We start from the raw sequence: 57,671 nt of genomic DNA on the forward strand, positions 1-57,671 counted from the left end.
CGCTATTACGAGCAGCTGGGGGATCGGAGCATGTCCGCCGCCTTTCAACAAATGATCTGAAAGGAGCTTCAGGGCCTTGGCTGTGTCGATCAGTCTCTCAAGGCCCGTCCCTTTCGCGTCCGAACATCTGGAGCGCCTCAAATATGAGGGATCTTCACGGTCACCGTAGTTCCATAACCGATCCGGCTTTCGATCTCCACCCCGTAACCTTCTCCAAACAGCAGCTTGATGCGGTTATTAATATTGGACAGACCGATACTTTTCCCGGCCGCGCCGGTTTCCGCTTTCTCCGAATAGTCCGAATTCAGCTTCGCTTTAATACGTTCAAGCTCATCGATATGTATCCCTTTGCCGGAATCGAATACTTGAAAACATACGTCTCCGCTGGCATCTATATGGCCGCTGACACGAAGATGTCCTCCCGCGTCCATTCTCTCCAGTCCGTGATAGACCGAGTTTTCAACGATGGGCTGGAGTATCATTTTGGGTGTTTTCATGTTCAGCAGCTGTTCATCGACATGCATTTCCATCGAAAACTTATTTTCATATCGAATGGAAATAATGTTCATATAGGCCTTAATGCATTGAATTTCTTCGCTAATCAGAACAAGATCGTCTTTTTTGACGCTATATCGGAATATTTTGGACATACAAGAAGTGATTTGCGCGATTTCCTTGCTGCCGTATTCCAGTCCGATACTGCTTATGCAATTTAACGTATTATACAGAAAATGAGGATTGATTTGGCTCTGTAAGGCCGAGAATTCAGCCTGCTTTTTGCTGAGCTCCGACTCATACAGCCTCGCCTGCGTGTTGAATATATTTTTGGTCATTTCCTCCATCTTATCGATCATATTGTTAATGGCAAATGCCAAAACGCCGACTTCATTGGTTGAGCGCACCTTCACCCTAAAGCCCATATCTCTTTCACCGATTTTTCTCATATCGGCTACCAGGCCCATCACAGGCCGCGTCAGATTGTTCAAGAAAAAATACCCCATGGTCATCATACTGAGAATAATGCCGATTCCCGCTATAATACTCATATTCCGGATGGCGTTCATGTCCGTTGTTAATTCATGAACCGGAATCACGCTGACGATGCTCCATCCGTCCGCCTGCTCCAGGCCTTTTTCCTGAACGATGACGTCCTCCCCGCTGATGCTGGTTTTGACCCCGTTGGTTAAAGTGTCCCTGTCTACAGAAAGAATATCTTCGAATAAGATGCCGCGGGAATTTGCATTATTGGAGGCAATGACCTCATTTCGGCTGTTTAGTATGTATAACGTGGAGTGAGGCGTCAGCTCGGTATTTTCAACAAGCTGCTGAATTTTCTCCGTATTCACCATAACGGAAATATAGCCTGTTCGTTGCGAGAAATAAACGCCGCCAATCGACTCGATAATCGGTTCTATATAAAAGAAATACTCGCTTCCTGTTTTTTCGTCTTTTAATATATGTGTGAACGTTCCTTTTTCCGCGGACATGCGATCATTTTTATATGTATTGATAAATTGGTCATATTGATTTTTAAAGAAAATATCGCCGTTGGCCGTAGTTAAACTGTAAACTCGCCGATTTTGGTTGTCATTAATCACAATGCCGTTCACATAAGAATTAAAGGATCTCATATATTCCAATAAGTCGATAACGTAATTGCCTATATCAAAGTCCCGCTTGAAGTCATCGTCCGCAATGGTAAATTCCTGTATTTTTTTATTGTTAACAGCGATGTTCGTGCTGATTTTGATATCGTTAAACACGGAATCTATCTTTTGGCGGGTTTGTTCGATGATTTTATTCCCGTAATTGGCCGCTCTTTGCTGGGTTAAATTATAAAAGCTATAATAGAAGTAAAACTCCATGGCGGTAAATATAATGACCGAAAATAAAAATATGAGCAATATTTGATGCTTGAGCTTCAGTCTGCTGATCTGCAACTTCCCCACTCCGATCCGGCAAATCCATACCCGACCGTTAACTTTTTCTGAATCTGGTAGGAGTTACCTCGCATTGTTTCTTGAATACCTTATTGAAATAATAGTAATCCATATATCCCACTTTGGTCGCAATCTCTTCAATGGACCATTCCGTATGCTTCAACAGCTCGCAAGCTTTTTTTATTCTCAATTCGGTTACATATTCGGAAAAGGTTTTGCCCAAATTTTTCTTAAATAGCTGGCAGCAATAGACCTGGTTGATAAAAAATTGGGCCGATAAATCTCTAAGGTACAGTCTATTCTGGAAATTGTTGTCAATATATTTGATCATCTGGGCAAAATGAGAGTGGATATCTCCTTCGTTCGCAGGCTGGTCGTTCAGCTGCTTTATATATAGAAAAATATCGTATAAAAAACTGCATAAGGACTCAAAGTTTTCAAAGCGCTCCTTCAGCTCGGAGTAGTTCAGGAAATCAAGCTCCATATCTCGCAGCTCTTCGTAACAGGTGCCAAGCAATACGCTGACCACTTGATTCCATAAATAAACGACCTCTCCCATACCCAAGTTATGTTGTTTGAAGAACGGCTTAAGCCGATGAACGATGTCGTCCATGTCTTCAAAGCTTTTCTCTTGGATCATCAAGGAGATTTTATCTATTAACGGTTTGACCGTATTTATTTTGGGTTCATAGGCAAATAGACCTTCTTCTTCATGTATAAATATTTTTGACGCTGCGATATCCGCTTCCTTGATCAGCTTCGAAATAGGTTGATAGCTGTTAGAAATACTGCTGAGACCTATCGCTTTACGATCAGAACCCGTGACAACCGCAGAATCCAAGATTTTCTCCAAATCGGATTGTTGTTCACTTTTGCAAATATACAATGTCTTTTTGGACCCGAATTCAACTTCCAACGTATGACTGCTATCGAATAGCTTGAGACGGCTGTCACTCTTTTTCTCGCTATGGGAATAAACGATCATGACGCGGTAGTAACATTCGGCGGCGCTGCCGAAAAGCGGAGTCAGGCGCTCTAATTCGCTTTTATCCGTTGAGGTGAGGGCTTCTAATATAAGGTTATTTTTAATGCTTCTCTTTTTGGAAAAATGCAATGCCAGCTTCTCAATTAACGGATCTGCCAGCTCCATATCGATTGGCTTCAGAAAATAATCCAATGCGCCGAACCTTAAAGCCTCCTGTGCGTACGCAAACTCGGCGAAACCGCTTACAACAACGAATTCAACGTCCAATTCCTGCTCTTTGGTCATCCTCATCAGGTCGAGACCTGAAATTTCGGGCATTCTTATATCTGTAAAAACCAGGTCGGGACGCTTCTCGCATATAAACTCCAATGCCTTATGGGCGCTTGTAAATTGGCCTGTTATCTCGAAGCCGTATTGATTCCAGTTAAATACATTCCGTATTCCTTTGATCGCCCACGGTTCGTCGTCTACAATAATAACACTATACATAAGTACCCCCCTGAAAACCCTATTCTAGATTTTAAACCTTTGCCGGAGAGATAACAAGGCAGCCCCGAGTCCATGATGGCGAGTCCCGCCTTCATCTTTCCTTCCATCCAATTCATATAAGCCGCTGAGATGTCAACGGCCTATATGCATAGGGATGGTTACTTTTTATTCGATTGCATGGCCTTGTAGATTTTCACATTCTCATCCATAACCGCCTTGCCGCCTGCCGCCATATACTCCTCGACCAGCTTATCATACAAGCTGTCGAATTCGGCAGGCTTGCAGACGATCAGCTTATCCGTCATTTGGTTGCCCATATCCGAAAGCGTTTTGCCGTACTTAATATTGGACTCGTTCGGCGTATCGAAGAAGAAGGCCGTATAAGTATCCGTAGTATTGATTTTGTAGGATTGTTTCGCAACCTCTTCAAGTCCCGGCGCCGATGCAGCCAAAGCCTTAATGTTTTTCTCAGGGTCGCCAAGCTCCACGCCGTTTACAACCAACGTGTAATCCAGATTCAGATAACTGGTTTGCATGTTGTCCCCGGTTTGATTGATCACCTGCGGAATGCCGTCCGCCATCTTGTGATTCACGCCCTCCTGCCCGTATTGCAGGAAGAATAACACGTCGGGATTGGACATCCAGTTCAGGTACTTAATCGCCAGCTCTGCATTTTTACTGCTCTTGGGGATAAAGACATTGACTCCATTTTCGTTATAGGCGATTTTCTTATACTTGCCTTCATCATTTTTAAATGTGTCGATAGGAACAAAGTTGGCGTCAGGCGCATTTGCCTTTAAGGACTCGCTGATATTTTGCCTTAACGGGTAATCCCAGTTGGCGCTGAAGAATCCGACTTTGCCGTTTGTAACGTCGGCGTCCGCTTGCTTGGCCGTTTTATCCAAGGCAAAATCGGGGCTGATTAATTTTTCGTTATAAAGCTTGTTGAGGAACTTTAGCGCATCCTTGTTGCCTGGTCTCAGCCAGCCCGGGGCTGTCACGAATTCTTCCTCCGACTGTTTGCCCCAGAAAGATTCGGATACATTACCAAAGCTGTAATTCATCCCGGTTGCGGCCACGCCCCAAGGGATCACCCCATCCACGCCGCCGGGATTTTTATCCCTGAACGCCACTAAAGCATTGTACAGTTCATCCCTGTTGGTAGGAACCGGCATTCCCAATTTATCGAGCCAATCTTTTCTAATAAACATCCCGATCCAGGCCAGCGAAGTCCTCTTGGCGGGAATCGCCATCTGTTTCCCGTTAAACACGCCGTAGGAAAGAACGGTCTTCCCTAAATAATTCGTTAATTCCTTGCCATCCTTAGCCAGTATATCATCCAATTGCATAATGCCGTTGATTTTGGCGTATCTCGACACGGTAGCGCTGTCATAGGTAAACGAGATATCGGGAGCCTCGCCTGCCGCCATCAATACATTCAGCTTATCGATTTCTTGCGACCTCGGTACCGGAACGAATTTAACGATAGCATTGTTCGGCTTGCCGAAATGCTCGTTGATATACCTTGTCCAAGTATTGTTGTTCAAGTCCGGCTGTCCCTGGATTCCCCGGTCAAATACTTCGACCGTTAGTGTAACCGGCGGGCCGGAAGCCGCTGTATCCGTTGGTGACGGTGACTGGCTTGCCTTGGGGTCATCGCCTCCGCATCCGGCCAATGCGCTTGTTAATAGCGTCAAGACTGGCAATAAAACCAGCGTTTTTTTAGTTTTCATGTTTAAACCCTTCCTTTATCGTCGTAGTTATTGGATGAGCAAGACGTCCCTTACATCGTGATCCAGCCCGCCTGAGCGGAATATCCCCCCTTTCCATACGAAACGCCGCTGCGGTCAGCCCTTAATCGCCCCTGTCATGACACCATCAACAAAATATTTTTGAAGCTTAGGGTACGCTACTAAGATCGGGATCGTTGCAAACATGACGCTCGCCGCTTTCAGCGATTCAGGAACAATATGGGCACCGAAGCTGCCCTCGCCTTGCTGGGTATCCAGCTGTTGATTCGCCGTTATGATTTGGTACAGCTTTAATTGCATCGGATACAGGTTCTTATCGGTGATATAAAAAAGCGCATCCTGAAACCCATTCCATCGGTCCACCGCGTAAAACAGGCTTAACGTCGCTATAGAAGGCAAAGATAGCGGAAGGACAATTCGTACAAGAATCCCCAGCTCATTGCAGCCGTCGATGGCCGCCGATTCTTCCAGGCTTTCCGGAAGGGAGGAGAAAAAGGTTTTTAAGATGATCATATTGAACACGCTCATAGCGCCGGGCAAAATCAAGCTCCATACAGTGTTTGTGAGTTCCAGGTTTTTCACCAGAATATAGCTGGGGATCAATCCTCCGCTAAAATACATAGTAAAGACCATCATTGTCAAAATGGAGTTTCTTCCCTTTAACCGCTTCTTTGTAAGCGGATACGCCGCACATGCCGTTAAAAACATACAGATGGCGGTATACAAAATAGTCAGCACAATGGTATACCCCAGCGTATAGATCATCTCCATATCGCTTAAAATCGTTTTATAGGTTTCCAATGTGAAGCCTACCGGCCACAGAGAAACCTTCTGCGAAATAATTGCATTATTGGAGCTGAGAGACAGCGCAATCATATATAAAAATGGAACAAGACAAGTAATGGCGACTCCGGTTACGATGAAAATAATGAATGCGTCAACGAAATTCACTTTTTGTTTTTTGCTCAAACGTAGCACGTCCCCTCACCAAATTCCCTGTTCGCCGATTTTTTTGGCAATACAATTCGCTGCCACCAAAAACACCAGCCCTACCACAGATTGAAACAACCCGACCGCTGTTGCCTGCGAGAAGTCCCCGGACCCGATTCCTACCCTGTATACAAAGGTGCTTATCACATCGGAGTATTCGCTTACAAGAGAGTTTCCCATAACAAACGGCCGGTCAAACCCGATCGAGAGCATCCTTCCGATTTGCAGGATGAGCAAAATAATGATTGTAGGCTTAATTCCAGGCAAAGTAATATGCCATATTTTACGAAGTCTGCTGCATCCGTCCATATCCGAAGCTTCATATAATTCCTTGTTAATTCCGGTAATTGCCGCCAAATAGATGATTGTGCCCCATCCCGCGCTTTGCCAGACCCCGATCAGCACGTACATGATCAGCCAGTTCGTTTTTTGAGACAGAAACTCGATATGGCCAAAGCCAAGACCGGTTAAGACGCTATTGGCGATACCTGCCGAAGAAAACATCAGGTAGACCATGCCTCCGATAATGATCCAGGACAAAAAATGCGGCAAATATAAAATCGTTTGCGTTATTTTTTTAAACCTTGCATACCGGAGCTCGTTCAACAAAACGGCCAGTAGGATGGGAGCCGGGAAACCCGCTACCAAATCGAGAAAGTTCAATGCAAGCGTATTGATCAGAGCGCGGTAAAAGCTTTTTTGCTGAAAAATAAATTGGAAAACGTCAAGCCCGACCCACTCGCTCCCGCTAATCCCCTCAAAAATGTTATAGTCCTGAAAAGCCATCAATATCCCGTAAATGGGAGCATATTTGAATATGATCATATACGCCATGGGCAGCAGCAAGAGAAAATATAATAAAGAATCTTTTTTGATGGTTTGTGCGAAACCGTGTTTTCGTTTTTTTTCGATGATGCCGGCAGGTTCTCTATGGCCGCTTAAAACCGCTTTCACATTTATCATCCCTCTTTTTAATGAAGTTTTAACATGGTGCTGCTCCCGCTGATCCGGCCGAATTCCAATGGGAAGCTGCCTCGGATGTCATGTAAATAATTATACTCTCAGCCATGTTGAATAAAATGTAATTATTTAAAAGAATTTTGTAATAGTTTTAATTATTGAAAAAATCCCCCGCGAGTCAAACTCAGCGAGGGATTGCAATATATCGTTCCGATCCTATGAATTGCGAAATAAAACTTGATGAACCACTTGCGCAGCCTCGGCTCTTGTTGTCGTTCCTTCAGGGACGAAGACGCCTTCCGCTCGTCCGTTCAGTAAATGCAGGCCCGCTGCTGACATAACGGACGGCTTGGCCCATTCGCTAATCTGCCCTTGATCGGAGAACGCAATATTATTGGAGGATACCGCCTCGGCTCCGAATTTAACATGCCAAGCGCGCATCAGCATCGTGGCCATTTGTTCGCGTGTGATAGCCGAATCCGGACTAAACTCATGATCGCCGATTCCTTCGACGATTCCCGCTTTTGCTGCGGCTTTGACTTCGTTCGCATACCAAGCCGTACTCGGAATGTCTGCATATTCGCTCGTACCGTTCAAAGGAAGCTCCAGCATGCGCGCAAGCAGCGCGGCAAACTCGGCTCGCGTAATTTCTTTGTCTGGATAGAAGCCCTGGGAGCCTGAAGCGCTGACTATCGGTTCGGCCACCATAGACTGAAATAGTTGTCTCGCCGCGAGGTCGCCGATCGCTTGAGCGGCCCAATGCTCCTTCACATCAAAATAATTGACGTTGTATTCCAGAATAACGAAGTCTCCGCTGCCCGACATGGTAAATACCGCTTCGGTAGAATCGGAAGAACGGTTGGGCGAATGAAAGCTCAATTGCCCGTCTTCATTGACACGGTACAAGCCGAGACGCTTACCGTTAGCCTTTGGCGGTAATGGGAAATGAATTTCCGCCGTTTGGCTGCTCGTTCCGATACCGGCAGTGGAAGGATTCGAGTTCCAATCCATATGAATCATCTTGGCTGCAGGCGTAATTTGTACGGCTTGACGGTTTTGCAGCTCCGTCAGCACCTCCAGCAGCTCGTCATCCCAGATTCGGTAAGATAACGAAAGCGAGGCTTGGCTCAACTGCTCCTCCGTCATCGTCGAAGCCGCTGCTTGGAGCGATTCGGCCGGAATCGTAACCGATCCCCAGTCCAGCTGGAATGAAACTTTGGACACGTTCATCGATTTAACCGCAGAGTAAGGGAGATCCACTTGCGTCTTCCCTTCCTCTACTTGAATGACAGCGGACCCTTGGCCGTTCGCTGCAGTCAATTGCCCGGCATTCACTTTCTGAACAAATTCCTGATCGGCCTCTCCCGGCACGGTTGGAGGCACATAGCCGCCACCGCCGCCACCGCCGCCACCGCTTGAATGCGATGGTTTACCGCCTCCGGTACTACCGCCATTATTGCCGTTAGTATTATCTGCAATGACGACAAGCTCCGAGCTGGCTTCCAGTCCGTTATAGGTTACCGTGATGGTAGCGCGCCCCGGGCTGAGCGCAGACACCAAGCCATCGTTGTCGATCGCAGCTACCTGCTCATAGCTGCTGTAAAATTTTAAGCCGTCCTGGATAGCGACTAATTGGTTATTAGGGCTGTATAGTCCGAACACGGTGGCCTGACCTTTCTCCCCGACGGTTAATGGATGCAGCCCGTCCATGATGAGCGACTGAAGCTTAGGAGTATTGTCCACTTCTTCCTGCTTGGCTTGAATGAGCAGCGTGTAGCTGCTGTGGAGAGCCTGATAGGTTGCGGCGATAACCGTTTCTCCTGCTTTAAGTGCCTTCACTTTGCCGGTGGCTGCATCGAGCGACGCTACTTCCGGATTGGAATTGGTGAGCTGGAGCCCCTTGGCTGTTATTCTTCCTCCGTCGAAAAGCACAGCCGCACTGCCATCGCTGTAAGTCGCGCTCACCACTGTCTGCAGTTCGTCATCTACCGTAGAAGGCTTTAATCCCTCCAACTGAATGGACTGCAGAATTGGAATCGTTACTGGAGCAGCTTGAACCAATAACTTGTAGGAAGTCGTCAGAGAACCGAGAGACGCGGTAATAATTGTTTCGCCTTCCGCATGGGCAGTTACAGTGCCATTGGCGTCGATCGAGGCCACTTCCGGCTTGCTGCTGGTTAACAGGAAGCCGTTCACGGTTTCCTTGCTGCCGTCCGTATAAGTCGCTTCTACCACCGTACTGCGGCGCTCTCCTACCTTCATTGGCGCCAGTCCCTGCAAGCGAATCGATTCTATAACAGGCTTCGCGATAGTGAACGTACGCTCCTCGGACTTGGTCTGATTGCCGTACGAATCCTTGGCCACGGCATACCAGGTGTAGGGCTGGTTATAGGCCCGCTGATTCCAAGTGTACTCAGCCAATCCCGTATCGGAGGCAGCCGGTGTCGTCTGGATCACATTCAGCGAGCTTCCTTTTACACCGATATAGCCTGTCGCCAGTTCGATAGGCTCGTTGTTGGAATTTAACGGGATCGTATAAAATTCGTGCTTCTCCTGGAAAAAACCGTAGTTATCATTAGTAATAGGAGAATAAGGGACCATATAGATCATCTGCTTTTTCAGGTCGAAATACATCATACGAATGTAGCCGGCTCCGCCCAATGCGGCATCTTGATAGTCGTGCAGCAGCTCATATACGACTTTACCGCCAATTCGCTTTACGTTGTAATAGGCCGATTGGTTGTGACCGCATAATACCATAAAAATATTGCTGTTAGGCTGTACGATCTGCTCCATAATTTTTTTGCCGCCGTAATCATCGGTGCCGTACGTTCCGGAATACAGTAAATATTCGTGCACGGCCAGAATCGCTTTGCGGTCCTTGTATTGCTGCAGTACTTGGTTGGCCCAGTTGACCGAAGCTTGGTTGAAGCCTCCCCAGCCAATATACATAATGATGAAATCGACGCCGCCGGCCGAAATGAGATCGTAATGATTCTGATTCCAGCTGTTGTATTCGTTATAATAAGGCTTTCCTTGGAACAGCTTTCCGGCAAAGCGGAACGCCCCGAAATATTTCCCGTACAAGGCGTTGTTCATATCGTGATTTCCTTGAATGACACCGTAAGGGATGCCGGCATCCTCCAAAATTTTCATGCTGTGATCCGCATTTTGCCATTGATATTCCTGGCTCGCCGTGTTCACGATATCCCCGGTATGAATCACATACTGGATTTTTTGCGCATCCTTGTTGTCGGCAATCCACTGCGTACTGGCATCGTATGCGCCCGGAAATGACTCGGCTTCCAGCTGCGTGTCCGTCATCCAGACGAACGAAAAATCGTACTGATCGGGACCTGGTTTTTGCCCGGGAAGCATAGTATCTCTCTGCGTTGCAGCGACGTACAGCTTGGCTACTTTGGTCGTGCTGTTCACCATCGTGCTCTTATTCAACGTACCGGTCAGCTTGAAGTCGCTATTGTCGCTATTTCCGTTACGAGATGCGATGAGCTCCCATTTGCTGGTTGAATAGTTCCAGGCGTACAGCATAACTTTCTCTTTGGAATGCCCTTCCCAGGACACCTCCAGTTCGTTGATGCCGGATAAATCGTTATTGATCGTCAGGTCAAACCGTTGATACGGATAATTGGACAATGACTTGCTGCTGTAATAGCTCCCGTCCGAGGCTTTGATCCGATCCAGTGCGTCGGCAGGCAGCGCCGTTTCCGAAGTGATGGTCGCGCTGCCCGGCGGGTCCATCGAATCCGTTCGCTCATAGGCCGCATCCGTGGACATTTTACTGCCGAAGTCTTTTACAAACTGCACATTTTTCTCATAAAAGCTGACATCCATCGGCTCTCCTGTCGGCGACTTCGCCTCGACCCGAAGCGTTACATCGCCGGATTGCTGCGCTTGCTCTCCGCTTGCGCTTTCCGGAACGACGGATGGATTCAGCTTGCTGCCGTCAATCGTAAAGGTTACCGTTTTGCTCTCGATAACTGAAGGGCTGGCGTTGGAAGCCGCCTCGACGTACAGCGTATGAGCACCGCTTTTGAGCTCTTTCAAGATGGATTGAAAAGTCTTATCGTCCGCAGCGGTATTCAGCGTCACCATATCGTTGGCGTCAAGCTTATAACGAATAACGGCACTTTCGCTTGCAAGTCCGCTTAAGCTTAAGTCCGGAGCAAAGTACGTTTCTCCTTGCTTCGGCTGAAGCAGCGTCAGCTGCAGCGCATTTTTCTTTTCCGGTTGGCCGAACAGGATAAAGCGGCCGTTTTTCTTCATGCTTTTATACTCGGCCTTCACCCACGCTTCACTGCGCGCTACCTTGGAAACCCGAACCTCGTCGACGCCGCCGCGATAACCGCCGCCGGCCGCACCGGCGTCCGAGGATTTACTGATCGTTAGTGGCGCGGTTGACGTACCGCTCGTCGTGATCAACGAACCTGTGCGGGCTGCGGAATCGACCAGCACTCCGTCGCGATAAAGCTTGAGGTTATTTCCCGCTGCGTTCTTGTCATACGTCAGTGTGAAATATGTCCAGTCTGCGGTGACGGCTCCCCCGTTAAGCGCCGCTGAGCCGCTTCCGTTTTTCACAGGGTCGGCATCGTTCGTGAACAAATTCGCACTCCACTTTCCGCCGGACAGCTTCATAAAGTAAGCCTGATTCAAGCTATCTGCGCTTCTTTGTCTGGCAATAAGGGTATACGAAAGCTTGGACAATTCGTAATCGTTCGCGCGCGCCCATAAGGAAACGGTAAGCTGCTGCTCCCCGTCTCCGACATTCCCGTTTTTCGCTCTTACATAACCGCGATGGCTCTCATAATAACGGCCTACCATGTTATATCTCGGATCGTCCTTGGCGTACAGCGTGTACGAAGGTCCGCTGGAGCTTGCTCCTGCCGCCTGGCGCAGGCCGGTATTGTTATTAGCTGTCGAGTCCCGATACTGCTCGACGGCCGCAGGCTGGTAGAAATAATCCTGGATTCGTTCTCCGAAATGGTAAACGAGCAAAAAGTTCGGGTCCCACACCGCCTGTTGCCGGGAATCGCTTAACGTGCTGCCTCCGTAATACAACCAAATGCGATCCGTGCTCGAATGGCCGTGGATCAGCGGGACGTTGACCCAAACGATGCTTTCATCGTTGGGGTCCCATTTTTCCACCTCATAGCTCAGTTCCTTCGTTTGATCGTCATTGTAAAATTTCAGATCGGTCTCCGATGTGACTGTGTAGTCAATCGTTGATTTGTTCAATGTGACGGGAACGGGGAAGTCGGTCAAATCCTCCTCCCCGTCGGAGTTGTCCATCGTCAGCATGACCCGGTAGTTCCGGTCCGAATCTTTCCATGGAGCAGGCTCCGGAGCCGTGCCCGCTGCATCCGCATAAGCAGCCAAAGGGGCAAATGACCATGATAACTGACATAAGAGCATGAAGGCCACGATAACCGCACACCACTTTTTTATACGCAGCATAATTCGCAAAAAAGTCTCCTCCTACATAAAGATAGTTATTGTCTTCCGCCTATGAATTCAGCAATCTCAACATGACCTGCACCGCTTCGGCGCGTGTAGCGCGATCGTTCGGGCAAAACATTCCGTCCTCCCTGCCTTCCATCAATCCCAGCTGTGCAGAACGGTTCACGGAAGCTTGAGACCATGGCGCGAATCGATCGGCGTCGGCAAATTTGAAATCCCGGTCATGCTCTTGTTTGCCGCCTGCGCGCTCGTAAGCGCGAACCAGCAATACGGCCATTTCCTCTCGGCTGATCGTCGCTTCCGGATCAAAATGATTGCCGTCTTTGCCTTCGACTAACCCCGATGCCGCCGCTCCGCCAATATAATTCGAATACCAGGCAGCTGTCGGCACATCATGGAATGAGTTCATCGATTCCAGCGGGAGGTTCAATGATTTCACCAGCAAGGCGACAAATTCGGCTCTGGTTATAGCCTGGTCCGGGTAAAAATAATGGTTGTCAGAGCCCTCCGCCTTATGCATGGCGCTCATAATCTGAATCGAACGAAATGCCCAGTGAGCGGAAGGAACGTCGTTATAGATTTGGCGATATTCCAACACAGCGTATTTACCGCCTTCGCGCAGCTCAGCCTGGATGCCTGCATCGGTCCAATTTCCTCCGATGTACTTCATACTGCCGTCAGCAAACAATTGGTAGACGCCGAGCAGTTGTTGATCCGCATTGGCAGGCACTAGGAATATGACCTGCACCGGCTCATTCCAATGAGCAATCGGTCTGTCCTGTCCATCAGCGGATTCGACAGCGATCTTAACGTCGTACACCGGCGAAATCGGGTTCAGTTTGGCATTGGAGAAAGCTTCGGCACGACCGATCAGAGCATCTCCTAACGGACCGGAAACGATCGGCAGCGATATCGCAATTCGCGCTTGATTCTTGTCGTCTACACCATCGATCGGCGCCGTTTGCAGCAGTTTGCCCGGCACGTGCAGAATCAGACCCTTTTGCTCCAGATGGAGCAGTTGGTTACCGAGAAGCTCTCCGGCGTTAACCGGAAGCGTCACTTTGGATACATCCGTTCCGAGGGATATGGAAGCACCCGATAACGCCTGTTGTACATCCGCTTCACTCAGTTCCATGATACCGTTACTAACGTTCGTACCCGAAGTGCTTGAATCGCTGCCGCCACCACCGCTTCCATGGCTGCCTGAGCCGCTGCCGCCGGAAGAACCGGAAGAGTCATCGTCCCCGCTGTCGCCGGGATCGGCGCCTTGTTCCGCTTGGACAATAATTGTCAGTTGTGCCTTCAAGTTCTCATACGTAGCCGTTAATACCGTATTGCCCTGCATCAAACCGGTCAGCTTGCCCGGCCCGTCCAGACGCAGCAAGGAGGAGTCTGCTACCGTCCATTGCGCCGATTCCGTTACGGACAGCGCAGTATCGTCGTTATATACGGCTTCTAAAGCGTATACCGCCTGTTCCCCTACGTTGACGCTCCGGGTACCTGTCAAGCGAAGCGATTGCAGCTGCTTAACCGGTTCCGTCGGAAGCTCCGGGTCCTTCTGAGTTTTCACAACCGTAGAGAACTGCGCGTTAAAGCCTTGATAGGATGCTTTGAAAGTAACAACGCCCGTCTTCGCCCCATAGACGGCTCCCGTTACGGAATCGATTGTCGCGATGTCGGTATTGTCGCTGGAGCAGAGGACGTCCCGACTCAGCACGATGGACGACTGGTCATTGTATACCGCTCGGACGACCGTATTCGCGGTTTCGCCGACTAACAAGACGGACGGTCCTTTAAATAACAACGATTCCATCTGAGGCTGATCCGGATCGACTGCCGGCTTGTCCGGCATGACTCGGATCAACCAGTCGGCCTGCAGACCGTTCCATGCCGCATGCAGCACAGCTTCACCCGGCGCTACAGCATGCACAACGCCTTGATTGTCGACGGCTGCCGTCTCGGGCTGATCCGAACTGTATGCTACGCCGGAGGTTAGAATTTCATTCGCGCCCTCTTTATAAAAAACTTTTGTCAGCAAAGCGCTCGTCGTCCCTGCTTTCATCTCAACAGGCCCATCAAGCGCGATATACTGCGCTGCCGGCTCTTTGACCGTAATGGTAACGTCCGCAGTATACATGCCGTATTGAGCCGTTAACTTTGCCGTTCCTTTACTCAGCGGTGTAATTAGACCCGAGCCCGAGATCGAAGCTACCGCAGGATTCAAGCTTGTATAGATAACGCCTTGCTCAAGCTCGCTTTCTGCGCCGCCGGCCGTTTTCTTCTTAACGACGGCTTGTCCGGCTTGACCTACGGTCCATTCGGCCGGAATGTCCCACCGCAATGCTGCGACATCTTCAGGATGGCTGCCTGTCAAATAAGCGTTGTACAAGGTCAGCACGTCGGCTGCGGCAAACACTTTGCTGTACAGCTGCACAAATCCGATTTTTCCTTTCAAATAACCGGATGCTCTTCCCGAATAGTCAATGGAAGCCCCGATTCCCAGATCCGCCTTGGCCGAACCGCCGATCGCGCCGGCTCTGGACTGGCTGCCCGCTTCCGCTCCGTTAAGATACAGCTTGGCCGTCAACCCGTCGTAGGTCGCTACGGCATGGTAGATTTTGTTAGCCTCCAGCGCCGGGGTGCTTTCGACGATGACATACGATCCTGCCCCGCCGAGCATATCCCATACATAAAACCAGGCTTCCAGCTTCCTCGTAATCGGATTATATTGCAGAGCATAATCGGACTGGTTGTTCTTGGCCACGATCGTCTGCGCGCTGTACAAGTCTTCCAAGGAAAAAGAAGTGACAATGGACATATATTCCGGGCTCAACGCCGATTGATGCGGAACCTGGACATAAGAACCGCTGCCGTCCAGCGACAAAACGTTCTTGCCGAAGATCGGGTTATAACTCACTCCGGCCGAACCGATTGAAAGTCCGTCATGATGCCCCGGGCCGCTGTCCTCCGAAGCGGATTGTTCAAAGCGATAGTCCAGCAAATCCGCCTGTTCATCCGCGCCGGCCATAATATTTCCGGGCACGAGGTAGGTTGTGGCAAGAATCGGCGCCGCCCAGCGTCCCGTCGTTACACCCGCTTCGATATTAACCGTATAGCTACTGCCGGGACGCAGCGCCTTCAGACTGAATTGCCGGTCGTTCGCCGGAACGGTCGCTATGACTTGACCGTCAATGGAAATCCGGTATTTATCGACTCCCAGAACGTCAACCGCCTCCGGCCACGAAAGCAGTACTCCGCCATCCGCCTTCCTTTGAACGTCGATTTGCGTTCCATTCGGCCACAACGTGTCAACCGGTCGTTTCAGCTTGGTTGTTACTTCCAAGTAAGAGGCATAGGAGCCTGCCGTATTTTCCTTACTGTACACGTTCACCGTATAATCGCTGCCTGCTTCCTTCAGCGCCACGCTGACCAGCTTATTCGCGGACAGACGGGCTTTGGCATACGATGTGATGTCATATTCACGCCATTGCAGCTTATTATTGAATGAGATAGTCTGAATACTGTCGCCCATAGCGGGCATGTTGTTATAGGTGACGGTGCCTTCCTTCCAGCTATCGTCGGAAATCCCAAAGGCCGTTATATCCTGAAGCGTGGCATCCGAAGCTCGCGAATCCGCGATAGCTCCGTACAGCTTAAGCTTCACCGATTCAATATCGTCCGCATCTTCCCTCTTGATGCCGCTCAAATTGTATTTCAGGAAACCGTAGCGCAGATAATTGTCGACGGACGTGCTGTTCTTAATGTTAATTATGGATTGGCTGCCGTAATTGCCGGTTCCCGGATTGCCTTGCACAAAAGTGTCGTCCGTTGCGTAAGCGAAGATCTTGCCGCTGTCATCCGGCACGGACGGTGCCGTTACTGTGATTTTACATGTTGCGGTAACTCCGCCACCGGTCACGGTTACACTCGCGGTACCTGCCGCTAACCCGGTAATGACCGCTTTATTTCCGTCGGGCTCTATCCGACCGATGCTTGGATTGTCAATAGTCCAATGCAGTGATGCATTCGGCGTATCGGCGGAAGCTTCAAGTGCAACCGTTTCTCCGACGGTCAGGTTCGCTTGCTCGAAGTTTAATCCGATGCCCGGCACTCTGTAGCTGATCGAGGGTCCGTTAGACGTCAGATTGCCCAGACGATCCATCGCCTCTACCCGAAAAACAGCCGATTCTCCTGTCGCGAAACCGTAGGCGGTATACGTATTCGTCGAACCGTCTACGGAAGCCAGTAAATTATTGTTTTTGTATATCATGTATTGGGTTACGCCCGCGCTATCCCCTGCAGCATTGACCGTTGCCGAAGGCCACGTCAGTTGATATCCGTTAGGGTCGACAGGGGCTCCGGTCAGTGAGCTGTTCGCTGGCCAGCTTGGAGCATCGTTGTGATTCAGGGTCGACTTGATGTTGTACAATAACTGAACTTCATCATTATTGAGTGCTTTGGCGAAGATGCGGAAATCATCAAGCTGCCCTTTGAATGGAATGTTTTGCTTGCCGTCTACCCCAATGTTCAGGTTTAAGATCGTTGCCGGATCGATCGTGCCCGCACCGGCGATGCTGATCGTTTTTTTCAGGACATTGTCCATGTAAAAGGCGGCATTCCCGGTGCGATTATGCGAAACGACGATATGATGCCATTGGTTATCGTCCACGATCAGCTGAATGGGGCTGCTGTTATTCAAGCTGGACTTGTGCAAATCCATCCGCGCCAAGTTGGCGCCCTTGTAATTCCACGTCAAATAGTGGTTATATACCCCTATTTCCCAGCCTTGATTGCCGCCGCCCGACCAATCCTTGTTGGAGATGATGGTAGCATCGGCTGTCCCGATAACCGAGCTGTCGGCTTTCATCCAGAAGGAGACCGTGAAATCTTGGGCGGCACCGAACCTGAATTTACTGCTGCTATTATTGTAATCGGGAATGTTCACATATCCGCCCTGCGTCGTATCGATGGCTTGATCTCCGATCGTACCGGCCGTATACGTCAATGCGTTTTTCACCGTGCCGTTATTCCGGTTGCCTGAAGCGTCAAGCGCATTGCTCTCGAACGGCAAATATAAGATTTGCTTATCGAACAAATCCGTATCGGTTGAAACGGCGTAGGCCGAAGGCATCCGGTCGTCACCATAGATAAACAACAGGAACACCGCGGCGAAACAAAAAATGGATGCAAACAGCGTCATTTTGATACGGGGCATGAAGGGAAGGCCTCCTTATAGGATGTAATATTTAAATACAGAGCTTCGCAGCTGTATTTCGGAAGAAGCTACGTCCTCCTCTGCCAAGCATCCGTCCTGCTCAGCAAACGCTGGGACCCATATTCATAGCCTAGTCTGACGATGATATTCGCAAGCATAATAAGGCTGGCCATAGCTGCCGCAGCCGCCACGTCACCCGCATCGTCCATATTGACGATGGAAACCGAAGCCAGCTTGAAATCGGGCGAATACAGAAAGACGACAGCCGAAATGGTTACCATGGAATTGACAAAATAATACACGCCAATTTCCAATAGAGCCGGAAGCGATATCGGTACCGCAACACGGAAAAACAGGCGGTAAACCGGCACGCCCATCGATTCCGAAACGATTTCATACTCTTTATCCAACCGCTTCAGCGATGTTGTTGCGGTAACGAACGACACGGAATAAAAATGGACGATATTCGCCAGCACAACAATCCAGATCGTTCCGTATATTCCATGTAAAGGGTTCTCCGGACGGTTGAAGAAAAAAATATATCCGAGCCCGATAACGAGTCCAGGCAAGGCTAACGGAAGCAAAGAGATAAAGTAACCGATTTGCCGGACGCCCTTCCAGATCCTTACCTTCTCGATAAGATAAGAATGTACAAACGCAATGACCGTACCGAGGACGGCGGTTAGCAGCGCAACGAGCAGACTGTTCCAGAACGGAGTCAACCCGCCGGCCGATACGTTGGAGAAATCGTAATGTTTCGGCGTAACGCTCAAATCATACGGCCACACCTTAACGAAGGAGGCGAAGAGCACCGTAAGAAGCAATACCGCGATGCCTGAAGCGATAATCGTGCAATAGACCGTATAGATTACATCGCGCAGCCGGTTAGGCTTGATTTGATAGGGAGTCGATTTCACGGATACCATGGTATTCTGCTTGCGCTCTACGAACCGGTCGATGAAAAAGGCCGCTATAGCGGGAATCGTCAGCAGGATGCCGATCACCGCGCCCATGGACATATTTTGCTGTCCTATAACCTGTTTATAGATGTCCGTCGGCAGTACGTTGTACTGGCCTCCTACGACCTTGGGCGCTCCGAAGTCGGTAAAGCTAAGGGTCAAGCAAACGAAGAGCGAGCCGATCAACCCGTATTTCATTTGAGGCAGCGTGATGGTGAGGAACTGCTTCCACTTCCCGGCTCCAAGCGTTTCCGATGCTTCGTACAACCGGTAATCCGCTATGGAGAACGATACCATGAGAATCAGAAACGCCTGCGGAAACGTATAAATGATCTCGGATATAATAATCCCCGTGCTTCCGTACAGCTGAATATTCCAGCCTGGCAGCAAACCGAACAACCCTGTAGTCACCAAACCCTGATTGCCGAATAAATAGGTCAGAGCAATCCCGTGCATCATCGTCGGCGCAAACAAAGGCAGCAGCGCGATGTAACGGAACCATCTGCCGCCCGGTATCCTCGCGCGCGTCAACGCATAAGCGTAAAAAAATGCACCCCCTACGGAAATCAAAGTCGTAATAAGCGAAACGTAGATCGAATGCCCGGCCGATCTTGACAATGCAGGAGTAGATAAATATTTGGCAAAATGGGCAAGCCCGACCCATTCCTCCTGTTGATTGTGAAATGCCTTTACAAATAAATCGCCCAAAGGCAGCAGAATAGAAACCGTCATGATGACAAGCATACCGATCAGCAAAAACCGGATGTACCATCCTTCGAATCCGGCGCGCTGCCTTGTCTTCCGTGTAAATAACATGCTACGTGTACTCCTCATTTACTTGCCGCCGTTTCCAGCAGCTCCATGTCCAGCTTCACTTGATCTTGGAACATAATCAGGTTTTCTTCCGGAATAACGACCATAAATTTGTCGCCTTGATTCAGCTTCAGATGGCGGAATTCTTCAACCGGCACATCGATCTTGAGCGCTTGTCCTGCGTCGATTCGCTGGCTGCTCAGCACGGTCTGCACCGTAATCCGGTAAAACGAACCGCGAAATTCAATAAATTTCAGAACGACATGAATGCCGCCTTCCATAGGCTTCGATACGATTAGAATATGCTCAGGCCGGACCGATAACAAGCATTCATTCTTGAGTTCGCTTCTCGGGTCCGGTTGCCGATGGATAAAATTCATAGTCCCAATAAAATCGGCGACAAAAGGCGTCCTCGGCCGATCATAAATTTCCTCCGGCGTGCCGATCTGAATGACTTCGGCATGATTCATGACAATGATCCGGTCGGCCATCGTGAGCGCTTCTTCCTGGTCATGAGTGACCATGACCGTCGTAATGCCAAGCCTTTTCTGCAGATCGCATATTTCCTGCCGCAGCTTATGGCGCACCTTGGCGTCTAACGCAGATAACGGCTCATCGAGCAACAGCATATCCGGCGATAACGCGATAGCTCTCGCCAACGCAATACGCTGCTGCTGACCGCCGGAAAGCTGGGAAGGATAGCGGTCTCTGGCCTGGCTAAGACCGACCATCTCCAGCATTTCCTCCACTTTCCCGTGAATCTCCCGCTTGGTCATTCCTTTTCCCTTCAAACCGTAGGCAATATTCTCATATGCCGACAGATTGGGAAACAAGGCGTACGATTGGAATACGATGCCGAATTTGCGGTTGGCGGGGGATACATAAGTCATATCCTTCCCGTTCATAACGACCGAACCGGAATCGGGCGATTCCAGTCCGGCCAGGATTCGGAGCAGCGTCGTCTTACCGCAGCCGCTCGGTCCCAGAAGGCAAACGAACTCTCCTTTTCGGATGCCGATGTGGATTTGTTTTAGAGCATCAAATGTACCGAACGATTTGCTTACCTGATTGATCTTCAAATAGTCTGACATCATGTCCTACCTCTCATTTGCGGCTAAACGGATTACTTTTTACCTTCGCTCTTCGAGTCGTAACGTTTTTGCCATTCGTTAAGAATGCCGTCGCGTTCTTTGGCCATCGAATTCAAGTCGTTTTTAATCAACTGTTTCACCGGATCTTTCTCGTAGCCTTCAGGAATTTGGCTGCTGTCGCTCTTTACGCTGAGAATCGCATAGTTTTTGTTATACTCCTTCATGGCATCTTCGCTGATCGCCCAATCGAGGAATTCCTTGGCAATCGGCTTGAGCGCCTTCTTCTTAATGAGTCCGTTGGCTTCCACATCCCAGCCGGAGCCTTCTTTAGGGAAGACGACTTGAACGGGAGCCCCGCCTTTCTTCTCGGTAATACCGCGATAGCCGAAAGAAATCCCGATCGGGTATTCGCCGGTGCCCGCCATCTTGGAAGGTTTGGAGCCGGATTGCGTATACATGCCGATATTGTCGTGCAGCTTGTCCATAAACGTCCAGGCTTTGTCTTTACCCATTAACTGCACCAGCGCGCTGACGGTCAGGAAGCCTGTGCCCGAGGCGGCCGGATTCGGCATCGTAATTAACCCTTTATACTCCGGCTTCACCAGATCCTCATACGATTGCGGGATAGGCAGATTACGTTTTTCCATCTCCTTGGTATTTACGACGAATGCCGTCTCCCAAGCATCGATACCGACCCAAGCCGGCGGATTCGCCGTATCTTTAAACTCCGGAACGACGCGTTCCACCCCTTTTGGCGCATAAGGCTCCAGCATACTGTTTTGATTCAGCACAAGCAGACTGGTTGCAGCCGTACCCCAGACGACATCGGCCTGCGGATTGTCTTTCTCGGCCAGTAATTTGGCGGTAATTACGCCGGTGGAGTCGCGAACGATATTGATTTTAAGATCGGAGTGGGCTTTCTTGAATGTTTCCAAGTACGATTTGATTTGGTCATCTTCCAGCGCCGTATAAATCGTCAGCTCTTTGTTGTTGACTGCCGCTTGTCCTGCGTCCGCCTCTCCCGGTTTGCCCGATGTTGTGGTTTTGTTGGTGCCGCATCCCACAAGAAGCGATGCCAATAATGTTACTGCAACAGAAAACTTAACTACTTTTTTCATGGACGATATCTCCCTTTTCTTGGCTTAATGTCATTTTCTTTTCAACTTAACTGTACTCCAGTTTTGTTAACGGAGCGTCATTTCTATGTAAACAAATGATTAATTTTGTTGATTGTTCTGTATGATTGTTGTTGTTTGTTGTATTTATTTTATGTAAACTCACATGCTTATCCATGAAAAAAACCATACAGTGTAAGCACCGTATGGTTGCGACCTATCGCGATCTATGCAGCTTTTTATCCGGGACTGATATTGAAATCGGAGGACAAAGGCGAACGCTAACGCTTTTCTGGATTCAAATGGCCCCTCCGCTCTTTTTTCACCACGCTTTTAAAGCTTCACCGGCTTTTTGAGGCGAATCGATTCATAGGCGGCCAGCGCAATTACCGTTGAATGGTACCCGTCCTCCCCGGTAATCGAAACAGGTCTTCCTTCTTGTAAGCAGGTAATAAAATCGTCAATCAGCAGTTCATCTTTATTATCGCCCCAATAGCTCCACTCCGCATAACCGCCCGCTTCACTGTATATTTCGTTGATTTGGGCAAAATAATCGATCGAGATCACACCGTCGGTTCCGACGATTTCCATCGTCAAATCCCGTTTATACGGAAATGCGCGTGTTCGCGACCAGCTCGCATCGAGGGCGGCAATCACTCCGTTGGCGAATTTAACGTGGACCATTCCTGCATCGTCGATATCGACGCCATGGAACAAGCTGCCTGCTTCCGCATATACTTCTACCGCCTTGGAACGAAGCATCCAGTTCAATAAATCCATGACATGCACCGTATGGTCGATAATCGAACCGCCTCCCGACAATTCCCGGTCGTTGAACCAACCGCCTATCATTTCCCCTTTATTCGTAGCTTTAACAGCCGCTACCCGGCCGATCTCTCCCCGTTCGATAGCTTGTTTTGCCTCAATCACCATGGGAATATAACGGTTGGGAAACGATGTCATGAGCTGCACGCCGTTTTCCTTGCACGCTTCGATCATCCTGCGCATTTCCTCCACGGAAATACCTAAAGGCTTTTCGCATAATACATGCTTTTTTTGTTTCGCCGCCTCTATCGTCAGCTCTGCGTGCCTGGAGTTTTCGGAGCTAATAATGACCGCATCGGCGTCGCTTGCCAGCAGCTCGCGATAATCCGCATAGTAAGGCAGACCGTACTGCCGAATAAACGGCTCTACCCGCTCCTTGTTTTCGTCGGCGATGCCGATCAGCTCTATATCATTGCGCTGCATCAATGCCTGCAAGTAGCTGACTGCATGCAGGTGAGCAAAGCTGATCATTCCTATCTTCAAACTACGCATTGTCCCCGCCCCCTCTCCGGCCGCCGCTGCTCGCGCTTGAAGCATCAGCGGGTGCGCACGATACCGGCTCTACCGGCAGTCCGGTACGTATGGATTGAGAGGCCGCCCATGCCAAATTCATCGTTTCAAGCGCATCCTCCGCAGCCGTCACCGGCTCCCTGCCTTCCTTAATGCAGTCCAGCAAATGAAGAAGATCGGCATATTCCGGATTGCGGAACGATGGGCTGAATCCGCGATGTCCCGGATGTACCTCCGCCTCCGCATATTTATACAGATGCAGTGCGTCCGTTTTGCGGCTATCGTAACGGATCACGCCTCCCGAACCGGCATATTCGGCGGCTGAGGCGTATTCTCCGGGATACCCCCAATACGCTTCCAGATTCGCAATCGCTCCGTTCCGAAACTTGATAGTCGCCAGGATATAGTCGAGCCGCTCCGAGGCCGTCCGCATGGCATATACCGATGCCGCTTCTCCGGCAATCCAGCGGAGAATGTCGATATCCTGCAGAGCCAGCCGATACAATGCGCCTCCCGGCCGCTCCTCGCCCTGATCCTCCCGCAGTCCGCCTGTCCAACGAATCCCGCTTGCCCATGCCGCCTCGGTTAAGCCCGGCTCGAACGCATGAGAACGGCAGGCATGCCGCCGCTGTTCTTGATCTTCCGGTAGCAACGTCAACGGGCAATAGCGCTTCACGTTGATCACCCCGAGACTGCCGATGGTCCCGGCTGCGATTCGCTTCCGCAGATCCGTATTGTGATGAGCAAATCGCCCCGGATTTGTGAATAACAATCGGCTTCGGGACGTCCGGGCCGCGAGCATCTCCTGAAGCTCCTCCGGCCGGCAAGCTGCCGGCATTTCGGTTATTACATGATAGCCCGTCTCCAGCGCATGAAGTATGTTCCGTCGTCGGCTATCCGAAGCGCCCGTAAAGACAAGTACGGAGCCCGGCGGCAACGATTCAATCAGCGCTTCAAACGCTGAGAAAACGCGGCATCCGCATTGCTCCGCCAGCTCCGCGGCCGCTTCGCCGTTCTCGCCGCAGATACCGGCGACTTCGGCTTGCCCCGTTGCCGACAGATGCTGCGCATACCGCTTCCCGGTTGCGCCGGCTCCGATCATCGCTATGTTGATCATAATCCGCCTCCTAAGCTTCAGTTTGTGCAGACCCGGCTTCGGCCGGTCATAACGACACGGCTTGCCCGGTTTCCGCCGAAGCGTAAATCGCCTCCAGTATTTCCTGTACGACCAGCGCCTGCTCCGGTTTGACGACCGGCTCGCCGCCGCTGAGGATCGCTTCGATCCACAGCCGCGCCTCCAGTTCCGCCGGACTTTCTTCATGGGTTTGATAGAACGGAATTCCCTTCGGCTGAAGATGAATTTGCGTCGTATACAGTCTTCCGTATTTCTCGCCGTTGATCGTCAATCCGTCCCACATATCGGCGCCGGCTTGGGTTCCGCATAAGGTGACCTTCGCCGTTCCTTCGCGGACGATGTTTAACGCCCAGCTGGCCTCCAGAGTCACGGTTGCGCCGTTCTCCATCGTGATCATCGCCAGCGCGGAGTCTTCAACGGTGAATTGTGCGGGGTCCCACGATCCGTAAGGGTTAGCCGCATTCGCCTGTTTGCCGAGCTGATGAAACGCGCTGCCCAGCACCGTTCGGGGCTTATAGTTGTCCATCAGCCATAGCGTCAGGTCCAATGCATGGGTGCCGATATCGATCAGCGGTCCGCCGCCCTGCGTCTCCTTATCGAGGAACGCGCCCCATGTCGGGACGCCCCGGCGGCGCAGCGCATGGGCTTGGGCCATATAAATATGCCCCAAATCGCCGCTGCGGCACATCTGATACAAATATTGCGAATCGGGACGATAGCGGTTGTTATAGCTGATCGTCAGCTTCTTGCCCGAGCGTTTGGCCGCCTCGACCATTCGCTTCGCATCGGCCGTTGTTCTGGCCATCGGCTTCTCGCACATGACGTGCTTGCCTGCCTCCAACGCCGCTATCCCGATCTCCGCATGCGAATCGTTGGCGGTACAAACGTGAACGACATCAACCGTGCGATCCTCGAGCAGACGGCGGTAATCCGTATATACTTTGGCATCGGCCGCCCCGAACGTGCGAGCGGCCTGACGGGCCTTATCCTCCGTTCGGTTGGCGAAGGCGGCCAGACGGACTTGTGGCAATTTGGCCAGACTCGGCATATGCTTCGCAGTTGCAATCCCTCCGCAGCCGATAATGCCGATTCGCAGCTCTTCTCCCATGGCATGAAACCTCCTCTGTAACGGTGCTCTTGGATAAACCGCCTGAGCCGGCGGCTGAATTTACGGCAAATCGACGGGCTTCCCGAGCCGGGACGATTCGTAAGCGGCCAGCGCAACGACAGCCGAATTCATTCCGTCGTCGCCGGTGATCGGCACCGGCCGCCCTGTCAAAATGCAGTCGACGAAATCGGCGACGATCAGCTCGCTCAAATTATCGCTCCAATCGCTCCATGCCGCGCTGCCCGCGGAATTGCTGTATACTTCATTGATCATATTGCGGACGTCGACGGCAATCGTTCCCCCGGTCCCGATAAATTCCAAAGTCAAATCCCTTTTCATCGGAAACGCCTTCACCCGCGACCAGCTCGTATCCAGCACCCCGACAACGCCGTTTGCGTATTTGAAATGAATCATGCCCATATCGTCAATCGGAATATCGTGGAACAACGTACCCGATTCCGCATAAACCTGAACGACCCTCGAACGCAATATCCAATTTAAAATGTCGATGACATGGACCGAGTGGTCGAGCATCGCCCCGCCTCCGGACAGACGGCGATCCGTAAACCAGTCCCGTCTAGGCAAACCGCCCTTGTTGGTGCACTTGACGGCCAGCACTTTGCCGATCCCTCCGCTGTCGATCACTTCCTTCGCTTGAACGACAGCCTGGGAATACCGGTTCGTAAACGCCGTCATCAGCTGCACTCCGTTTTCTTTGCACGCCTCCACCATAGCCTGCATGTCTTCCTTGGAAACGCCCAACGGCTTTTCACAAAACACATGCTTCCTGGCTTTGGCTGCGGCCAGCGTCAGAGGGGCATGGCGTATATTTTCCGAGCAAATAAAAACGGCTTCGATGTCCGTTCGCAGCAATTCCCTGTAGTCTTCAAAATAGGGGTACATCCGATCGAACGGCTCTGCGTACGCTTTGTTCTCATCCGAGATGCCCGCTATTTCCGCATGCGGATTGCGTTCCAGCGCTTTCAAAAACGATTCCCCATGCGTATGGGCGAGTCCGATCATCCCGACCTTCAGCTTGTTCATATCCGCTCGCCTCCATTCAGATGGACCGGCATTCCGGTTTCCAGCGATATGCACGCTGCCTCCGCAATGTTCATCGCCGTCACAATATCCTCCGTTGCGACAATCGGCGGCAAGTTCTCTGCAATGCAGCGCAATACGTCAGCCAGCTGCTCGTCATACGGGCTGCGCACCGATGGACTATCGGTCTCGATCGAATCTCCTGCTTCGTTCCGCCGCTTCACTTCAATGCTGGCCGTGTTGTTGCTGTCGTAACGGATAACGCCTTCGGAACCTGCCAGCTCTATTCTGTAACGGTAACGCTCCGCATCGCCCCAATATTCCGCTATATTGGCGATCGCCCCGCTTGCAAACCGCAGCGTCACGAGCGCATAATCCACGCCCGGAGCGCGCGGGTTCAGAGCGTAGACCGTATTGATCTCTCCCAGCATCCATCGCAGCAGGAATATGTCCTTGGGCAGCCATCGGCTGATAACGCCGTCCCGAATCGCGCCGGCATCGGCATGGCGATCCCCCGCTTCCGCCGGATAAGGAGCGGAGCGCTGAATATGAACGACTCCCGGGGCTCCGATAGCTCCTTTGTCCAATTTGCTTTTCATATCCCGGAAATACGGCGCGAATCTCTCGGCCTGGCCTGCCAATAAACGTACGCCCTTGGCTTCGGCGGCTTGAAACGCCGGCTTCAGCCAATCCGCATCGACGGCAGGCGGCGCTTCGCAGAAAACATGCTTTCCCCGTTCGATGGACTTCAGCACGTATTCCTGTTGCATATGCGGCGGCATACACACGCATACGATATCCGGGGCCGCGAGCTCCATCATCTCCTCATAAGTCCGGAATACGGGGGAGCCGGCCGCTTCCGCCAGCCGAATCGCCTCTCCGTCCGTCACGCCGCATAATCCCGCCCAACAAGCAGTATCGCGCAGTTTGCTCAAGCTTCGCGCATAGGACAGTCCAATCTGCCCATCGCCTATTAAAGCCGCTTTCATCCCATCCGCTCCCCTTCGTTGAAATAAACGGCTTTGCCGGTCTCCGCGGATTCATACACCGCCTCCAATATTTGCGACACGACCAAAGCTTGCTCCGGTTTGACGGCGGGTTCCCGATCGGACAAAATACTGTCGATCCACAGCTTCATCTCCAATTCGATCGCCTTGCTGCGAACCTGGCTGAAGGGCGTGCCCGCGCCGTCCAGATGAATATGCTGATCGTACAGCCTGCCTTCGCTTTCCCCGTTGATCCATAGACCGTCCCACATATCGGCTCCGCCCTTGCTGCCGCATAACGTCACCTTAGCCGCACCCTCCTGCCGTATATTTAACGCCCAGCTCGATTCCAGCATGACCGTCGCTCCGTTCTCCATCACGATCATGCCGAAGGCGGAATCCTCCACCGTAAAGAGGCTGGGGTCCCATCCACCGCTCCTTGCCGTTTCCTCCATTTGCGACAACCGGTGATAAGCCGTTCCGACAACCATCCGCGGCTTGTAATTATCCATCAGCCATAAAGTCAAATCGAGCGCATGCGTGCCGATGTCGATCAGCGGTCCGCCGCCCTGCTTTTCTTTATCCAGAAACACGCCCCGCGCCGGAACCCCCCGGCGTCGAACCGCATGCGCCTTGGCAAAATAAATGTCCCCCAAGCTGCCGTTGCGGCAAATTGTAAATAGCTGCTGGCTGTCGGCCCGAAACCGGTTATTGTAGCCGATCGTCAGCTTTTTCCCCGTTTGCCGGGCAACCTCCAGCATTTGCGCCGCCTCCGCGGCCGTCCTGGCCATCGGCTTCTCGCACATGACATGCTTGCCTGCGCGCAGAGCGGCGATTGAAAGCTCGGCATGATTGTCATTGCTTGTGCATACATGCACGACGTCGATGGACGGATCGGCGAGCAGCTCCCTGTAATCCGTGTAGACGGCGCTGCCGGGCGCTCCGTATTGATCGGCCGCTTTTTGTGCGCTGCCTTGGAACACATCGCAAAATGCGGCCAGCTCGGCGGTTGTGATTTTGGACAATGCGGGCAAATGCTTGTTGACGGCAATCCCGCCGCAGCCGATTATCCCCAGCTTTAATGTTTTGGACATAAGCTCAACATCCTCACTTTCCATTTTTCTTATAACGCTCGTATGCCGCGCCATAGATGTCCAGCAGCTTGTCGACGCCCATCTTTTTGATGGAGCTTACGTACTGGTCCCAGTTGTTCAGCGATACCGCGCCGGTAACAAATTTGATCTGCTGCTCCTGAACGTACGTAATGATGTCGTTGTTCAGCGAGTTCAGCTGATCCTGCTCATCCTTCGTAAACAGGAAATTAGGCCAAATCTCCTTCGGAATATACGGACCCAGCAGTTTGGCCGATTCCAGGGACGACGGGAAGGTGTTGCCCGTCTTGTCGTATTTCATCTGGACGAATTGCGGAATGTTCCCGCCGGGCCACGGAGAAAATTGTCCGGCCGCCTGATCGAGCGACATCTGCGGGTTGGTGCGTATATTTTCCTTATATTGGATGTCTCCGTCAGGCAATTTCTCGTAAGTCACTCCTTCAATACCCATCCGCAAAAACTTGACGCCTTCTTCCCCGTAAAAATAATCTACCCACCGCATCGTCGCCTCCGGGTATTTATTTTTATTGGTTATGGCAAAGGTGCCCTGGTTCTGGGTCATCGGCACAACCGTGGAGACCAACTGGTCGCCGTAAGGTCCCTTCAGCGCGGGAAGCGGAACGAAGTCGTCCATATATTTGGAGCCCGCCTGATTGACGTTGCTGGCCGAGAAAGAGCCTGCGACCCCTTGCGTCAATTTGGCGCTGAACTGCGGCACCTCTTGGGTGAATACGTCCTTATCGATCAGCCCTTCCTTGTACAGCTTGTTCAAATATTCCAGCAGCTCCTTATATTTAGGATCGGTTGCGAAAAAGCGCACCTTCCCGTCCGGACCTTTATCCACGAACGACTTCCCGATGCTGCCGGTCGTCCCCATTCCCCACGAGCCTCTTATGTTCGTCAAAATATCGAACTGGTTGTCTCCTGTCCATGGAAGCTCGTCTTTCTTGCCGTTGTTGTTCAAATCGTTATCCCTGAACGCTTTAAGCACGTTGTAGAACTCTTCCGTCGTGGTCGGTACGGACATGCCCAACTGATCGAGCCATTTTTTATTAATCCAAATTTTTCTCGACAATCGCGGCGCCAGCTGGTCATTCAACTGCGGCAAAGTATAGATGTTGCCGTCGGGTGCGGTAATGCTCTGCTTCACATCCGGATATTTTTCAAAAATCGCCTTCAGGTTCGGCGCATAGTTGTCGATCAGATCGTTGAGAGGAATGAGGATGCCCTGCGAGCCGTAGTTGACTTCATCCGCCGGCGTGAACTGAGCGCGGTAAAAGGCGTCGGGAAGATCTCCACCGGCGATCTTCACATTTCTTTTTTCCACATAACCGTTTTGCGGTACCGCCTCAAACTCTACCTTGATGTTGGTCATTTTCTCATATTCCTTAAACACCAGCATATCGTTCCATTCGGCATGCAGCGGTCCTTTGGCGCCCATCATTTTAATGGTGATCGGAGCGTTAACGACAGGAAACCCGGCGGCGTTGATCGGAGGCTGCGACGGCGGCCCGTCTTGGGATGCCGATTCCTTGGCGTCGCTGCAGCCCGCTAAAGCGCCTGCCGACACGGCGGCAACCGAAAGCAGTGCTGCCCATGTATTCCATTTCATTGCGAATCCCTCCCGGCTTGTTTAGTAATAGGCGTTAACCTTTGATCGCCCCGATCATCATGCCCTTTTCAAAATACTTTTGCAAAAAAGGGTACATGATTAAGACAGGCAGGCTCGATACGATAATAATCGCATATTTCAAACCCTCGGCTATCATCATCTGCTGAACCATCGATTCGGAATCGCCGGACAGCATCTGCTCCATCTGGTTTTGAATCAGCAGTTCCCGCAATATGAGCTGCAGCGGGTATCTCGCCCGGTCGGACAAATAGATCAGCGCATTAAAAAACGAATTCCAGTGCCCGACCGCATAGTATAGGATCAACACCGCAATGACGGGCTTGGACAACGGCAGCACAATATTCCATAGGATACGAAGGTTTGAGGCTCCGTCCATAAAAGCGGATTCCTGAAGCTCGATCGGGATTGAATTGTGAAAAAAGGTGCGCATAATAATCAAATTAAAGACCGATACCGCATTCGGCAGCACCATGACCCAGAATGTGTTCACAATACCCAAGCTCTTCACGACCAAATACGTAGGAATAATCCCTCCGCTAAAAAACATCGTAAAGGTGAACAGCGCCATGAGCACGTTGCGGCCGACAAAATCTTTACGCGCCAGCGGGTAAGCGCCGGCTATCGTCAAAACGATATTGATGAACGTGCCGGCCAGCGTGTATAGGATCGTATTCCGGTACCCGATGAGGATGTCCCCATTTTGAAATACGCGGTGGTACGCTTCAAACGACAAAGCTTTGGGCCACAGCCATACTTTCCCTTGCAGCACCAGCATCGGATCGCTAATGGAAGCGCTGATGACGAAAATAAGCGGATACAGCACCGCGACCAGAATGACCGATAGTACGGCCAGATTAACGGCGTTAAACAGGCGGTCTCCCCAGCCTTCCCTTGCTCCCAAATCCATGCGTCGCCGCACCTCCTTTTACCATAAGCTGGTTTGGCTCACCCTTTTGGAGATGCCGTTCACGATGAGCAGCATCGCAAAATTAACCGCCGAGTTGAACAAGCCGATCGCCGCTGTGAAGCTGTATTGCGCTCCGACCAGGCCGTTTTTGTACACATAGGTAGAAATTACCTCGGAGGTTTCCAGGTTCAAATTGTTCTGCATCAAGTAGACCTTCTCAAACCCGACGCTCATGACATGTCCGAAATTCAATATTAGCAAAATGGTAGCCGTGGGCATGAGGCATGGAATCGTAATATGGATCATCCGTTTCAGTCTGCCTGCTCCGTCCATGACCGCCGCTTCATAAAGCTGCGGGTCGATTCCGGCCAATGCGGCCAAGTAAATAATCGAGGCCCATCCGGTGTTTTGCCAAACATCGGAAAGTACATAAATCGTTTTGAACCATCCTTCTTCCGTCATAAAATAAATCGGTTCTCCGCCAAAAGCGGCGATAATGAGATTGATCATTCCGTTTTTCGGCGACAAGAAGGTCAAAATCAACCCGACAAGCACGACGGTGGACAAAAAATGCGGCGCATATGTAACCGTTTGCAAAATCCTTCTGAACCGGCGGTTTCTTATTTCGTTAATAAGCAGCGCCAAAATAATCGGAACCGGAAACGTTACGGCGAGCTGATACAAGCTGAGCCCGAGCGTGTTGCGGATTAGCCGCCAAGCGTAATAAGAATCGAAAAATCGCGCAAAATGCTTGAAGCCCACCCATGGGCTGCCGGCAATGCCTTTCGTGGCGATAAAATCTTTGAAGGCAATTTGCACCCCGTACATAGGAATGTAGTGAAATACGATGAAGTACAGCACGACCGGAAAAACAAGCATATATAAATCCCAGTTTCTATGCATCGCTTTGAGCCATGGAGTCTTCGTCATCAATGCTTCCTCCCCCTCCCTTCATCCAATCATCGCAAATGCGGCTCAGGGCATCGTCCGCCGGCAGCATGTCCCGATGAGATTGACTATAGTTCAGCGGACACGCTTTAGTCTATCTGCAATCCGTGTCAAGCATCGGCATGTCATTACAAGCGGCCCGCGCCGCATCCGGGCGGGGCATCGGCATTTCTGCACTTTCCTATGCAATTTGTTACAGATGGAAGGTTTTCCGGTACTGGATAGGAGTAATCCCTTCCTGTTTTTTGAATTTTCGGATAAAATTAGTTTCATCCACGTAACCCACGCGCTCGACAATATGCCGGACGGTCAGCTCGCTGTGGGCCAGCCATTTTTTGGCTTCCTCCATCCGCAGCCTATCGATATGCTGTTTCAGCGTTTCCCCGGTCTGATCTTTCACATAACGGGATACATAAGAAGGCGATAGGTTGAACCGGCCGGCAATCGATTCCTGCGACAAGCCGTTGTCGTTATAATTTTCTTGGATATATGCAATGATTTTATCGCTTAAAATGAAATTTTTGCTTTCCTTGTGCTGAGAAATATGCTCGCATATTTGCCGGCAAGCTTGGCTCAATATTCGTCTTGCCATCTCCAGCGTTTCGAAATCCTGAACGAGAATCGTTTCCAGATGCTCGCGCAAGTATTCGCTTATTTTGTAATTCAGCTCGTCCATCATGCCGATCATTTTATGAACGATGCCGGAGCAGACATACTTGGCGGATTCGAGCGATAAGGAACGACCGGAAATTTCGTCAAAAATGCGGGAAACAAGCGCTTGAGCTTCCTCCGCTTTGCCTGCTTTCAGCGCTTTTATAAGCTGCTCCTCCAGCTCCCATGGATAATAATCGCTGTAAGGGCTTTCAAAATCGATGTCGTCATAATAAATCACCTGATCGCTGCCTTTAATAAACCGGTAGGCTATCGCCTTATTCGCTTGTTCGTAAGAACGGGCCAGCATAGACAGATCATGGACGATCCCCCCGATCCCTACCGTCAGCGAAAATTTATAATTTTGTTTGTAAAAACGTTTAATGTTTTCCGCAAGCTCCGTCAGCATCGCCCGTTCTCCGTCCGCCGCGCAATAATTTAACACAAGCACGACGCCGCGATCGTCGATCAAGTCGACCCCGTACCCGATTCCCGCTTCCAGGGATAACTCTTCGGCAATATTGATAATGCTGAACTTAAACAGATTTTGCAAGGAAAGGCTGTTCTCCGAGCGGAAGCGCTGAAAATCGTCAATTCCGAACAGGAGCACGACAAACGCCGGGTGTTCGAAAACGAGTCCCGAGATGCTCAGCATCTCCGGCATATGGTGCCGGACATCCTGTTTGCCTTTCAGCAGCGAGATCAATATGCGTTCTTTCATCAGCTCGCTTTTGTTCCCAAGCTGCTTCAGCAGCCCTTCCTTTTCCGAAATCACCTTGTCGAACGCCTGGGACAAATAGGCGATCTCATCCATGTTGTCCGCCATTTCCTTCACCGCCTTGCGGTCGGCGATTCGTTGAACGATGGCACGCAAGGAACGGTAATTTTTGCTCGCCAACAAAAAGGAAGCCAGCATCCCGATCACAAATAACGACAATACCGTATAGTTAAAAACCCTTCTGCCGGCAAGCACTTTACCCAAAAAATTTTCCGTAGGAATGGCCGCGACATAAGTCCACATATTGTAATCGGAGGTAAGCCGGATGATCGAATAATCGCCGTAACGGCTGCGCAGCTGGTTCACTTGTCCTTGCAGCGATTCGGCGCCTATGGCGGCAAACAGCTGTTCGGCCGTCGTCTGCCCTTGTGTACTGAAGCCCGCGGATACAAGCGGTTCATTATTTTTATCCATTATGTACATATATCCCGAATGCTTGTTTACAACGTTATCCAGTATGGCCCTCATTTTGGATTCCTCGATAAGAAACATGACGGCCCCGTAAGGCTTGCCTTGATTGATCGGCAAAGGGCATATGTAGGTCACCAGCTTTTTGGAATCGACGCCGTTGATTTTGACCGTTTCCGCCGGCCTCATCACCGGCATCGTCAGCGTATCCAGCAGCTCGAAAAACTGCTTTTCGCTCCATGTCTCATATTGGTAAAAATGACCGAAAAACGAGGCATAGTTAAAAACACCGCTGGCAGCGTACAAGTTCCCCGTATCCCGCGACGTATAAATCAAAGCGATATCGTAAATCAAAGAATTGCTGGACCGGTATTTGCCCAGCTCCTTGATGGCCTTATAGGACGAGTAACCTTCTTCGGACACTTTAAAGGGGGTGAGGTCGGGATTGGAGGAGATTTGCAGCGATATTTTTTCCATTTCCCTGATGCGGGTATCGGTAATGTCGCGAATTTGCGCCAGGCTGCTTACCGTCGAAGCTTCCACTTCATTCTGCAGCGTCGTAATAAAGTTGCCGTACACCACCGTACCGACAATAAACAAGATGGCCACCAGCAATATGACATAAGACAAAAAATATTTGTAAAACCGGATGGAACGTTTTCTGCTTGGGTAGGTGAATGAAAGCAGTTTCATAAAGTTGTTCACCGCCATTTCGAGTTCTACGTAACTACATTCGACGAAGCGGCGGGAAATCCTGTATCGGATGACGGGGGAGTGAAGGAAAAGAGGGCTTGCGCCCTCCGATGGAAGTTTCGTTCTCTATTTGGTTTCATGTTCTGGACAGGTTCACGGGGAGGACAATAACGGAGAGATCTGCTTTTCCCCGCTTGGTGACTTATGGATCTCAAAGCCGTCAAACAAGCTGCCGGTAGCGGTATGCGCTTCGTATTTCATTACGCCTCCGTCCACTCGGATGATCTGGTACAGCTGAGTGTTCGCTAGGGAGTGATCCACTTGAGCTCCGTTATCTGTCCAATTTTTATCGGAAAGCTCTTTCATATGAGTACCGGCAAAAGAGACGACAAATACGGTGCCGCTCCCTGCGCTCTGACCGTTTGTTCCCGGCGTAAGATTGTCGATATGGCCGCGGGCGTAGCTGTGATCATGGCCTTGAAGCACTAAATCCACATTGTATTTTTCGATAAGCGGGAGCAGCTTTTCACGGACTTCGGCGTTGTCCCGGTCCGGAGAGTTGGCGAAGATCGGATGATGGAACGTCAGGACCGTCCATTGATTCGGGTTGTTGGCCAGCACCTGTTCGAGCCATGCCGCCTGCGTGTCCAATTTCACAAACTTCGTATTCGTATTGAGCGAGATGATGCGCATGCCTTGATAGTCGGTATAATAGACGGTTTCCTCTAAGCCTGCGGGACCGTTCTCCGGCAGGGCGAACTGCGGACGCCAATACGGCGAGAGACCTTTTTTCGCGCCTGGTTCGATCCTCTCGTATTCATGGTTGCCGGGAGTCGCAATACTGGGAACCATACCGTTTATCCAGCCGCCGGCTTTAAACCATTCGCCCCACTGCTCATCCGCATCCCCCCGATCGACCAAGTCGCCGGCATGGATAATGAATTTCGCCTCGGGGTGATCGGAATAAGCCCGGCGGATGACGCGGGAACCGTGCTCAAGAATATCGTGTTGAATATCTCCGATGTAGAGGAAAGAGAACGGCTCAGCCTTGTCGGAAGCTGTGGAGAACTCGAACCATTCGCTCCAGTTCACGCCATCCCCCACACGGTAAACGTATTTGGTGTTCGGGATGAGATGCTCGAAGCGGACCGTATGGAATTTGGCCGTATAGGGCTGATTTCCCTGTACTTCACTGCTGCTGACGGCCATAATCGTTACCGCCTTGTCCTTGAAAGCGGTACTGTCCTCGGCTACGGCAATTTGCGCTTGGGGCGCGGTGATGCTCACATCCGTACGCCATGTGACGGCTTGAGTGGTAGCAGGATCGCCATTCCAGTTCAGAATAATCCGATCCGGGATAGGCGCGGGCTTGTACATATCGGCTTCCGAAGTCTTGGCCGCAAGCGGTTCGGCCAGCGAGACATTCATGCAAGGTACTGCGGCAACCAGCAGGCTCATGAAAAGAATCGTGCGGGCTTTAGAGCTTCGCATTCGCTTTTTTACTGCCATTGTGTTCATTTACCTCCATGACGAATTTGAAAGCGTGATCATTTTTTCATTCTATAATAATTTATCGTTGGATTAGTAGGGGAATCATTCCATAAACATAGGTGCTATGGTCTCATTGTATTCACATATACAATACATATTAGGATTCTCACATTTTTGCCGCGGCGGCTGGTGGCCGCCTTTTACCATTTTTGTTCGACGTACCGCCGTGCATTCAGGTAAGCCGAATCCGGCCGAATACGACGCGACTCAAGACAAAAACCCATGCGCCGACGACGCATGAGCCTTCTTTTGTTAGAATTATGGTTAAAAATGTCATTTACCGCAGCCTCGGATAATTAAATTCCCCACGGTAATTCGAAGCATTATAGTGCGGATACTTGTCCGGAACAACGACCGGATCAGCTGCGGCTGGTCGGTCCTGCGTATAAATGTACATCCGCTGCGTATCCCACAGTAATATTTCATCGCGGCCGTCCCCTGTCAAATCCAGTACTTCCGCGCACAAATCAGGGTGTCCGTCCTCGGGGAAGGTCACGACCCTTCTGCCGAATGCATCGATTAAACCGCCGTATTGCGTATTGCCGTTTAGCAGCACCAAATCTCGCCCATCCCCTGTCCAGTTTACAGGCGTGATCAGATTTCCGTTGCATGTCGGTTCCAATTGATTCAGCAGCCGGCCCGTTCCGTCGAAGAAATAGACGATGCCCTGCTCCCCCCAGAAGGTGCTTACGCACAGCTCCAGTCCATCCAGATCCGGACGGTAATTGCCGACGCTTACCCGCTGGGCGTGCCCGATCATATGCTTGTGCAGCAATTTACCATGCAAATCGGCGATCATAAAGCCCTCGTCGCCGGAGGCGATGGCAATAAGCGCATCTTTACGAGACGGGTCCCAGTGGCCGATCAGGATTTCATCCGTATGATCCGTTTCCACCGGCAGGGTCCACAGCAGGCGTCCATCATGATCAACCAAATGATAGCCGATAAACATTTCGTCCTTGCCGTCGCCATCCACATCGGCCGTATATGGAAAATGGCCGGTAATGCCTTCATGGAATGTCCACAATGGCTGCAAATCGCAATCATATACCCAGACCCGACTATAGCGGTCTTTGATGATGATGTCGCTAGGCGCGGCTTTGCCGGAGAAGTTGGCGATGCGAATCGCATCTACATTAATGCGATCGAACGCATACTGATCGAACGGCAGGCTGTAGAGCGGTCCCTGAAGCTCGGAGGATAGCGGCGTACGAATCGATTTTTTTACTTGCCCGGTACGACCGTCCAAAATCATCAGTTCAAAATTGCGGGCCACGATAACTTCGTCATAGCCGTCACCGTCAATATCGCATATCTGAAAAGGCAGGTCCGCCGACAGCAGCGCATGATCGGCCAGAGTGCTCGGCTCGCCAAGCTGCCATAGCACTTCACCCTTCAGATTCATTGCCGTCAAGCAGCTGATATGGGCATAGGCATCCTTATGACCGCGTTTTTGATGCTGGGCCAGCACCATTTGAAGCTCGTCGGTACCCGTCAAATGGCCGAAACGGATTTGCCGTGCCGTTCCGAAATTTTTGAAATCAATCGTTTTCCACAAACGCGGCTGGGGGTACTCGCTGCGCAGCTTTGCGAGCTCCAGCTTATCGCGGGTAGATGACGCTTGCCATGCTTGATGCTGCTCTTCCGTCATGGTGACGGCCACATCCGTATACTGGGCAGGCATTCGGGAGGCCAGCCCGATTTTGCCATACGCATAGTCGGCATCTTCGACCTGCAGCAGCTCGCAATCTTCAATAAAGGCTCTATGTATTTGACCTGAGCAGGAAATCTTTAGTCGGTAATAGGTGTCGGCATCATAAGGAAAGCGAACCGCCGCCAGCGGGACGATTTTCTCCTGGTCGCGTTTGAGCAATACCAGCTTCCCGTCTTCGAAGCCGAGGAAATAGTATCTCCGCGCATGCTGATACCGGAAAACGAAGCCCGTATTCGAATGCGTAGACAACGGCCGGATAGTCACCTCTACCGTATAATCCCGCCAATTTTCCTCCCCTGTCACGAGCAGTGGCCAGTGATGTTTAATTGCCGCCTGCGGACGGGTTTGCTCCATATATTTCGTTCCGCCGTTCTCCGTCACAATCCAGGTCGGCCCGAGCCAGCCGTAATACACGACCGGATCGTACCATCCCCCTCGATTCCCCTCCGAAGGATAGTAATGATATTCACCAATCGCAGAATGCTTTGGATCATACGGAAACGGGCCGATTGAAAATTGCGTAAAGTTGTCGTGCAGCAGTGTGATCATTGTATAGACCTCCAAGCCGGTTCGAATTGGTTCAGCTTTATTTCAGAACCTTATTTTAATGAGCTGCCTTCCTTTTGATACCATTCGGTGTATTGTTTAATCGCCTTGTCCCCGCCCGAAGAACGGTATTTCTTCACGAAATCATCCCAACTGGTTTCAACCTTTTGATTGCCAAGGATGGTTTTGGCCGTGTACTCCTGTGCAATTTTCGGAAGTCCATAGGCGGCAAGCTCTGGGTTGTAAGGCAGCGCTGCAGCAACCTTGTCCAATTTGCCGATTTTGTTAGCCATGGTCAGGTTGGCGATTACATTATCGGAATATTGCGTCTGCATATATTTTTTTACATCATCCGTCAGCTGACCGTGCTTGATCAGGGAGAAGGCCCAGTGCAGATTGGCCGGATCCGCCGTTTTCACGTAGTTGCCGTTATTTTCAGTATAGTCTTTCCCTTCGATGCCCAGATAGCTATAGCGTGTACCTTCCGGCGACAAAGCCCAGTCCATAAATTTCAGCAGCGCCTCGACATTCTTCGTTTCATTAGGAATTGCGATATAATGGCGGTTGGTCGTTTTATAATTAAATGCGGAAGGCGTTCCGTCTTCATGCAGCGGAGGGTCAATGGCGATATAGTTATCCATGATCCCCGGGGCAAACTCTTTCCCGCTCGCAAAGTGCCAGAAGCCGTTAAATATGCCGTATTTGCCGGTATTAATTTTTTGACGAAAAATTGCACCGGTCGTGGTCGCCCATTCCGGATCGAGAATTTTCTCGGAGACCAGCTTGCTCATAAACGTTAAATATTTCTTGTACTCATCCGTTACTTCCGGAGGGAGAAGCTCATTGTTGCGGTATTTATACGTTTCGGCATCGAATGCGGCTTGGAAAATGCGCCCTCCATACGATAAATCGTTCAGCCCGATGAGACCGTAGGTATCGTTTTTGCCGTTTCGATCAGGATCCTGCTCGGTAAATGCTTTCATGACCCCATAAAACTCGTCGATCGTGTGCGGCACCTGCAGGCCGAGCGTATCCAGCCACTTTTTATTAATATAAATGACCTGATTAAATGCGTCGTGCCGATTGTACGGTATAGCCCATATTTTCCCGTTTTGTGTAACCGGGAGCCACGCTTCCTTGGGCATCGCATTTTTTAGATTCGGGTATTTATCCAAATAGGGTGTTATATCGGTAAGCAATCCATCGCTTGCAAACTGCAGCAGCTTGTTCTTATCCTGATCGTTCACCTCGAATGCATCCGGGTATTGTCCGGAAGCCATCATAATATTCAGCTTGTCCAAATACCCGGCGGTACCAGGGGTATCCAACTCAACCCGCACACCTGTTTTTTTCTGCAAATAATCAATGTATTCGTTGTCCGAGAGCGACATGCCTTTGGAGTCCACATTATAATCGAACATGACCTTAAATGTTGGTATTTTCTCCGCTTCCGCCTTCTTCTCGCTTTCCGCCTTCCCGCTGCCCGATCCGCATCCGCTGACGGTGACGGCTGCCGCAGTCAGCATGGCCAGCATAGAAGCTTTTGTTGTTCCTTTCAGCCTCATAGATAAACCTCCTAAAAAAGAAAACAATATTTCCGAACACCTTGTCATGGCCTCGGATATTTCCATTTTTAGTTCCGGGCGGTGAATAGGCAATGATCAATAATTTAGAGCATGTACAATTTTTTAGAGTAACGGATGTATAATTTTTATTCACATTTCTTCATTTCGCTTGCGGAGCCGGTATTCGTTCGGCGGAATTTGATATACTTTTTTAAATTGCCGAATGAACGTATGCACCGTGTCATAGCCGCACTGCTCAGCAATATGCTGAATGGTTAGCTGATTGTTATCAAGCAGCTTTATCGCCTTCTGAATCCGTAATTTGCTAATATATTCGACAAAGCCGATTCCCAGGTGATTTTTAATGACAACACTTAAATAGGAGGAACTCATCGAAAGACGGTCTGCCAAAATATTCAGCGAAATCGGCTGATCGAAATGTTTGTCGATATATTCAATAATGACTTTCGTTGTCGAGCTTGTTTCCACAGGCTTTGTTTGCATCAGATCGATGATGACGGAACAGATCTTCAGGATGTACGTTTTTTTATCCTCCAAAAATTCATAGCTGTATAAGGTGATAAAAACATCCTCTTTGCAATGATGATTGATATCGATGCGATGCTCGATGGTAAACTTCATGATCGTGGACATCATGTTGGCGAAGATGGCATGAACCCAGTCCAGCGTAAACTGCTGATTCGCAATTAATTCGCCCAAAATGTCCTCCAGGCAGATTTCGATTCGATCCAGCCGTCCCTCTTGCAAATAATCGCTTATCTGATGAATCTTCTGAGAAAGCTGCTGGAGGGAGGGCGATTTGGAGAATGACATCCGCTCGTAATAAATGACGGCGTGCTTGCCATATATCGACTTATAGTCGATTGCCATCATCGCATGCGCATGGCAGGCATGGACGTGAGCGATGTCAGTAGCGATGTCGCTTACCCCGACGCATACGGTGAGTCCGCAATTGTCCCTGATGTCGTTTTGAATGTAATGAATCGTCTCCTCCAGCTTGCCTTGCCCGGCTTCATCCGGGACATCGTGGCAGATGAGGACAGTCACTCTTTCCAGCTGGGTGCTAATGATATGCGCGTTGAACTTAAGGGCAAAGGTCCACTTAATGGCGTTAAAAATGATCTTGTTCATGAAAAAGCGTTCATTGTTCGTCTTGGTAAGTAAGTACTGATAGTAGTCGTCGATTTGGAACACGATGACCTGATACCCGCCCCCGGTCAAATTGATTTCATACTGCCTCGACCTCTCCTCTAAATCCGCAAGTACCGGCTTACCGTTCAACAGGTCCGTAATCAGTCCAATGCGAAAATCGCCCAGATTCTGCCGGATCTTAAGGTCTTTCAGCTTGTCTTGTTCACGACGGATATAGCGGAAATACAGGGAAAGAAGTACAGTCAGGGCCAAACACAAAACAAGAATCAAGGTTTTGTATGCGGATTTGTCGGACAGCCCGTTTTCCAGCACGCTAGTGGGTAGAATCGTAAGCAGCTTCCATTTTCCTGCTTCCGATACGGAGGAAATCACGAAATGATCTTTAAGGAAAAAAGAAGATTGCTTGGTACTTAAGATTTGCTCGGCGTGCTCGGCATAGAACTGGCGAGACGCCTCGTTTTTGGCGAGCAGCACATGGTTATCCGCGTCCAGCCAAAGCAAATAATCGTCGCCTGCCATAATGGATTCGGCTACGTATTTTTCGTTCATGTTAATCGCAATGGCACCCTGCTTGTTGGTTGCAGGGATACCGGCAACCATGGAAATGACGCGCGCGCTGGACGGATTCGACTGCACTTCATTGCCAATCTGCCGATATTGCCACTGCACGCTGTTATTAGCGTAATCATACTGCTCGAACACTTGATGGTTCGGGAACTGCGGCAGTTCCGATAGCATAAAAGGAGTGGACAGCACCATATTGTTCCGCTTGTTATGCAAATACACCGATACGACGCCGGAACGGCTGTTGATGAATTCAATAAACGAAGCTTGAATTTGGCTGAGCCTGTACATTTCGGCAAATAGCTCTCTGGGATGGTTCAACCACTCCACCACATCCTGGTTTAGCAAAGTTTGCCTATAAAGCGCTTGCATTTGGTCTGAAAATAAATAGAGCGAAGAATAAGCCTTTTCGTGATTTTTTTGAAAATAATACGTTCTCTCATCTATATAATCTGAACGGACGCTACGGTCATATAGAAAGACAGACGCAATGGAGGTAATGAGAAACAGAAGTGAAAGCATGAATACCGACCGGTCCTTCAGACGGTGTATTAGCAAGTTGGGTTTCAATGAATGATCCTCTCTTTCTTGTGCTTTCATCATTATATCAAAAAATATCCATTCCTGAACCACAAAAAATGTACAATTCCCAATAAAGTAACCATGGGCCAGTGAAGGCTTCCCTCCTATAATCAAACCATATCAAAGTTAAGGGGGAGATAGGATGAGAGCGTCAATTCAAACGACTGCCGGTTTGAAGAAGCGGACCGGTAAACTGAGCGCATGCTTTATCGCACTGAACAAGTACAAATATTTGTATATGCTGCTGCTGCCTGGGTTCGTCTGGTATTTCATTTACAAATATTTGCCGATGTATGGATTGATCATCGCGTTTAAGGATTTTAATTTTTCAAAAGGAATATGGAACAGCCCCTGGGTAGGACTGAAGCATTTTGAATTTTTATTTTCCTATCCGGATTTTTACCGCATCGTCAAAAATACGATTTTAATGAACTTGTATGAACTTATTTTTTCATTCCCCGCGCCGATTTTGCTGGCTTTGCTGCTCAATGAAATCAAAAGCATGGCCTTCAAGCGATCGATTCAAACCGTGGTTTACTTTCCTCACTTTTTATCCTGGGTCGTGTTCGGCGGCATTGTCATTCAGATGCTTTCGCCTAACGATGGATGGGTAAATCATCTTCGCGGATGGTTTGGACTGGAGCCTATTCACTATATGGTCATGTCCGACTATTTCCGCCCGATTGTGATTTTATCCCTTATCCTCAAGGAAAGCGGCTGGGGGGCAATTATTTATTTGGCTGCCTTGTCGGGGATTGACCCAGAGCAGTATGAAGCAGCTACGATAGACGGCGCCACCCGGTGGCAGAAGCTGATTTATATTACGCTGCCCGGCATTCGCAATACGATCGTATTGCTGTTCATTCTCAAAATCGGCACCATGCTGGACTTTGGCTTCGAGCAAATTTATGTGCTGTATAATCCTTCGGTTTACGACGTGGGCGATGTACTCAGTACGTATATATACCGCATTGGACTGCAGGATGCCCGGTTCAGCCTGACGACGGCCATCGGCTTGTTCCAATCGGCCATCGGCTTTATTCTCATCTGGACCGCAAACCGTATTGCCCGGCGTTATAGCGATAACGCATTGTGGTAGAAATTCAAGGGAAGAAGGGAGACAGATACCATGACAAAATCCTATAATGTCGGAAGCTTTGCCATCGGGTTAGTGCTGCTGGCGTTTGCCGTGCTTACTTTTCTGCCGTTTTACTACGTTGTTCTCACATCCATCAGCGACCCGCTGTTGGTTCGTGAAGGGCAGCTGCTGCTTTGGCCCAAAGGTTTTGATTTGACGGCTTACCAAATTATTTTGCATAATGACCGGTTTGTGACGTCGTTTATCAATACGATTAACCGGACATTCCTTGGGATCACGACTAATTTGGCGCTGCAGCTTAGCTTTGCCTATGCGCTATCCAAGCGGTATTTGCCGGGACAAAAGCTGTTTATGCTGTACATTATTATTACGATGCTGTTTAATGGCGGCATTATCCCTACTTACTTAATTGTCAAAGGGACTGGGCTTATTGACACCATTTGGGCGCTGGTCATTCCTTCAGCTATCAGCACCTGGAATGTCATCTTGCTGAAATCTTTTTTTGAAAATGTGCCGGCCAGTTTGGAGGAATCGGCTAAAATCGACGGGGCCAACGATTGGACCATCTTCTACCGCATTTATCTTCCGCTGTCTACGGCTTCCGTAGCGACAATCGGCTTGTTCGTCGCCGTGCACCATTGGAATACGTACATGGATGCTGTAGTATACATTAACTCTACCAAGCTGCAGGTGCTGCAAATTTTTCTGCGCGATATGGTCGTGCAGCTCGAAATGGCGGCGGTGCTCGGCGATGTGGGTACCCTAGACAATACATCCAGCCTATCCGTGCGTACGGCTTCGATCTTCCTGGTCGCTTTGCCGGTCATTATCGTATATCCGTTTATTCAGAGGTATTTTGTTAAGGGCGTCATGCTGGGGGCGGTAAAGGGATAGCAGGTCCCAATGGGGCGTGTAGGGAACACTAGCACTGCTCCTTTGCCTTATAGAAGCGCTGACTATAGTTATACTATGTTTTTTTCCACACGATAAAGAAGCTTGGCCGTTGGAATGCCCGCTTTCTGCACGATGTCAGTCATAACCACCGGCTTAGCCGGTGGCTTCCATCAGCCCTATAAGGGCATGGTACTAGCACGCGCCTAAGAAGGCGCACTGAAAGTCTGCCAACCGCGAGCGGTCCCGGGCTTGCCCCTCAAAGGGGCTCTTTTATTTGCCCTTTCCTACCGACTCACCCGTAAACGGGTCGAACAATTCTTTCATCGTGATTTGTTCGTAGTTCTTATCCTCTGTTAGTTGATTTCGAATGTATTCGGCTATCGCTTTCCTGTTTCGCCCTACCGTATCCACAAAATAGCCTCTGCACCAAAATTGCCGATTTCCGTATCGATACTTCAGGTTCGCAAATTTATCGAAGATCATCAGCGAACTTTTTCCCTTTAAGTACCCCATAAACTCCGATACACTCAGTTTCGGTGGAATACTCACCAACATATGGATGTGATCCGGGCACGCTTCCGCTTCGTGAATCTCCACCCCTTTGCGCTCACACAACTCCCGGATGATCTTTCCGATCTCTCTTTTTAATTTCCCATAGATGACTTGCCGTCTATATTTCGGTGCAAATACAATATGGTATTTGCAGTTCCAGCGGGTATGTGCTAGACTGCTCTTATCCATTCCCTTGTCCTCCTTGATTTGATGTTGCGGTTGGCAGACCGGCTATCATCTTATCATAAAGGTCAAGGGATTTTTACTCATAGCTATAAGCTTTCCCGAACCCCCAGTCGAACTGGGGGTTTTCTTAGACAAGAAGAGCCTGCCATTGCCGGCAGGCCCTTTCAACAACGTTTTTACCGCTTCGCCTTATAAAACTCATGGTACAGCTTCATCAGCGCCCGCTTCTCAATTCGTGACACATACGAGCGGCTGATCCCGAGCTCCTTGGCAATCTCCCGCTGGGTTCGTTCCTCCCCGCCGTGTTCGAGGCCGAAGCGGCCGACGACGACTTCCTTCTCACGGTCATCCAAAATATCCAAATTTTTATATATTTTGCTTTTTTCGATTTTCAGCTGCACTTTATCTACGACATCGTCGGCTTCCGTGCCAAGAATATCGATGAGCGTAATCTCATTTCCCTCCTTGTCCGTTCCGATCGGGTCATGCAGCGAGACGTCTTTGCGCGTTTTCTTCAGGGAACGCAAGTGCATCAAAATTTCATTTTCTATACATCGGGCCGCGAACGTAGCCAGCTTGGTGCCTTTGTCCGGGCTGAACGATTCAATCGCTTTGATCAAACCGATGGTTCCTATGGAGATCAAGTCCTCCAAATCTTCGCCCGTATTATCGAATTTTTTGACGATATGGGCGACGAGCCGCAGGTTATGCTCGATAAGCAGGTTGCGGGAATGCTGATTGCCTTGCGCCATTTGCCGCAAATGTTTATCTTCTTCCGCTTCGGACAGCGGCTGGGGAAAAGCGTTGTTTTTGACGTATGAAACCAGTAGCATTAACTCTTTGATGAACAGGGCTATCGCTGAAAAGAAGCCGGGCATAGCTGCCACCCCCTACAAGTTTTGCGGAGCAAAACTGCTTCGGAAGCCTCCGCTTATGAGATCAGTATCATTTTATGTAGGCGATGGCCTATAAGTGCCTGTACGCAGCAAATAAACGCGCGGCCAACGAATCGGGCAATGCGTTGAAGCGTCTCTCATCTCGACCCTACGGGCTGTCTTAAACTGCCGATGAAGCCAGAAGACCCCCGGCGTTTGCCGGAGGCCTCCTATGTTCATTTAAACTTTGAACTTCTTGATAAGCTGCTGCAGTTCCTCGGCCATAGTCGCCAAGGATGTAGTGGTTGCCGATACTTCCTCCATCGTAGCCAGTTGTTCCTCTGTGGCCGAAGAGACATTCTGCGCGGTTGCCGCCGCTGTATGAGTCGTTTCCTTAATCGTCTGGACGACGCGGATAATTTGTTCGGTGCCGGCCGACATTTGCTGTGCCGCAGCCGAAACCTCCTGAATTTGACCCACTACGTCGTCGGTAGAGCGGGTGATCGTTTCAAAAGAGCTGCCGGCGGCCGTCACTACCTTCAGCCCCGCGGATACCTCGGTTTTGGCCGTTTGCATGGACCCGGCTATGCTTAACGTTTCTTCTTGAATTTTGGAGATCAGCTCCTCGATTTGCTGCGCCGATAGAGCCGACTGTTCGGCCAGCTTACGGATCTCGCCGGCGACCACGGCAAAGCCGCGTCCGTGTTCTCCCGCTCTCGCCGCTTCGATACCCGCATTCAGCGACAGAAGGTTCGTCTGTGTGGCTATCGCCGTCATCACATTAACAATATGGCCGATTTGATCGGACCGGCTGCTGAGAACCTGCACCGTATCCGATAGCTTGCCGACAATGCGATCAATCGAGTTCATCTGCTGTAAAGCGCCTTGAATGGCTTCGTTGCCTTCATTAGCCATATGCGATGTCGCAATGGAAGTCTGCGAAGCCGCTTGGACGCTTAGAGCAATTTGCCGTATGCCGGAAGACATGTCGCTGATGGTCGCGTACACCTCTTCCGCACTCTCCATTTGTTTATCCGCATCCGTTGCCAGCGCTTCGATATTCTGGACGATATGCTCGGTAGCTTTTGTCGTGTGATCGGCGCTGGCGGACATTTCCTCCGATGCTGCAGCCAGCAGCTCGGAATTTTCTCTGATTCGGCTGACGACATCCCGCAAGCCGTGCATCATCGAATTAAAGGAATGGCTGAGCTGCCCCATCTCATCTTTGGATGTATAGCGGCTGGAGACGGATAAATTGCCATTCTCGGCCTCCCGCATCAATCGTTGAAGCTCCTTGACCGGCGAGACGATCAAACGGTAAATGAAAAATCCGATGCCGGCGCAGATGACGACGCATAATGCAATGGCCCCCGATATAATCATGACGGCCGAGCGTAAACTGTTCGCATTGGCATGATTCAGGTCGCCCGCTTGCTGATCGTTATAGGCGGTGAGCTGATCTACTATTGCGCTCAAATCGGTTCGAATTGGCTTGACGGTATTCGTGAACTGCTCGTAAGCCTGATCATTTTTATTGGCAAGAGCCAAATCGACCGTCTTTTGCAGCTCCGCTGTATATTTCGCATTGAGTTCGCGGTACTTTTTTAACAAATCCTTCACATAATCGCTTCCGCGCTCTTCGTAGTCGCTGATGATCGCCTCATTGCTGCTTTGGTTGGTTTGAATGTTCTCGACCAGCTTTTGAGTACGCAACGGGTCTTCGGTTACCAGCATCTCCATGATGGAAGTATCGTTTTTGCGGTTATTGATTTGAATCGTCTGAATCTGTTTGATCGGAATTAATCGGTCGTTGTACATCATATCCGTATTTTCCGCCATATCCTTAATATACAAGTAGCCTGTCGCTCCGACGATAATGATAAATAACACGGCGACGACATTCAGAAACCGCAGTTTGTTTCCGATAGTTATATTTTTTAGCATCACGCAACCTGCTCCTTTTCATTATTTTCCTTGTAAGCCCGGATCGGCGATCTGAACGATATTATTGCTCCGAGGCCGGTCTATAGGCAGACGAAATCCTGCAAATATGGGGAAGCTCGACCACCATTTCGATTAATTGATGGACAGGAATCGGCCTGGAAAATAAATATCCCTGCGCCTCGTCGCACTCGTTTTTCGTTAAAAAATGGTAATGCTCGATCGTTTCAATGCCTTCGGCCACCACATTCGTTTCCAGCGACTTTAATAAGGATACGATGCTCGAGAAAATTTTGGCGTTTCGATCATTGACCGTAAGGGTATTCACAAACGTTTTATCCAGCTTTACCGTATCGATGGCGTATTTTTGAATAAAGCTCAGCGACGAGTAGCCGGCTCCGAAATCGTCCAGCGAAACTTGAATGCCTAACCCTTTCAGCTCGTCCAGAAAATATCTCATCTTCTCCTCGGAGTTATACAGCGCCGATTCGGTGATTTCCAGCTCGAGCCTGCGGGGATCGAACCGCTCCGCCTCCAATATTTGCTTGATGGTGGCAACGAACTCCTGGTTCATAATCTGTACGACGGATACATTTACCGATAAATTAAAGTCCCAAGCCTCGGCGAGCGGCTTGATTTCCCGGCAAGCGGTTTGCAGCGCCCATTTCCCCAGCTCGACGATCAGTCCCGATTCCTCGGCAATGGGGATAAATTCGCCTGGCGGAACAATCCCCCAAGATGGATGCTTCCAGCGCAATAAGGCTTCGACGCAGGTGACTCTTTGGTTTTTGATATCGTACCGCGGCTGATATTCCAAATAAAATTGCTTGCCTGCAATGGCCTGCTGAATATCGCGGACCAGCGTAAAGCGCTTTAACGTTACCTCATCATTCAAATGAGAATAGATGGAAATTTTTCGTTTACCGGCTGCCTTGGCGTTATATAAAGCGATGTCCGCATGTTTGAATAACTGCATGGGAGCGGTTTCTTGACCGATCGAGCTGCATATTCCGACGCTGGCTGCAATGTACAGCTCAAACTCATTGACGTGCAGCGGCTTTAGCAGCTGCTCCAGCAGCTCTTCCGCAACCCGGAGAATGCTGGGATATCCGGCGTCGTCAGGAGCTATTACGGCGAACTCGTCGCCTCCTATTCTCGAAACGAATAAATCCGAAGACGAGCAAACCCTCAGCAGAAGATGGGAGAACTCCTTCAGCAGCTCGTCGCCGATATCGTGTCCAAGCGTATCGTTAATCGTTTTGAAGCCGTCCAGATCGATCAGCGCTAAGGTTGCCGTCCGCCGCTCACTGTAATATTCGGCGTTTTTTTGCTCGAAATACCGCCTGTTGGGCAATCCGGTCAGATAGTCGTAGTAAGCCAGCCGTTCAATTTGTTCAATGTAGTTTTTCAATTCGGTAATATCTCGGGCGATTCCGTATACGCCGGTAATTTGCCCGTCGATATAAATCGGGATATTAATGATATGCGTATGCCGGATTTGACCTGATCTATGTATCACTCTTGCCTCGTAAGAGCAGTGGCGTCCGTACGTTTTCGCTTCGTTAAAGTTTTGCAAAGTCATCGTCAAATCGTCCGGATGGATGAATTTCTCAAAATTCATATGGATCAGCTCGTCAAAGCTGTAGCCGAGCGTGTCCGTAACGGCCGGGTTCATACTGTCGAAATGTCCGTCCAAATCAAAGGAGTAAATCAAGTTGGTATTGTATTCAAAGAGCGAGCGGTATTTTTGCTCACTCATATGAAGCTCTCGCTGCATATGGATGGAATCGGAAACGTCGATCATCGTTCCATAAATGGTCACCTCATCGTCTTGACGGTTCATTTTTGCAAACACTTCAACATAAATCGAATGCCCGCCGCGATGATAACACTCGATCATGTAACGGTCTTGGGCTTGTTTTTTGCCGGAACCAACCTGTTTCTTCTGCCGGAATAAGGTGCGATACGATTCTAACGGCATCAAATCCTGTAAAGACCGGTGATTGGCATAAAAATCCTCTACAGAAGCGTAGCCGAATAAGGAAGTGAACGCATTATTGACAAATGTTAACGCTTCATTATGGATAAAAAACATTCCGGCAATGGAGTCTTCCACTAAATGTTTATAATCAACCATCTTTGCTCCTTTAGAAGAAATAGGTTTTTCAGTTAAAAAATAAAACACCACCCGAACGGATGATGTCCATAGAACATCCATTTCGGCGGCTTGGCGACCTTAGAACGGATGTTCCTTAGGCCCATAGCTTTGCGTCCCTTTCTTTCAAAAGGTTTGCCTTTATCGTTAGATAAATGATGATAATTTAGGTATATAGAACTATTTCAATAATCGAAAATACCTAATTGCATAGTGTTGTAAAACCATTATATTCACAATATATAAATTTTTCAACAGGTTGTTACATAATAGCCGGAAATTTACTCGGATTTTGTCGAAAAAAACTCCCAACCTCTCAAACGAGGCGGGAGTTTCGATAATAGCGGATTGCTCTAACCGGCCGCAACGCCGGCCCGCGTGAACGCTTCGGGAGGCGCCTGCAGCTCGGACAAGGCGGAGCGCAGCAGCTCCTTCATGCGGTCGTGCAGCTCGGGCGAGCTGCCGAGGAGATCATGCTCCTGCCAAAGATCCCGCTCCGTATCATAGAGCTCGGTAGCATAGCCGGCTTTTCGGAAGCTGGCGAATTCAGGCGGGAACTTGACCTCGTATTTCCATACGACAGCGTCGGTATAGGGCAGGAACCGTCCGGCTTCCACCTGCTCCGGCACATAACCGGGAAGGAAGAACGCCGCCGGATTAATGTACATCGTAGAGTAGTTGTATAAAGGCACGCTCTCGTCCGGAGCGACATGATACGTATGCCTGCCGTCGGTGATGTTAAGCGCGCCGCCGAAATAACCGTACAGCGCCCAGTCTCTTACCTTATCCGTCTCTCCCCTCAGCAGCGGAAGCAGACTGCGCCCGTGCCCGAGACGCTGCGGTTCTCCGATCGCTTCCATGATCGTCGCGTATATATCGACGGTCGAGGTCAAGGCCGGAATCCGGCTGCCCTGCTGCGCCGCCTGCGGATGCCAGATCATCAGCGGAATATGGGCCAGCACGTTGTAATTATTGTAAGCGGGCTTGCCGATCAGATTGCGCTCGCCCAGATAGTGGCCGTGATCCGATGTGACGATGACCATCGTCGAATCCCACAGCCCGTGCTCGTCGAGCTTATCCAGCACCTTGCCGAGGTATTTGTCGGTCAGCGACAGCTTGGCCGCATACTGCGACCGGACAAAAGCAAGCTGCCGCTCGCTCAATTGCCCGTGCCCCTTGTCGGTGCGTCCCGAGTGAGCCCATACCGGCAGATCGGGATCATGGGTATCCTCATCCGTATACATGCCGGCAACGCTGTCGGGATTATGGAACGGCTCATGCACATCGAAGCTGTCGATGACGAGCATAAACCGGTCATGCATATGATTGTCCTCCAGCCACTGCTCGGCGCATGTAAACACTCTCGGAGCGAAGAAATCCTCCTCCCGGCGGAAATTTCTGACGTTCTTCGCGTAGATCGCCCGATTGAACGGCTTCGGCGCCCCCTCTCGATAGCTGATTTGCTTCAGGAAAGGCTCGTCTTCCGCTTGCAGAGGAGCCGTTTTCCAAGGGTCCAGCTCATGTCCGCGCACCAGCTCGAACCCGTGATAGTCGTCATAATAGCCGTGGCTGTAGCCGAGAAAGAAATGAAACTGGTCGCTGATAAACTGAGAGACGTACCCGTTGCGGTTCGCAGCGCGCGCAACCGGCAGATCGAAGGGCTCCACCGGTCCCCATGACCGCCACAGAAACTCCTGCGTGCCGGTATACAGCTCCCTCCTGGCCGGCATGCACGGCAAGCTGCCTGAATAGTGCCGGTCAAACACGGCCGAACGGGCCGCCAACCGGTCCAAATTCGGCGTCAGAACATCCAGTCCGGCCGGTTGGCCGTATGCTTTCAAATAATGCCGATTCAAGCTGTCCAGCGTAATCAAGATTACATTCATGAACGATCGTTCCTCCTATGGCCGTTCAGCGGTCCGTAAGGCCGCCGAACGGCGTTCATTCAACCTGCTTGCAATGCCGAAGCTCTGGTCTTACTTCGCCGAGCTTTTCCAGCTGTCCAGCTGCTTCTGCTTCTCGGAAATAATCTTATCGATTCCCGCCGCTTTCAGTCTTGAGATAAACGTAGGCAGCGTCTTTTCCGGATCGAGCGTTCCCGTCTCCAGGCCGGCTTTGAACTGCTGCAATACGTTGTTTACGGCGCCGACCTCGGTTTTCACCGGCGTCGCGTCGAAGGTAAAGCCGAGGGCGACCGACTTTTTCGCTTTCTTGTTAAACTCGTCGGTTTTTTGCCAAATATCCGGCAGCTGATTCGGCCAAGTGTAGTTCAGGAATTGGTTGCCGAACATAAAGCTGATATTGCCTGTGTTATAGCTCACCGATTTGACGTCGACACCCGGCGGATAATCGATAACATTGTCCGATTTCTTCACATAATGGGTGCCCTCGATGCCCCAGTTCAGCAAATTCACCAGTTCCTTGTCCGAATAGAGCAGATTGATCAGCATCATCGCCTTCTCCGGATTTTGCGAGCCTCTCGGTATGGCGTGCATAAAGTTCGTCACATGCGAGGTCGTCGATACCGCGTCGGTCAGCGGTACGGTCACCATCGGCATTCCCGTTCTAAGGCTTTGCGATTCGGCGGAGCCGACCTTCATTACGTTGAAGAATGAGAATGCCTTGTTCGCCTTAACTACGTCGTAAGGCTGCTCTGTCGAGGTGGCCGCATCGCGGGAGAAATACCCGGCCTCGTACCATTTTCTCATCGTCTTCAGCAGATCGGCGTATTCGGCGCTTTCGTACAGGTTCTCCACCTTAAGGCCGTTGTCGTAGTTAGGCAGCACGCCCAGCTTGTCGACCAGCACGTCGTCTTTGAGCAGGTTGTCTACCGGCGTCGAAGCGGTCGATGTCACGATAGGGATGAGCTGAGGCTCGTTCTTCTTGATCGTGGCGAATACCGCGTCCAGGTCCTGGACGGTCTTAATCGCGCCGAGATCGATCTTGTATTTATCAATCATATCTTTGCGCATTACGATGCCGCCCTGCGTAGCCAAATCCTTGTTGGTCGGAATCGCGTACTGCTTGCCGGACACTTTGCCCGCATTCAAGTAAGCCGGGTCCATCAGCTTCGTAATATCTTTGCCGTACTTGGCCAGCAAGTCGTCCAGCGGCAGGAAATGGCCGGCGGACACTTGGGCGGAGAAGTTGTAGATGGAGGAGGCCATAAAGACGTCGATTTTCTCCTGGCTCGTCAGCGCCAGATTCGTCTGCTGAGCCCACGCCCCGGCGCTGATCGGCTGCAGCTTCACCGTGGCGTTAATTTTTTTCTTCGTAATTTCGCTCATCGCTTCGGACACTTTTTTCGTATCGGCGGATTCATTGCCCATGTACACCAGCGTCACTTCGTAAGGCTTTCCGCCGTCGTTCGAGGCTGCGGCTCCGCTCGCGCCTTGCTTCGCTCCATCGGATGCGGAGCCTCCGCCTCCCGAACATCCCGCCGCCACGACCGATAAAGCCAAGGGAAGCGCCAACCATACCCGCAATTTTTTATTCATGTAAAACCCTCCTCATAGTTATCTCTGTATATGCTTTAACCGATAATATCGGGCCAAGCCTTACCCTTTGACGGCTCCGACCGTCAGACCCTTGACGAAGAAGCCTTGGAAAAACGGATAAATCAGCAAGATCGGCACGATCCCGACAACCGCGATGGCGAAGCGGATTGACTGGGTAGGAATCGCTGCGGTCATTTCCCCTTGCGCCGAGCCGAGATCCATCTGAGACAAGTACTGGGCGTCCAGCAAAATCCGGTTGAGCAAGTTCTGAATGCTGAAGAGCCGGCTGTCCGTCAGGAAGATGAGACCGTTAAACCAATCGTTCCAATAATGGATCGTCTGGAACAAGCCGACGGTCGCCAAGATGGGCAAGGACAACGGAAGTACGATCTGGCCGAAAATTCGCAGCTCGCCCGCGCCGTCGATTTTCCCGGATTCGATAACCTCGTTCGGAATCGTCGTCTGGAAAAACGTCCGGGTAATCATCACGAAGAACGCATTGGTCAGGCCGATGGGAATAATGAGCGACCAGATCGTGTTTTTCAGCTCGAACAGCTTCGTATAGACGAGATACAGAGGGACCAGTCCGCCGTTGAACAGCATGGTGAAGAAGATGAAGAAGGCGAAGAACTGGCGCAGGGGCAGTTCCTTGCGCGATAGCGGGTAAGCGAGCAGCGTCGTAATAGCGAGACTGGCCGCCGTTCCGATGATCGTGACGATGATGGTTACGCCGTAAGCCCGCGCCAGCTTGGCGGCGTCATTCCACAAATAATGATACGCTTCGGTGCTGAACTCGGACGGAATAAACGTATATCCGTTCCGAATGATCGCATCCTGCGAGGTGAACGAAGCCGAGAACAGCAGGATGAAGGGCAGGATGCACAGGCAGGCCAGAACGATCATGAACAAGTTAATCAGCCATTGGTACACGTTTTCTTTCGTTTTCATGCGATCTCCTCCTGGCCGCCGTTAAAACAAGGCGTTGTCCTTATTGATTTTGCGGGTAATAAAATTAGCCGTTATGACCAGCACGAATCCTACCAACGATTGGTATACGCCCGCAGCCGAGGACATCGCCACATCGCCGAGATTGATCAAGGCGCGGAACACATAAGTGTCGATGACGTTCGTCGTATCGAGCAGCGCGCCCGAGTTGAGCGGCACCTGATAAAACAAGCCGAAGTCGGAATAAAAAATGCGGCCGATCTGCAGCAGCGTCATGATCATAATGACCGGCGTGATGAGCGGAATGGTAATGCTGCGAATTTGCTGCCATTTCGTAGCTCCGTCGATCGTAGCCGCCTCGTAATATTCTTTGTCGATCCCGATGATCGAGGCCAAATAAACGACGCACAGATAGCCTGCCTGCTTCCAGATGCTGACCAGCGGTAAAATGTACGGCCAATACTTCGGCTCGCTGTACCAGGAAATACCCTCAAGACCTAGCCAAGGCAATATCGTTTTATTGACGAAGCCGGTTTCCATATTCAGGAAGGCGTAAACCAAGTAGCCGATCATCACGGATGAAATCAGATGCGGCAGCAGTACAAAACTTTGATAGCTGCGTTTAAGCACCTTGTTTTTGACTTCGTTCAGAATAATGGCCGTCGCCAGAGCAGCCACGAGATTGAGCACAATAAACGCGCTATTGTACAAAATCGTATTTCTCGTAATGATCCAGGCATCTTCGGTCAGAAACAAATATTCGAAGTTTTTGAATCCGACCCATTCGCCCGCAAACAGCCCTTTTGCAAAATTGACCTCCTTGAAGGCGATCACAATGCCGAACATCGGCAAGTAATTGTTGATAATGAAATAGATCAGACCGGGCACCATCATAAGATAGAGAACCTGGTATTTGGAACAAGCTTTGAGCATCGACGCCAGCCCGGCCTTGCTGTCCGTGCGGCTTTCTTTTCTGCGCTGCTTTAACGCCTCAGCTGTATTCACTTGGGTTGCTCCTTCCTTCGTTTGGGATGTCTCTATTGTATAATGCCCGGCCTCCGCCATCTAACGCAATGCAGACCTGTCGTTGTAAAAATCCAGATATGATATGCTGCAAAACGACAAGCAGAAAGGCAGCCTATCCTGCGGCTTGTCTTAACAGCCCCTATGCGAACGTAAAAACCCCCGGCAGTGCCGGGGGCGCGTGTTGTACGGCTCAATGCTGTTTGCGGTAGCGGTCGACCCGTTCATCGCGAATCGTTCCGCTCCAGTTCAGTCCGTAAGCAAAATCATAGGCATGGCCGGCCGAATCGATATATACCTCCATATCATGCGGCACGTCCTCGCATTGCTCTTCCACCGTTTTCATATGAGCAGGCATTTGGAACGGCAGCAGTCCGCTCGGCTCGGCTCCTCCGGTCAATAGCTCCATAAGAGCCTCGTCCTGAATGCCGAAGTTCGCGATGATCGCGCTGGCTGCCGCCTCGAATTCCTCCAGGACGGCGGGATTAGACAGCGTGATCGAGACGACGACCGGCTTCTCCTGCATCAACTGCTTCGTCCGCAGCACCATGTCCAGGTCGCCTTCATTGGCTACGGTAATACGCTTCCCTCTGTAATTGCGGTCCGCCGTATCCCGAGGATCGCCGGCGATGCTCGATTCGCGGGCATGCTCCGCAGTGTACGGGCCGTACTGCAGGCTGATCGGCACGTAGCCCGTTCCTCCGGCTTCCGCGTCTGACCTGCTGTACCCCATCGAAGAGTGAGGATTTTCGATGCAGACAAGGGCAAAATCCGCTTCCTCCGCATGTTCCGTCACTTCAAAATACCGGCTGACCGTCTCCAGGTTAAGCGGATAGGCGTCCACGGCAGGCGTGGCCGTGCCGAACCAGTCCGTGCCGGCGGGAAGGCTCCGCTTCGGGATATATACTTTCCGGCGCTTAGGCAGCGGAAGCGTCTGCCGTTCATTCTTCAGCAATACGCATGATTTCAGCTGCGCTTCGAAGCCGGCGCGGACAAACTCCTCGCAGCCCGCTTGAGCGATCGTGTCCGCAACCTGCACGTACGGGTTCTCGAACAGTCCCAGCCGGAACAGGTTACGCAGCAGGCGGACGGCGGATTGCTCGAACCGGCTGCGCATGAAGGCTTCTCCATGCTCCGCTACCCCGATGCGATATGCCTCTACGATCGGTCCGGCCTGGTCGTTTCCGCCGAATTGGTCCACGCCGGCCATTAGCAGCTTATAATGCCTTTGAGCCACCGTATGCGACTCTTCCACTCCCCAGCAGCGTCCGCCCGGGAACAAGCGGTCGATCTCCGGCTCATCGGCCGTAATGCCCCAATCGGTGCAGACGACGCCGTCGTAGCCGGCCTCCCCGCGCAGTAAATCTTGGATCATATAAGAGCTGTAGCTATTTCCCACGTTTTCCCCGTTTTTCTTATCTTGGTCAAAAGAAATCGTATAATACGGCATGACCGCGGATGCTTGTTCCGTCTTGCCGCTCAACCGGAACGCTCCTTCCGTAAACGGGATCAGATGCTCGTTGAAGTTATTTCCGGGATATACGGCGTATTTGCCGTAGCCGAAATGCGCGTCGCGTCCGCCTTCACCCGATCCTCCGCCGGGCCAATGCTTCACCATTGCGTTAACGCTGTGATACCCCCAGCCGCCGGCAATTTCCGCTTCTCCTTCCGAGGTTTGGAAGCCGTCGATATAAGCTCGGCCCATGTCGGCCGAAAGCTGCGGATCTTCGCCGAACGTCATGCCGAAGCGGAACCAGCGCGGATCGGTCGCGATGTCCACCTGCGGAGACAGCGTGGTCGCCAGTCCGAGCAGGCGGTATTCCCGCGAAGCCACCTCGCCGAACCGTTTGGCAACCTCCGGATCGAACGTCGCCGCAAGCCCCATGGACTCGGGCCATACCGAGAGACCTCCGTTTCCGCCGCTGTTGAATTCGGCCGAGGAATCGCGTCCATGGCGCGGGTCCGAGCTGTTGTTGGCCGGAATGCCGAGAGGCTGTCCTTCGGCAAAGGCTTGCAGGCGATTGTTCCACCTTGCCGCCGTTTCCGGACTTTCCACCTTAGTGACCAGAACATGGCGGATATGATCCTTGGATAAGAAGGCCCGCTGCTGATCCGTCAGCTCCCAGGACGGCGCCCCGCTTTCCCTGAACCCGGCGCCCCCGTAAGTGGCCGGATTCCAACCCATGGCGCCGGGAATAGCCTGATGGGAGCTGTACAGCATCAAGCCGGCGATTTGTTCGATCGTCATCTTCGATGCCAAATCCTTGGCCCTTTCATCGGGCGACAGCCGC

At 50.7% G+C, this 57,671-nt stretch carries 36 protein-coding genes, 1 pseudogene and 1 riboswitch (2 of these 38 running past the window's edge); of the genes and pseudogenes, 4 read left to right on the forward strand and 33 right to left on the reverse strand.

The genetic code is table 11. The features are described 5' to 3' along the window. Nucleotides 1–60 carry the final stretch of an alpha/beta hydrolase gene (locus SK3146_RS08070; RefSeq protein ID WP_249866222.1) on the forward strand. Its footprint begins 1,374 nt before the window's first position, so 60 of the gene's 1,434 nt are visible here — the last part of the coding sequence; its start codon lies off the left edge, out of view; its stop codon occupies nucleotides 58–60. 77 nt (nucleotides 61–137) lie between these two features. Here SK3146_RS08070 and SK3146_RS08075 read toward each other — a convergent pair whose 3' ends face one another. The 23 genes from SK3146_RS08075 to SK3146_RS08185 all read right to left on the reverse strand — a co-directional run bounded on the left by SK3146_RS08075 (nucleotide 138) and on the right by SK3146_RS08185 (nucleotide 39,750). Then, nucleotides 138–1,940 carry a sensor histidine kinase gene (locus SK3146_RS08075; RefSeq protein ID WP_434006865.1) on the reverse strand — a complete coding sequence of 601 codons (1,803 nt, stop codon included), beginning with the start codon at nucleotides 1,938–1,940 and terminating at the stop codon, nucleotides 138–140. Between the two features lie 37 nt (nucleotides 1,941–1,977). Further along, nucleotides 1,978–3,414: a response regulator transcription factor gene (locus SK3146_RS08080; RefSeq protein WP_249864599.1), complete on the reverse strand. Its 1,437-nt coding sequence runs from the start codon at nucleotides 3,412–3,414 to the stop codon at nucleotides 1,978–1,980. A 158-nt stretch (nucleotides 3,415–3,572) separates the two neighbouring features. Beyond that, on the reverse strand, nucleotides 3,573–5,147 hold the full coding sequence (locus tag SK3146_RS08085; RefSeq protein WP_249864600.1) for an extracellular solute-binding protein: 1,575 nt from the start codon (nucleotides 5,145–5,147) through the stop codon (nucleotides 3,573–3,575). A gap of 114 nt (nucleotides 5,148–5,261) precedes the next feature. Further along, nucleotides 5,262–6,134 (reverse strand): carbohydrate ABC transporter permease, encoded by an 873-nt coding sequence (locus tag SK3146_RS08090; RefSeq protein WP_434006866.1) that lies wholly within the window; start codon nucleotides 6,132–6,134, stop codon nucleotides 5,262–5,264. A 15-nt stretch (nucleotides 6,135–6,149) separates the two neighbouring features. Next, nucleotides 6,150–6,989, reverse strand: coding sequence for an ABC transporter permease (locus tag SK3146_RS08095; protein ID WP_249864602.1), 840 nt, complete (start codon nucleotides 6,987–6,989; stop codon nucleotides 6,150–6,152). A 342-nt stretch (nucleotides 6,990–7,331) separates the two neighbouring features. Further along, nucleotides 7,332–12,587, reverse strand: a complete 5,256-nt coding sequence (locus SK3146_RS08100) for a DUF2341 domain-containing protein (protein WP_249866223.1) — start codon at nucleotides 12,585–12,587, stop codon at nucleotides 7,332–7,334. A 49-nt stretch (nucleotides 12,588–12,636) separates the two neighbouring features. After that, a complete protein-coding gene (locus SK3146_RS08105) occupies nucleotides 12,637–17,805 on the reverse strand; it encodes a LamG-like jellyroll fold domain-containing protein (protein ID WP_249864603.1) in 5,169 nt (1,722 codons plus the stop codon). Nucleotides 17,806–17,873: 68 nt separating this feature from the next. After that, nucleotides 17,874–19,580, reverse strand: coding sequence for a putative 2-aminoethylphosphonate ABC transporter permease subunit (locus SK3146_RS08110; RefSeq protein ID WP_249864604.1), 1,707 nt, complete (start codon nucleotides 19,578–19,580; stop codon nucleotides 17,874–17,876). 14 nt (nucleotides 19,581–19,594) lie between these two features. Further along, nucleotides 19,595–20,668, reverse strand: a complete 1,074-nt coding sequence (locus SK3146_RS08115) for a putative 2-aminoethylphosphonate ABC transporter ATP-binding protein (RefSeq protein ID WP_249866224.1) — start codon at nucleotides 20,666–20,668, stop codon at nucleotides 19,595–19,597. Nucleotides 20,669–20,700: 32 nt separating this feature from the next. Beyond that, complete coding sequence (locus SK3146_RS08120; RefSeq protein WP_249864605.1) at nucleotides 20,701–21,786, reverse strand: putative 2-aminoethylphosphonate ABC transporter substrate-binding protein; 1,086 nt, start codon at nucleotides 21,784–21,786, stop codon at nucleotides 20,701–20,703. Nucleotides 21,787–22,116: 330 nt separating this feature from the next. Beyond that, on the reverse strand, nucleotides 22,117–23,100 hold the full coding sequence (locus tag SK3146_RS08125; RefSeq protein WP_249864606.1) for a Gfo/Idh/MocA family protein: 984 nt from the start codon (nucleotides 23,098–23,100) through the stop codon (nucleotides 22,117–22,119). Then, the gene (locus SK3146_RS08130) at nucleotides 23,093–24,235 is read right to left on the reverse strand and encodes a Gfo/Idh/MocA family protein (protein ID WP_249864607.1); all 1,143 of its coding nucleotides are present in this window, start codon (nucleotides 24,233–24,235) and stop codon (nucleotides 23,093–23,095) included. Before SK3146_RS08130 ends, SK3146_RS08125 begins: the two co-directional genes overlap by 8 nt. A gap of 46 nt (nucleotides 24,236–24,281) precedes the next feature. Further along, nucleotides 24,282–25,361: a Gfo/Idh/MocA family protein gene (locus tag SK3146_RS08135; RefSeq protein WP_249864608.1), complete on the reverse strand. Its 1,080-nt coding sequence runs from the start codon at nucleotides 25,359–25,361 to the stop codon at nucleotides 24,282–24,284. A gap of 60 nt (nucleotides 25,362–25,421) precedes the next feature. Next, nucleotides 25,422–26,405 carry a Gfo/Idh/MocA family protein gene (locus SK3146_RS08140; protein ID WP_249864609.1) on the reverse strand — a complete coding sequence of 328 codons (984 nt, stop codon included), beginning with the start codon at nucleotides 26,403–26,405 and terminating at the stop codon, nucleotides 25,422–25,424. Beyond that, nucleotides 26,402–27,391 carry a Gfo/Idh/MocA family protein gene (locus SK3146_RS08145; RefSeq protein ID WP_249864610.1) on the reverse strand — a complete coding sequence of 330 codons (990 nt, stop codon included), beginning with the start codon at nucleotides 27,389–27,391 and terminating at the stop codon, nucleotides 26,402–26,404. Before SK3146_RS08145 ends, SK3146_RS08140 begins: the two co-directional genes overlap by 4 nt. Next, nucleotides 27,388–28,482 (reverse strand): Gfo/Idh/MocA family protein, encoded by a 1,095-nt coding sequence (locus SK3146_RS08150; RefSeq protein ID WP_249864611.1) that lies wholly within the window; start codon nucleotides 28,480–28,482, stop codon nucleotides 27,388–27,390. Before SK3146_RS08150 ends, SK3146_RS08145 begins: the two co-directional genes overlap by 4 nt. A 13-nt stretch (nucleotides 28,483–28,495) precedes the next feature. Then, the gene (locus SK3146_RS08155) at nucleotides 28,496–30,112 is read right to left on the reverse strand and encodes an extracellular solute-binding protein (protein WP_249864612.1); all 1,617 of its coding nucleotides are present in this window, start codon (nucleotides 30,110–30,112) and stop codon (nucleotides 28,496–28,498) included. A gap of 34 nt (nucleotides 30,113–30,146) precedes the next feature. Then, nucleotides 30,147–31,040, reverse strand: coding sequence for a carbohydrate ABC transporter permease (locus SK3146_RS08160; protein ID WP_249864613.1), 894 nt, complete (start codon nucleotides 31,038–31,040; stop codon nucleotides 30,147–30,149). 18 nt (nucleotides 31,041–31,058) lie between these two features. Continuing rightward, nucleotides 31,059–31,970 carry an ABC transporter permease gene (locus tag SK3146_RS08165; RefSeq protein ID WP_249864614.1) on the reverse strand — a complete coding sequence of 304 codons (912 nt, stop codon included), beginning with the start codon at nucleotides 31,968–31,970 and terminating at the stop codon, nucleotides 31,059–31,061. 211 nt (nucleotides 31,971–32,181) lie between these two features. Continuing rightward, on the reverse strand, nucleotides 32,182–34,518 hold the full coding sequence (locus tag SK3146_RS08170) for a helix-turn-helix domain-containing protein (RefSeq protein WP_249864615.1): 2,337 nt from the start codon (nucleotides 34,516–34,518) through the stop codon (nucleotides 32,182–32,184). Between the two features lie 153 nt (nucleotides 34,519–34,671). Further along, nucleotides 34,672–35,976: a purple acid phosphatase family protein gene (locus SK3146_RS08175; RefSeq protein ID WP_249864616.1), complete on the reverse strand. Its 1,305-nt coding sequence runs from the start codon at nucleotides 35,974–35,976 to the stop codon at nucleotides 34,672–34,674. Between the two features lie 370 nt (nucleotides 35,977–36,346). Continuing rightward, nucleotides 36,347–38,332 carry a rhamnogalacturonan lyase family protein gene (locus SK3146_RS08180; protein ID WP_249864617.1) on the reverse strand — a complete coding sequence of 662 codons (1,986 nt, stop codon included), beginning with the start codon at nucleotides 38,330–38,332 and terminating at the stop codon, nucleotides 36,347–36,349. A gap of 50 nt (nucleotides 38,333–38,382) precedes the next feature. Then, nucleotides 38,383–39,750, reverse strand: a complete 1,368-nt coding sequence (locus SK3146_RS08185; RefSeq protein WP_249864618.1) for an extracellular solute-binding protein — start codon at nucleotides 39,748–39,750, stop codon at nucleotides 38,383–38,385. Between SK3146_RS08185 and SK3146_RS08190 the strand changes: the two genes are divergently transcribed. Then, on the forward strand, nucleotides 39,749–39,979 hold the full coding sequence (locus SK3146_RS08190) for a hypothetical protein (protein WP_249864619.1): 231 nt from the start codon (nucleotides 39,749–39,751) through the stop codon (nucleotides 39,977–39,979). The two genes, SK3146_RS08185 and SK3146_RS08190, sit on opposite strands and share 2 nt — an antisense overlap. Before the next feature lie 65 nt (nucleotides 39,980–40,044). Here SK3146_RS08190 and SK3146_RS08195 read toward each other — a convergent pair whose 3' ends face one another. Then, nucleotides 40,045–42,003 carry a helix-turn-helix transcriptional regulator gene (locus SK3146_RS08195; RefSeq protein WP_249864620.1) on the reverse strand — a complete coding sequence of 653 codons (1,959 nt, stop codon included), beginning with the start codon at nucleotides 42,001–42,003 and terminating at the stop codon, nucleotides 40,045–40,047. Nucleotides 42,004–42,355: 352 nt separating this feature from the next. Between SK3146_RS08195 and SK3146_RS08200 the strand changes: the two genes are divergently transcribed. Beyond that, nucleotides 42,356–43,312: an ABC transporter permease gene (locus SK3146_RS08200; RefSeq protein WP_249864621.1), complete on the forward strand. Its 957-nt coding sequence runs from the start codon at nucleotides 42,356–42,358 to the stop codon at nucleotides 43,310–43,312. A gap of 30 nt (nucleotides 43,313–43,342) precedes the next feature. Next, complete coding sequence (locus tag SK3146_RS08205) at nucleotides 43,343–44,206, forward strand: carbohydrate ABC transporter permease (protein WP_249864622.1); 864 nt, start codon at nucleotides 43,343–43,345, stop codon at nucleotides 44,204–44,206. A gap of 270 nt (nucleotides 44,207–44,476) precedes the next feature. On the opposite strand, the gene tnpA is transcribed toward SK3146_RS08205, so the two are convergent. The 9 genes and pseudogenes from tnpA to SK3146_RS08250 form a co-directional block, all read right to left on the reverse strand. After that, nucleotides 44,477–44,947 carry an IS200/IS605 family transposase gene (tnpA, locus tag SK3146_RS08210; RefSeq protein ID WP_249860177.1) on the reverse strand — a complete coding sequence of 157 codons (471 nt, stop codon included), beginning with the start codon at nucleotides 44,945–44,947 and terminating at the stop codon, nucleotides 44,477–44,479. 173 nt (nucleotides 44,948–45,120) lie between these two features. Next, complete coding sequence (gene sigK / locus SK3146_RS08215) at nucleotides 45,121–45,822, reverse strand: RNA polymerase sporulation sigma factor SigK (protein ID WP_249864623.1); 702 nt, start codon at nucleotides 45,820–45,822, stop codon at nucleotides 45,121–45,123. A 237-nt stretch (nucleotides 45,823–46,059) separates the two neighbouring features. Beyond that, the gene (locus tag SK3146_RS08220) at nucleotides 46,060–47,763 is read right to left on the reverse strand and encodes a methyl-accepting chemotaxis protein (RefSeq protein WP_249864624.1); all 1,704 of its coding nucleotides are present in this window, start codon (nucleotides 47,761–47,763) and stop codon (nucleotides 46,060–46,062) included. A 61-nt stretch (nucleotides 47,764–47,824) separates the two neighbouring features. After that, nucleotides 47,825–49,897, reverse strand: coding sequence for an EAL domain-containing protein (locus tag SK3146_RS08225; protein ID WP_249864625.1), 2,073 nt, complete (start codon nucleotides 49,895–49,897; stop codon nucleotides 47,825–47,827). A gap of 81 nt (nucleotides 49,898–49,978) precedes the next feature. Further along, nucleotides 49,979–50,065, reverse strand: a riboswitch (cyclic di-GMP riboswitch). Between the two features lie 203 nt (nucleotides 50,066–50,268). Continuing rightward, nucleotides 50,269–51,801, reverse strand: coding sequence for a sulfatase (locus SK3146_RS08230; protein WP_249864626.1), 1,533 nt, complete (start codon nucleotides 51,799–51,801; stop codon nucleotides 50,269–50,271). 90 nt (nucleotides 51,802–51,891) lie between these two features. Beyond that, a complete protein-coding gene (locus SK3146_RS08235; protein ID WP_249864627.1) occupies nucleotides 51,892–53,412 on the reverse strand; it encodes an ABC transporter substrate-binding protein in 1,521 nt (506 codons plus the stop codon). 60 nt (nucleotides 53,413–53,472) lie between these two features. Continuing rightward, the gene (locus SK3146_RS08240) at nucleotides 53,473–54,360 is read right to left on the reverse strand and encodes a carbohydrate ABC transporter permease (RefSeq protein ID WP_249864628.1); all 888 of its coding nucleotides are present in this window, start codon (nucleotides 54,358–54,360) and stop codon (nucleotides 53,473–53,475) included. Nucleotides 54,361–54,381: 21 nt separating this feature from the next. Next, the gene (locus SK3146_RS08245) at nucleotides 54,382–55,290 is read right to left on the reverse strand and encodes an ABC transporter permease (protein ID WP_249866225.1); all 909 of its coding nucleotides are present in this window, start codon (nucleotides 55,288–55,290) and stop codon (nucleotides 54,382–54,384) included. Nucleotides 55,291–55,573: 283 nt separating this feature from the next. Next, nucleotides 55,574–57,671: pseudogene (locus tag SK3146_RS08250) on the reverse strand (glycoside hydrolase family 3 N-terminal domain-containing protein); it runs 160 nt beyond the window's last position.

It is taken from the genome of Paenibacillus konkukensis, from assembly GCF_023523925.1.
Taxonomy (GTDB): Bacteria; Bacillota; Bacilli; order Paenibacillales; family NBRC-103111; genus Paenibacillus_S; species Paenibacillus_S doosanensis.

Coding starts and splice junctions, on each gene's coding strand:
- SK3146_RS08180 (WP_249864617.1), bottom strand. CDS start 38,332: ATGATCACACTGCTGCACGACAACTTTACGCAATTTTCAATCGGCCCG.
- sigK (WP_249864623.1), bottom strand. CDS start 45,822: ATGCCCGGCTTCTTTTCAGCGATAGCCCTGTTCATCAAAGAGTTAATG.
- SK3146_RS08130 (WP_249864607.1), bottom strand. CDS start 24,235: ATGATCAACATAGCGATGATCGGAGCCGGCGCAACCGGGAAGCGGTAT.
- SK3146_RS08095 (WP_249864602.1), bottom strand. CDS start 6,989: ATGGCGTATATGATCATATTCAAATATGCTCCCATTTACGGGATATTG.
- SK3146_RS08125 (WP_249864606.1), bottom strand. CDS start 23,100: ATGCGTAGTTTGAAGATAGGAATGATCAGCTTTGCTCACCTGCATGCA.
- SK3146_RS08235 (WP_249864627.1), bottom strand. CDS start 53,412: ATGAATAAAAAATTGCGGGTATGGTTGGCGCTTCCCTTGGCTTTATCG.
- SK3146_RS08145 (WP_249864610.1), bottom strand. CDS start 27,391: ATGAAAGCGGCTTTAATAGGCGATGGGCAGATTGGACTGTCCTATGCG.
- SK3146_RS08100 (WP_249866223.1), bottom strand. CDS start 12,587: ATGCTGCGTATAAAAAAGTGGTGTGCGGTTATCGTGGCCTTCATGCTC.
- SK3146_RS08230 (WP_249864626.1), bottom strand. CDS start 51,801: ATGAATGTAATCTTGATTACGCTGGACAGCTTGAATCGGCATTATTTG.
- SK3146_RS08110 (WP_249864604.1), bottom strand. CDS start 19,580: ATGTTATTTACACGGAAGACAAGGCAGCGCGCCGGATTCGAAGGATGG.
- SK3146_RS08105 (WP_249864603.1), bottom strand. CDS start 17,805: ATGCCCCGTATCAAAATGACGCTGTTTGCATCCATTTTTTGTTTCGCC.
- SK3146_RS08135 (WP_249864608.1), bottom strand. CDS start 25,361: ATGGGAGAAGAGCTGCGAATCGGCATTATCGGCTGCGGAGGGATTGCA.
- SK3146_RS08185 (WP_249864618.1), bottom strand. CDS start 39,750: ATGTTCGATTATAATGTGGACTCCAAAGGCATGTCGCTCTCGGACAAC.
- SK3146_RS08205 (WP_249864622.1), top strand. CDS start 43,343: ATGACAAAATCCTATAATGTCGGAAGCTTTGCCATCGGGTTAGTGCTG.
- SK3146_RS08225 (WP_249864625.1), bottom strand. CDS start 49,897: ATGGTTGATTATAAACATTTAGTGGAAGACTCCATTGCCGGAATGTTT.
- SK3146_RS08160 (WP_249864613.1), bottom strand. CDS start 31,040: ATGGATTTGGGAGCAAGGGAAGGCTGGGGAGACCGCCTGTTTAACGCC.
- SK3146_RS08190 (WP_249864619.1), top strand. CDS start 39,749: ATGACCTTAAATGTTGGTATTTTCTCCGCTTCCGCCTTCTTCTCGCTT.
- SK3146_RS08080 (WP_249864599.1), bottom strand. CDS start 3,414: ATGTATAGTGTTATTATTGTAGACGACGAACCGTGGGCGATCAAAGGA.
- SK3146_RS08195 (WP_249864620.1), bottom strand. CDS start 42,003: ATGCAAGCGCTTTATAGGCAAACTTTGCTAAACCAGGATGTGGTGGAG.
- SK3146_RS08155 (WP_249864612.1), bottom strand. CDS start 30,112: ATGAAATGGAATACATGGGCAGCACTGCTTTCGGTTGCCGCCGTGTCG.
- SK3146_RS08220 (WP_249864624.1), bottom strand. CDS start 47,763: ATGCTAAAAAATATAACTATCGGAAACAAACTGCGGTTTCTGAATGTC.
- SK3146_RS08150 (WP_249864611.1), bottom strand. CDS start 28,482: ATGTCCAAAACATTAAAGCTGGGGATAATCGGCTGCGGCGGGATTGCC.
- SK3146_RS08170 (WP_249864615.1), bottom strand. CDS start 34,518: ATGAAACTGCTTTCATTCACCTACCCAAGCAGAAAACGTTCCATCCGG.
- SK3146_RS08245 (WP_249866225.1), bottom strand. CDS start 55,290: ATGCTCAAAGCTTGTTCCAAATACCAGGTTCTCTATCTTATGATGGTG.
- SK3146_RS08240 (WP_249864628.1), bottom strand. CDS start 54,360: ATGAAAACGAAAGAAAACGTGTACCAATGGCTGATTAACTTGTTCATG.
- SK3146_RS08115 (WP_249866224.1), bottom strand. CDS start 20,668: ATGTCAGACTATTTGAAGATCAATCAGGTAAGCAAATCGTTCGGTACA.
- SK3146_RS08085 (WP_249864600.1), bottom strand. CDS start 5,147: ATGAAAACTAAAAAAACGCTGGTTTTATTGCCAGTCTTGACGCTATTA.
- SK3146_RS08120 (WP_249864605.1), bottom strand. CDS start 21,786: ATGAAAAAAGTAGTTAAGTTTTCTGTTGCAGTAACATTATTGGCATCG.
- SK3146_RS08140 (WP_249864609.1), bottom strand. CDS start 26,405: ATGAACAAGCTGAAGGTCGGGATGATCGGACTCGCCCATACGCATGGG.
- SK3146_RS08165 (WP_249864614.1), bottom strand. CDS start 31,970: ATGACGAAGACTCCATGGCTCAAAGCGATGCATAGAAACTGGGATTTA.
- SK3146_RS08200 (WP_249864621.1), top strand. CDS start 42,356: ATGAGAGCGTCAATTCAAACGACTGCCGGTTTGAAGAAGCGGACCGGT.
- SK3146_RS08175 (WP_249864616.1), bottom strand. CDS start 35,976: ATGAGCCTGCTGGTTGCCGCAGTACCTTGCATGAATGTCTCGCTGGCC.
- tnpA (WP_249860177.1), bottom strand. CDS start 44,947: ATGGATAAGAGCAGTCTAGCACATACCCGCTGGAACTGCAAATACCAT.